The sequence below is a fragment of the Paenibacillus sp. NPDC058177 genome (genome assembly GCF_042883835.1).
Taxonomy (GTDB): domain Bacteria; phylum Bacillota; class Bacilli; order Paenibacillales; family Paenibacillaceae; genus Paenibacillus_AQ; species Paenibacillus_AQ agri.
The window spans coordinates 242,653-300,323 of the sequence record NZ_JBHVVB010000005.1; the positions used below are offsets into that span (position 1 = coordinate 242,653).

Below are 57,671 nucleotides of genomic sequence, written 5' to 3' on the forward strand. Positions count from 1 at the left end.
CGAAACCTCAAAATGATCCGCCAATACTCTAGCTTTCGTCTGCCCGTGATTAAGCAGATACGTTACAATCCCAAGTAATCGATCTGTTTTCAATTTTAATCACCTCTTTCCTAGAGACTTAGGCAGCTCTACATCAATTTTCCGGTAACTATAAACTTCGTTGCTACATAAAACAGAATAACAAAGTGAATATGCCATCTGTTTGTCATATTCATTTTTTAGCGTGGGATACTCTCCATATTCACTCGAACACTTCCTTCGCAACCTTTAGCGCCGCAGCGGCCCGCGGCCATCCTGCATAAAAAGCAAGATGGGTTATCGCTTCGACTAGCTCACCTTCTGTGAGGCCATTCTCCCGGGCTAGTCGGAGATGATAAGGCAACTGCTCCGATTGTCCTCCGGCAATCAAGGCAGCCACGGTGACCAGACTGCGCTCACGAAGCGACAGCTCTGTCCTTCTCCACACATCTCCGAAGAGGACATCTTCGGAATATTGGACAAAAGCGGGGGCGATCTCGCCAAAAGAGTCCCGCGCAGTCGATTTTATAAGGGGATGCTTCATGCCAAGCCACCCTCCTTCCGGTTCTCCGGGGCTTGGATCATCTGAGCAATGCCGTTGCCAAACGTCCAATCTTCAAACTCCGTCTCAACTAAGATTGCAAATACATCATCTTGCCTAATGTTTACTTTGCTCGCCAAATTTTCAGCCAAGCTTTTATAAAAACCCGTCTTCTGCGCAGTGCTTCTGCCCGACTTCAAAGTAACCTGAATATACAACAGCCGATCACTCCGCTCGACATTCAGATAATTGCGGTTGTAGTAAAATTCATAAGGCTTATGGGCATGATAGACTTGAAAAAAGTCATCTTCCGGCACATTAAAATGTTCCACCAGACCCTCCATGATCACTTCGCTGATCAAAGGCAACTCCTCAGGCTTGTACTGACCTTCCTGGTAGCTTACACGAATAAATGGCATATGTTTTCGCTCCTTTTATGGGATGTCTCCATTGTACGCCTGCTATCTCCATCTATATAATTGAATAAACTGATATTCTTGTTCTAAAATATAGATGGAGGTGTGAGCCATGGATCTAAGAGAACTCACTGCTTTTCACACTATTATTCAAGAGGGAACCTTCGCCAAAGCAGCGGCAAAATTGAACTACGCACAATCCACCATTACGAATCAGATTCAGCGCTTGGAGAAAGAATTGGGTCTCCAGCTCTTTAAACGAGGATGGGAAGCGGAGTTAACGGATGCCGGGGTCATGTTCGCTTCAGAGGTCGACAAGCTGATCCAGCACTGGAATTATGCAGCGGAGCAGGCCAGAGCCTTGCAGCAAGACGAAATTGGAACCCTGACCATCGGCGGGCTAGAATCATTAGCTGGTCATGTGCTGCCTGTCGCGCTGCGCCAATTCAGGGAGCATAAGCCCCGGATCGCGTGCAACATCATCATTGGGAACACCGATTTCCTGTCACAAGCGCTGCTGCATAAGGAGCTGGACTTTGCCATTTGCGGCGAGCCAGCAGACTTATCCTCTTTTCACTTTGAACCGCTGTATGAAGAAAAAATGTCCTTTATCGTTCCCGCCAACCACCCTGTGGCTAAAAAAGCGGATCTATCCTTTGCAGACCTGCTGGACTATCCTCTAATTGTTGGTGGACACACCTGTTTATATTCTTTGCGATTATCTAGAGAGTTATCCCGTTTCGACAAGGCACCATTTCTAAATACCGTGGGCCAAATATCTGCCATTCCAGGTTTCGTGCGGGAGTTGGACGTTGTTGGTGTGGTTCTGGAGTCAACGAACTTGCCGGAGGGATTAGTTAAATTAGAGGTGGATATGAATAATTCTACGATTCCGATTGGTCTACTTCAGCTTCGAAAAGATGAGTATCTTCCAGCTTCGAGATCGCTAATGATGGATTTGATAAGGGAGAAGGTACGACGGTAAATCGCAAAGATACAGTCTCAAAAGCTCTAATATGTTACAATCTTTCTATACTCTTCAATGGAAGGTGATTATATGGAAGGCACAGTGAATATATTAGGTGTCCCTTTCTCCAAACTAACTCTTGATGAAACTACACAACAACTAGCTAGACATATCCAAAAGGAACAGCCCCATCTGTATCATCTAATCACAGCCAACCCGGAAATTACAATAACCCATCAAACAGATACTGTACTTCAAACCATCGTAAGAGAGGCTGATTTAATTACTCCGGATGGAATTGGCATTGTGATTGCGTCCAAAAGAAAAGGGCAGCCTATTTCTGAAAGAGTGACCGGTTATGATCTGCTCCTTCGGCTCTTGGAACAAGGAAATGCATTGGGTTGGAGCTTCTTTTTTCTGGGGACGGACGAGGAGACAAACCGTAAAGCTGTTGAAGCAATCAACAGGCGTTACCCAAATGTTAAAATTGCAGGGCGGCATAATGGCTTTTTCAACAGTGAAGAAGAAGCTGGCATCCTTGAGAACATACAGCACACCAAGCCGGATATACTTATTATTGCGATGGGGGCACCTTACTCCGACAAATGGATCTATAAGCATAAGCAAGAACTCAATCAAGTTAAGGTGGTTTTTGGCGTTGGGGGAAGTCTGGACGTCATTGCCGGAAAAGTAAACCCTACCCCGAGAGTCTGGAAGACTCTCAATCTGGAGTGGCTACATAGATTACTGACTGTCCCCGTTGTAAAAGGTCAAAAATCACGCTGGCGCAGACAATCCGCCCTCCCAAAATTTGTGTACCGGGCCATCATCAAGGGCTAATACCCCCTTTCCCAACAGCGCAAAAAGAGGGGTCTCCCCCTCTATTCCATATATCTTATGTTTAATCCTCTTGCCTACTACTCCGCATGCCCCTGTCTTCCAGCGTAATAAGGCTCTCCCGGATCAATGTCCAGCACGACCCGATGCGGCGCGGCCAGTGCGTACTGGTGCTCACAGCGCCAGCGCATCTCTTCGGTGAAACCAATCGTCTCCCCATCGTCAATAATGTCTCCCTGATCGAACAGATAATAAGCGATATCCGTTAACTGTCCAGCTACTTCACCTGGCTCGAGATCGTAGAAATGACACTGCACATCAGGTATTCCGAGCGCGGCAAGTCCCAGCGAATCCATCAGACCTTCCCGCCGTCCGCTTCCGGTGCCCTCCACATTGTAGAAACGTATATTCATCGCCCCATACAGAATCGCACCCTGTTCCACCGCAGCTAGATAGGCCCCGGGTTCCACCAGCTTATCGCTCTCCCGAAAATAGATAGCCTCGCAAGGTGCCGTTTCCAGGATAGCCCTGAGCGTCCCAGTTAAAAGCTGCAATCTGGCCTTTGGCTCCAATCCGGAGCTCATCAAGTCTGTCAGCATCAACGAGTAGTGGCAGCCCTCCAGCGCCTGCGCTGCCTCCGGCCAATGCCAAGCTTGCTGAATAGCTGTCGCATATTGATCAGCCGAACGGTGGTCCACTTCCATCAGACTGGTCTGAGCGGGAATCGCCCCATCTGTATATTGAACCTGATAATTCAAATGGAAAAAGTGCAGCATTTCCTTCTCTTCAGCTTCATTAGCCTCCCATACGGCAAGCTTGGGATCTTTGTTGTCCCCGGTTGCCGGCTGTTCGACTTGACCCGTGTAGGCTTCCATTTTCGCATACAGCAAATCTCTGTCCAGCTTCGGCTTCTTGCTGTATTTCAGTTCAATGCCGTAAACTCTTGCGAAGCCAAAGTCCTTTTGCTCATCTATAACATCAGTCATAATTCAATTGTCCTCCTGCCGTTAACTAGAATAAAGCGAACAATATGTACGCTCAAAATTCCCTGCCAATAAATCCTCCTTGCGGATAAAAAAGTGCAGTAACCCGGCATCCCACCAGCAGAAGCCCACATCGTTATCCGATTCCAGTTCAAGTAGCATAAGCGTATCCTGAATTTCTTGCATAGCTGCTGCCTCATCTCCGCCAAAATGATCAGTGATCTGGGACAGCGCATCTTTTTTACTATAGTTGTATTCCTCACCGGTCAGAAGCATCAACGCCGCTTCATATTCCGCATCATCATGCTGGCCAATCGGATAACCGAACATCCGCACTACTTCGCTGCTCTGACGGTCGCTGAGCGCATAACTGAAATCCTCATACTCCTCGTAATCCACCGTCTCGTTCTCAACTTGGTCGCTATCGACATAAGCGTAATTCGGTGCTTCAAGCGAGGCTTTGCGATTAGCTTCATTCAGGTTCAAAGTAGTCCTCCTCAGGTCATAGGCATAAATCTATTCTATCTGATCCTGGGAGTGCCTTCTATAATGCTATGTGCCCAGGTACCTTGGAGCTATAGAGGGGTATAGAGGGATAGCACTACTATTTTCACAAGATTGCATTTCGATGCCCCATTAGTAAGCCTACTCTATATCAGATCCTGCCAGCATCTTTATCTGAAGCGTATTTGGCTTGATTGTACTCAAAAAAAAACACCTCAGAGTCTTAACTCTAAAGTGCCTTTATAAATTCAATCATTTCATTATTAGCTTTGAGCGCTGACTCCTGGCAATAATGGCTCGAACCAGGATCGCTGAATCCATGTTTAGGGCCTAAAACTTCAACACGAACGTTATTTTTCTTACGCAATGCCGAACTTAGTTCTTCAACATTAAATGATTGTTCCTCTTTAGGGAAAAATAACAAGACCGGGCATGTAGGATCAATATCCGTGTAATCTCTAATCCGTGAACCATAGTAACCTATGACTCCGTCACATAAGCCTTCTTCTTCCGTACACAACCATGCGGTAGTTGCCCCCACACTGAAGCCAAGCACTAGCACTGTCTGATATTGTTCTCTGATCTGTCTAATTAGACTTTCTACCTGCGAAAAGGCCTTTTCAAAACCTACGTTGTGAACAAAATGCCCATAAGCCAATTTTTCTTCATCATAACGAAAAGACCGTTCTACATTCAGCAAATCGGGGCAGTATACATCGACCAGCAGCTGTTCAGATAGCGCTTGGCAGGTGTTGGTCATATGCTCATTTGCCCCATAAATCTCATGAACAACAACAATAGCTGCGTCAGAATTATTCAGATAGGTTAGCATTAAACTCTCCTTATATAACAATTGCTGGCACATCGAGATTCGAAAATCTTGACATACCAGCAATCGGGATACAAGCTACTAAGACAATTTCACCAGGCTGTAGTTCTTCTTACCCTTACGGATGATGATAAAACGCCCACCAATCGCTTGATCTGCGGTCACCTCGAACGCTACATCGGTTACGCGCTCGCCATTCAGCGAGATCGCACCCTTCGTAATGTCTTCGCGTGCTTGACGTTTGGACGGCTCAATGCCGAGACCCACAAGCCAATCGACAATGTTCTTCGACTCTTGTGTCGCTTCAAATGTCGGCATTTCTTTGAAGCCCTGCTCGATCTCATCGGCCGTTAGTGATTTAATGTCACCGCTGAACAGCGCCGCTGTGATGCGTTTGGCTTGCTCCAGCAATTCTTCGCTATGAACAAATCTCGTCATTTCCTCTGCCAACGCTTTTTGTGCTTCACGTTTATGTGGCTCGGTCTGTACCTTTTCAGCCAGTTCGTTAATTTGCTCTTTTGAGAGGAAGGTGAAGTATTTCAGGTATTTCACGACATCGCGGTCGTCAGTGTTTGCCCAGAATTGGTAGAATTCGAAAGGCGTTGTTTTATTCGGATCAAGCCAGATCGCTCCACCGGCTGATTTACCGAATTTGGTGCCATCTGATTTCAGCATCAGCGGAATCGTCAGACCGAACGCTTTCGATTCAGAGCCTTCTTTTCTACGGATCAGATCCAGACCGCTTGTAATATTCCCCCACTGGTCGGAACCGCCGATTTGCAACTGTACATCCTCATTCTGGAACAGGTGCAAGTAATCCAGTGATTGCAGAATCTGGTAAGAGAACTCTGTAAAAGAGATCCCGCTCTCCAGACGGCTCGCCACAACATCCTTCGCCAGCATCGAGTTGATGCTGAAGTTTTTACCATAATCACGCAAGAATTCAATAACATTGATCTTATGTGTCCAATCGTAGTTGTTCACCATACGCATCTGATTGTCACCCTCGGTGATGAACAGCTTCTTCAATTGAGCCGCCAGTGCATTCACGTTGTCCTGGATTTGCTCCAGCGTCTGCAGGGACCGCTCGCTTTGCCGGCCGCTTGGATCACCAATCGTTCCTGTAGCTCCGCCAATCAGAATCACCGGACGGTGTCCAGCCAGCTGAAAACGTTTGAGCACCATGAACGGAATCAAGTGACCAATATGCATACTGTCACCCGTTGGGTCTACCCCGCAGTACAGCGAGACTGCTTTTTGATTCGTCAGCTCCCGCAGTCCCTCGGCATCCGTCTGTTGATTGATGGCGTCGCGCCATTCCAATTCGTCAATAATATTCAAATCATTCCACTCCTCAGTCATAGTTATCTAGTATCCAAACATGATTCCACGAAAAAAAAATCGCCCCTTGTCTATTGTAGACATAGGGACGATTCAATAACCGTGTTACCACCCAGCTTGCAGCGATGGATACCTGTGCTAACGCACACCAATGCTGCCACTCTTAGCGAAGTATCGATCGCCATTCCGCTCGGCATTACCCGAGATACTCCAGAGTGTAATTCGACAGACTTAGTGTGTACCGGGTTCCATCACCCCCGGCTTTCTGTGACAGGGACTAAGCTGCTACTGGGCTCTTTCAACGTATATCGTATATTAGAATACAGACAGTATATGTGAATTCTGACATCGATGTCAACCACTTAGAGTAGAAATGCTGTTGTCCCCAGCTCCCAGCCGTTTAAGAACGGCACATAACAGAACTCCGATAACGACATACACTGCGATCAAGCCAACAATACCAGACCAGCCGAATTCATGATACAGCAGACCGCCGCCCGTACCGCTCAGACTGGAGCCTACATAGTAGAAGAACAGATACAATGAATTGGCTTGCGACTTATGTTCCTTGGATACCAGTCCGACCCAGCTGCTGGCAATCGAATGGCCACCGAAGAAACCGAACACGAACAACGTAATCCCAAGTATTTTAAATACTAAGCTTCCACAGCTGGTAAGTAATGCACCGCTCAAAAAAATACCCAAAGCTGCCAGCATGATCGGAATCCGTCCATATCGGTCGGCCATTCTGCCCATCCAGGTTGAGCTAATCGAACCCATGATATATACGACAAAAATACTACCTACCAAAGACTGGCTTAGATTATAAGGTGCCCCTAGCAGCTCAAACCCGATATAGTTGAACAACGTCACAAATCCGCCCATGAACAAAAATCCCAAACCGTACAGACATAACAGTCTCACGTTAACGAGCTGCGTCCAGAGCAGCGGCACCAGTTTGCTTAGCTCTAACTTACGCTTCACAAAGTTCCGGGATGCCGGAATGGTCAGCCAAAACACGATTGAAGCCAGTATACTGAGACTTCCCAGCACTGTTGTCGCCACGCGCCAATTGAACCAGTCAGTTAACAGCCCGCTTATAATCCTCCCAGCCATGCCACCAATCGCATTTCCGCTTATGTATAAGCCCATGGCATAGCCGAGACTATTCTTATCCATCTCCTCCGACAAATAGGTCATCGCAATAGCAGGCAAGCCTGCAAGCACAATACCCTGTACGATACGTAACAGCAAAAGCATGTTGAAGCTGGTACTAAAAGAGAAGGCCACCGTAATTACTGAAGCTGCCGCCAGCGACGCGGTCATGATCGTTTTTCTTCCCCATGCATCCGACAGTGCACCGACGAACAGCATCGTAAGCGCCATAGCAATTGTCGTAACCGACATCGCCAGGCTCGCCAGAGTAGGCGTAATGTTGAAATCCAAGGTTAACTCAGGGATTATAGGCTGGAGACAATAAAGAAGTGCGAATGTACTGAAACCGCCAGCGAACAACGCTAGACTGCTGTGTTTAAATTCTCTTGTTCCTTGCTGTATTCCCATTACATCTATCCTTCGTTGATTAATTCATGCTTTGTGCCTTTACTACTGTTGATACAGCCTACGCTCCATGTGAGTAATAAATTCGAAACCATCCTCTGTCACAACAACGGTATCCTCAATCTGGAATCCACCCGCACCCAGCTCATAATATGGCACCTCTACGCAAAGGACCATTCCCTTCTCAAGCACACTATGATCGCCTGGCGATAACGTTATACCATCGTAGAGTTCCAAACCAATCGCATGGCCTACATGCTGACGCCGGTAATGCGGAATCCCTTCCTTTTGCACAGTAGTCAGCGCCGCTTCGAACACCTCGGAGGCTTTGACACCAGGTCTGATCATGTCGAGCGCCCGTTCCCAGCCGGTCTTAACGTATTGAAAATGGTTCCGTTGCCACTCCGTCGGCTCACCTAATACGGCTGTCCGTCCGGTATCGGCCCAATACCCGCCTAATTGCAAACAAAGATCGAAGCGGACGAGATCTCCCGGTGCAATGGTGTGAAAATAGTTTTCGATTAGCGGCAAGGCGCTGCGTGGACCGGCACCCACAGCGGTCATTGCCGGAACGGCATTACCCTTCACAGCGGCAAGACGATAATGCTGCGCTATATCCGCTTCATGAACGCCTGCGGCGATCATCGCAATCAGCTCGCTTTCTGCCTGCTCGTTCAGCGCCGCAGCTTTTTTCAACAGGGCAATCTCGGCCTCTGTCTTCACCCCGCGGATTTGCCGGAACAGAGCATACGCCGGGAACGCTCCACCTCTCGGTAGCAGTTCATTCAGCTTGCTATAAATATCCGGGGCCATCCGCATCTCATCGACACCGACAGGTTGTCCTTTGATACCCAGTTGTGTTAGAGCCGCCTCCAACGCTGCGAAAGGAGTGGCATAGGATGGAGTATTTTGCAGCAAATCATAGAAGAGATCAATATCAGGCGTTGAAGGCTTGCCTGCAATGGACCCTTCCACAAAGAAATCACTGTAGACATAGAGGTCTGCACCTGAAATGCCCATCTGGGCAATCACGCCCAACCGGTTCGTGGGGATAATAATGCAAGGACGCTGCTCTGGATTTTTTGGCATGACCGCATAAATCTGCATCGTCCAATTGGTCGCGCGAAGCTGTGAGCCAATCGTATAAGCTACATTCTCCGGTGTTGTTGCAATGAGAGCAGACAAGCCATGACGCTCCATGTAGGCCGCTGCCCGGCTGCGGTTGGCAATGACGACATCACTCATGGGAACAACCTCCTATTTTTTAAAATATAAGAATTTATATGTTTTACGCTATAAATCATCCTTATATTTCTCGCTGAAACGGATGTCGTCCCTTAGAGGACGGCAAAGCCGTTTCTACTTTTTGCCCAGCATTTTCTCCATGGCCGGCGCTGATTTCAGCGCGACTTTGATGCCAAAGAAGAGCAGCAGGGCAAATACAATCATCATGACAGACACAACGGCGATCGTAGGGTCCTGCCATTTTTCCATATAAATAAACAGCTGAATCGGCAAGGTATAACTACCCTGACGTAAAATGAGCAACGCGGTTTCCACCTGGTCGAAAGTAAAGACAAACGAAATCGCACCGGCCATGAGCAAACTGATTTTCAACTGCGGCAAGGTAACGGTGAAGAAGACTCTTAGCGGCTTGGCGCCAAGATCAGCAGCGGCTTCACGATCAGCCGGCTTCAGGTTCGCCAGCGCACCGCCGACAATAGAAATCACAAAAGGAAACACTGTGACTGCTTCGCCTAAGATCAGTGCAAACAGGCCACCTGCGATATGCATTTTGGAGAACAGAATCAAATAGGCAACGCCCAGTGTAATCTTCGGAACGACCATCGGAGACATGAAAAAAGCCTTCAGAACGCCACTCCCCGGAAAGGGATAATACAGAATCCCCATTGCCGCGAGTGTCCCCCCAACTAAAGCAAGCAGGGTTGCACCGCTGGAGGCAATCAGACTGTTAACAAACGCCTGACCAAACTGCTTCTGTGACGCCAAATGACTGTACCATTCTGTAGAGAAGCCTTTGGGCGGAAACACACTGGAGGTGCCTGCACCAAAGGATGTCAGGATAATAATCAGCAGCGGTAGCGTCAGAAACAGACAGATCAAGATCGCTGCAACGTACAGTACCCATTTAAAGCTAACATTCTTTGTACGCACCTTATCGACCTCCTACAGTACTACGTCTGTACATCAACCATTCAGCGGATCGGTTCACTATTAGGGAGACCAGTATCGAAGCTGCGAACAAAAACAGACTCGCTACCGCAGCCATCGGCCAGTTCGTATCGAGTGTCCGCTGGTAAATAAACACGGGCAAGGTCATCACACGTCCGCCCCCGATCAGTTGAGGGGTTGTAAAAGCTGTGAGACACAGCGTGAACACGATTTGTACGCCGCTGGCAATTCCTCTTGCCGATAACGGAAAGGTAATCGTGAAGAATGTCCGCCATTTTCCGGCCCCCAAATCATGTGCGGCATGCTTGAGTACCCCGTCATTCTGAAGCAGCACGCTCAATATCGGAAAGACCATGAACGGCAGGAAGATATGCACAAGCGCAATAACGACACCTGTCTCATTATGCATCAGATTAAAGCCCGTCTCCGTAAGACCCAGCTTCATAAAGATCCAGTTTAGGAAGCCTTGGCGGGAAAGGATGATCATCCATCCATAAGAACGGACCACAGCGCTGATCAGCAGCGGCATGAAGGTCACAAGCAGCATCACTTGCCGCCAGCCGGAGCTGCGCACCCCTGCAATAACATAGGCGAGTGGATAGGCTAGCAGCAAGCTCCAGAAGGTCACCTTTAACGCAAGCCGGAAGGTAGAGCCTATCAATTTCCAATAATACGGATCACTCAAAAATGCCTTATACGTATCCGGGCGCCAGGCCGATACAATAGTCCCTTGCTCAAAAGCATCGAAGCTGAATCGGCTAAAAATCAGCATACCGGCCAAATAAATAATCCCCATCAGCAGCAGCGCAGGCAGCAGTAACAGCAAGCGCATGAGCCAGGAGGACTGGCCCTGCGACGGCCTTTGAACAGGCCTGCTGGACGCTTTGGTCATGATTACGCCTCCCTCGAGTCATCAAGGAACAGTGCATACTCTCGCTGAAAACCAAGCGCTATCTCTTGCCCCACGCCATATATAGGGTTTCCGGGCTGGTACTGTACATTAGCTGTCAACTCATAGCCGCCGCCAATAGCAATTTTGTAACGGATGCTCGCACCGCCATATACACTCTCCAGGATCTTTCCGGTCAACTGATTATCACAGCGCTCCGCGCTTTCTCCCAGCCCGACATATTCATAGCGTAATGAAAGATGACCTGTCGATCCCACGCCAGCTGCCCCCGGGTTCCGCGCTTCAAGCGTTCGGCCGCAGCACTCCACGATCAGCTTGGAGCCGCTACTCTCAATTACCTTAGCTTCCAGCAAATTCGTATCCCCGATGAACTTGGCTACAAAGCTGTCTACCGGCCGCTCATAGATTTCACTAGGTGTACCATATTGTAAAATGACGCCGGAGCGCATAACAGCAATGCGGTCAGACAGATTCATCGCTTCATTCTGGTCATGCGTAACAAAGATAAAGGTCCCACCGAATTCGCGCTGAATACGCTTGAGTTCATGCTGCATATTCAATCGCAGCTGCATATCAAGGGCCGATAGCGGCTCGTCCAGCAGCAGCACCTCCGGCTTATTGACCAAAGCCCGTGCAATGGCAATCCGCTGTGCCTGACCACCCGACAACTGCGATATGCTGCGATTGCTGTAATCGGACAGCTGCACCAGCTCCAGCACCTCCGCCACACGTTTCTTGATTTCAGCCTTACCCATTTTTTTTACCTTAAGGCCATACGCAATATTGTTGTATACATCCATATGAGGAAACAGCGCCAGCTGCTGGAAAATCATGTTCGTATTGCGTCCATAAGCCGGCACTCCGGAAACATCTTTACCAGAGAGCAGAACGACTCCCTGATCCGGATGCTCCAATCCGCCAAGGATCCGCAGCAGCGTTGTTTTGCCACAGCCGCTGGGGCCAAGCAGGGAGATAAACTCCCCCCGCTTCACCTCAAGTGAAACCTGATTCAAGGCTGTATGCCCAGCGAATTGTTTCACAATATTACGGGCCTCGATGGCTGTTGCCTCAGCATGCTGATAGCTCATGATGCCAATCCCACCTTCCTCCACTTACTTTACAGCTTTTACAGATTCGTTTTGACGAGACGATCCCAAAGTTCTTTCCATTTGGAGCTGTCCTCAGCCATTTTACTCCAATCCGGGTTGATGCCTTTGCTTTGCACCTCTGCGGAGAAGGATGGATCATTCTTATACTTGTCAGGAACGGTCGCCTTCGTACTAGTGAATGGTGTGCCTGTCTCTTCAGCATAGCGGGTCAAGGCATCCGCAGAGATTAGCTCATTGATAATTTCATTAGCCACACGAGCTTGTTCCGGTGTAGATCCTTTTACAATTTGCAGAGAGTAAGGGAAGGATATCGCGCCTTCCTTCGGATAGGCAACTGCCAGTGGCGAACCGCCATCAATCCAGGTCTGTGCGACTTGGGCGCTGAACGGTGCGATTAGGGCATCCCCTGAATCAAGCAGGCTCTTAAGCTGATCGTTTGAGGTCACCAGGGTCTGAATTTGGCTGCTATGATCACCCCAGAACTTAAAGGCAGGTTCCGGATTGTCATACGTTGCGCCTAGCTCGTTGCCTTTAACGGCAATCAGCGGCGAAATCACTGGGTAGAACATGTAATCCCAAAGTGCGACTTTGCCTTTGAATTGCTCATTGTCCCATAGATCATTCCAGCTGGTTGGCGGGGTCTTCACAAGATCCTTGTTGTATACCAGTGAAAAGCTGGAGATGCCCCAAACAATCCCTTTGTTGTCAGCTTGATGATATTGCTCTGGAATGTCAGCAAGATTCGTCACAATAGAAGGATCCAGCGATTCCCACATATCATCCTTCAGGCCTTTGGCTGAAGCGTCAGCATTGAAATATCCGAAGTTGACGATCGGGTTGTTCGGATCAGCTTGCTTGCCGGCAACCATTTTCGGATACATTACAGAGTTGGATGATTCCTCGAAGGTTACTTCGACGTTGGGATGAGCTGCCACATATTTCGCTACAACCTCTTTAGGCACTACATCCTGATTGGAGCCTGCCCAGATGAACATCGTCAGCTTAACTTTGTCTTCCTTGCTATTGCTTGTATTAGAGCTTTGTTCTGAACCTGTATTACTTCCCGTATTAGATCCGTTGTTAGAAGCTGTGTTGTTACCGCCGCAAGCTGTTACAGCTAACGCAGTCGCCAAGGTAAGTGCAGACAGAGCCAGGGAACGTTTCTTTAATTTCATGGTAATCTCTCCTTGTTTAATGGATCTATATAAGATAAATCTATACAAGATGAACTTAGGATCTGAACGTAATATCCGAACGTAAGATCCAAACGTAAGATCTGAACGTAAAGCTCGGTCGTCATTACGGTGATGTTTGGACTTGAACTCTAATCGGATTCTAAGCCTGTTCAAACAAGCTGACTAACGGGAATTTCTCCAGTTATTTTGCTCATTCCGCAGAGATGGGGCACATTAACAGGAAAAACTCCTGTTATTTCGTCTAATTACTTTCTAAACCTGTCCAAACGAGCTGACTAACGGGAGTTTTTCCAGTTATTTCGCTCATTCTGCAGAAATGTGGTGCATTAACAGGAAAAATTCCTGTTATTCCGACCATTTCCGTCCAATTCCATCCATACTCTGCTATGAAGACGAGTTAAGTGGATGGGGATTTTGCGTCGTAGAGCCCTAACTTCATTCCTAGAGTCCTGACATCACCAGGATAACGCCTAGTCTTCTATTTGAATGATAATTTCAATTCATATAGTCTTATAAGCTAATGCATTCCCGTTTGACTTTTTATTTCCTGCATAAGCTTCCCGATATCATCAGGGGCGATTTGCACGCCTTGCTGTGCCAGTGCTTCAGCTTTATCCATCGTTCTTCGTTTCAGATAATCACGGAGCGCAAGCGGGTATTGCCGAAGCGCCTGTCCGACAGCCCGCTGCATTTCATCGCTCCATAGCTGCTCGAACTGCTCGCGCTTGCTGCCAAAGCTGAAATCCTCAACGTTCTCCCGATGATCCTTGCGAAGAACCGCTGTTGCCGCCTCATCGACCTGCTGCTTAGCGAGTACAACACCGTACAGCGTCTTAGCTGCGTCTTCCGTCAGTAACCCGCTGCGCACATCTTCCAGCACCTCTTGCGGATCACGCAGGAAGGGATCGCCATAGCCGCCTCCACCCTGCGACAGGAACGTTACTGTGTCACCGGGATGAAGCAGAAGCTCATCAATTCTTCCTAAGGAACGCTCATCTACAGTCCCGGCATTTTGAATCGCTGCACCAACCTGCCCTACACCGCCACCGAGCCGGCCCCAAGGCTGGAACTGCATCCGCTCCATATTACGGGCGGTCATAATTGTATCCGGACTAAGGATTTTCACTTTTAGATCAATGCCGCTACCGCCGCGATACTTGCCCGCACCTGCTGAATCCTGACGCAAGCCATATCTTTCAATCAAAATCGGCATCTCAGCTTCCACCGCTTCCGCGGGGATATTCCGCAAATGGCCGACAGCGAAATCCATGCCGTCTATGCCGTCCTTCATCGGCCGCGCACCCGATCCGCCGCAAATCGGCTGAATGACACCAACCTTCTTCCGGCCTGTGACAGGATCTGTGATCGCCAGCATGACGATACAAGCTTGTCCTGCTCCCGCGGCGGGAAGCTTATCGGCCTGTGCCTTACTCATCGCCCCTGTCAATACATCCATGACACGGATGAAGGTCGCAGCTCTGGCCCCAACCGCCGCCATTGGTTCAGGATTGAGGATCGTTGCTGGCGGCGCATCATTACGAACCATACGGATCATGCCGGAGTTCCACGGAATCGTGGGGTCAACGGTTCTGAAATAGCGAATCAGTGCCGGGACAAGCATATAGTGACCTTGTTTATTCGCAGTGACAATATTAAAAGAAGCACGAACCTGCGGATCGCTTCCATCAAAATCAAGGAAGATTTCTTCACCGGCGATGTCCATCCGGCAGCGAAGACGGATCGGATAGCCACCAGGACCATCCTCCAGATAATCCCAGAAATCATAGGAACCATCCGGAATATCACGGATAATGGCTCTTACTTTAAGCTCCGAATATTGCAGCAAATCAACAATCCCTTGCTCGACCTTATCCAGACCATAACGGGTAATTAGCTCTTGAAGCCTCAGCTCACCCCGATGCAATGCTGCCATCAACGCCTTCAGATCGCCCCAGTTCTGGTCGGGAATACGGCTGTTGTCCAGGAATAGACGAAGTACCTGCTCATTGAGCACGCCTTGATCATACAGCTTCACCGGAGCAATCCGGATGCCCTCCATGTGAATATCATAAGATGTCGGCGAGACACTGCCTGGCACTTTACCGCCAACATCGGAAGAATGTACGAAGCACATCCCGAAAGCTACTATTTTCCCTTGATGAAAAAAAGGCTTAATCAGATGCACATCTGGTAAGTGGGTCGCCATTCCGCCTGTCGCATAGGGATCATTCGTGATGACGATGTCCCCTTCTTTCCAATCCCCGATGGCTTCAATAGTTTCGCCCGCCGGAATGCCAAGGGAAAGATTATAGCCCGTATCCAGTGGCGAACCAAAGGTTTCTCCCGCTGGTGTCAGCAGATAGGTTCCGAAATCTCCGGTTTCCTTGACGAATGCTGTAAAGCCTGTCCGAAGAACGACATTGGCCATTTCCTCTACAATAGCTTGCACCCGGTTCTTAAAAATCTCAAGAAAGACCTTGTCTGTCATCACAATTCGGCCTCCCCGATGATATTTCCAAAACGATCCTTAGTCAGACTGTATCCTGGCGGAACGAATACGGTGGTATCATACTCATTGATTATGACCGGTCCTGACAACATCTCACCTACGTTCAATTGTTCCCGGTCAGTAATGAAGGCTTGATACTCCTGTCCATCAAAAACAATCGTTCTCCGCTCTGCTTCATAGTTGGTCTTTACAGGCGCCGGGACAACAACAGTCTCTGATTTGCGCGTGACACCAATAATTGTCGCCCTCAGGTTTACAAAGGCTACCGGAGATTCAGGTTGACTAGTCCCAAATACAGCCTCATATTGCTGGTGGAATCTTGCCTCGGCATCAGCGATACTTCCGTATGCCTCACTGGAAAGTGTCACACTGAGATCAAAGGCCTGTCCTTCGTAGCGCATGTCTGCACTGTACATCAGATACATATGGTCCAGCTCAATACCCTGTTCTGTTTCCTCTGTGATCCAGCGTCTCCCCTGCTCCCCAAGATGTTCGAACCATTGCACCAGCTCACCCGGTTGCAGTTCATCACTTACCTTGTTCAGAGAATGAACGAAGTCATTCCGCAAATCGGCCACTACACAGCCCATCGCACACAGTGTTCCCGGTGAAGGCGGAATCAGCACCTTGCGGATCCCCACCTCACGGGCCATGAGAAATGCATGCATAGGACCGGCGCCGCCGTAAGCCAGCAGTGTAAAATCACGCGGGTCGACGCCTTTGCGAGCCATGAGCGGTGTAAACTGGGCATACATGTTGGCTGTTGCCACATCCAGTATGGCCTGTGCCGCTTCATAGGAACTCATTCCGAGCTGCTCACCTAGACGCTCCAGCACCGCCTGAGCCAGATCTGGTCTTAATTCCATCTGTCCGCCCAGGAACCGATCCGCCTGCAAAATACCCAGATGCAGATAAGCATCAGTTGTAGTCGGTATTGTTCCTCCGCGATTGTAACAGGCCGGGCCCGGACGGGCCCCGACACTACGAGGACCTACTTTCAATACGCCCGCGGAATCCACCCAAGCGATGGAGCCGCCTCCAGCTCCAATAGCAGTCACATCGATGGCCGGAATAATCACCGGAAAATCACCGACTTGATTATCTACAGAATAAGCGGGCTGTCCGTCAATCAACGCAACATCCACGCTGGTTCCACCCATGTCAAATGTAACCACCTGATTCAGTCCTGCCATACGAGCTACATGCGTAGCGCCGATGACCCCGGAAGCCGGACCGGACAGCAATGTCTTCACCGGCTCACTGGACGCTCTGGTCGAGGACATGATTCCGCCATTGGACATCGTGGACAGCACCTTGGCTGTCAGACCATACTGCTGCACGCCCTGCTCCAGCCGCTGGAAGTATCCCCCCATTTGCGACCCGACATAGGCATTCATCACCGTAGCCAGCGTTCTTTCGTACTCGCGCTGCTGCGGCCACACACCGCTGCTTGTGCAGACAAACAGCTCTGGATAGTGCTGCTTGATGAGCTGCTCGGCAAGCTGCTCATGCCCGGCATTTTTATAAGAATGCAAGAAGCTGATGGCAATGGCCGTCACGCCCTCTTGTACCAATTCTTCAACGGATTGCAGAAGCTGCTGCTCATTCAAGCTGCGAAAGACTTCGCCGCTGGCGAGGCAGCGCTCATCGATCTCTTTGACCAAACGACGGGGCACTAGTGGAAGTGCCTTGTCGCCGTATAGATTCGTGGTATTTTCTAATCGCAACCGGCGGATTTCAAGCACATCCCGGAACCCCTCAGTCACAAGGAGTCCGGTTACCGCTCCATTTCGCTCGATTAACGTGTTGACACCAAGCGTCGTCCCATGTACGAACAGGCCAATATCCGCAATATTGATAGAAGCCTTCTGCAGTTGCTCCAAAGCATTAAATATAGCTTGTTCCGGGGCATCCGGTATCGAAGGCGTCTTTAGTGAGGCGACCACGCGACCGTCTGCATCCGCGACCATCGCATCCGTAAATGTGCCTCCGATATCTATGCCCAGCCGGTAGCCTTGTTCCACTTTCTCTTCCTCCTTAAAGTTTTGCGAAGCAAAACCACTTCGTAAGCATATTCTTAAGCTGTGCTTCGCAAAGCCACTATAGCGATTGAGAATCCTGCTTCAATTGATAATAGCGTTTTACGTCCTCAATCATTTGATTGATGTGATCCACCATCGCTTGCTCCGCCTTTTCAGGCGAGCCTTCTGCAATCGCGTCGACGATTCTTTGGTGATCTACGACCAGCTTGCTGCCGACAGAATTACGAATGAAAGCTGTAGCAGGCAGTTCACGGCTTCGATCCCATACCAGCTGAACCGCATGCATCAAGATGTCATTGCGCGCAATTAATGCGAGTAAATGATGGAACTCACGATCTCCTTCATAAGGAATTTGATTCTCGGATAACATTTCAAGCTGCTCTTCTATGGAATTCCGCAAAAGTTCAATATGATCGGGTGTGGCCCGCTGCGCAGCGAGGCTGGCAATTTCGCGCTCAAGCGCCCTTCTGGCGACCAGTACATTAATCATGGCCTTCTGCCCGGACACATTGAGCACTTCCAGTAGACGGGAATTGAGGGTCTCCTGATGAATCCTTTTCTCCAGTTGAGAGAGCCGATTTGCCCCCTTCTCTGTGAGAATGCGCCCTTTTCTTCCCTCTAGCTGAACATAACCTTTCATATCTAATTCCATTAGCTTGCGGCCGATTGTTGCCTGGCTGAGCTCATACTTCTTGCCTACTGTGTGAACCAGTGTGCTTGCGCCCACAGGCTCCCCCACCAATGAAATTGTAGAGAGCAGTTCATGCTCGAGTTGTAAAGATGTCCATTCAAATGATGACATTCATAACATCCTCTCACTTTATAAACAGTTAATCTCTCACGTCGTTACTCACTGATGATTAACTGATTATAAATCTATTTTATTTATATTTCAACTATTCGCACTAATTTAGTGTGGATTTAATTTAAAAGACTGCAAACTCTAATAGAGATTTTTAATCCCACCAGAAATCCCATTCATTATTTCCCATTAAATAAACCGCATAATGCCCCAGTGTATCGAACCGCTCCAGCACGTATTGGCAAAATATAAAATGCTCCTTGGCCAGCCTCAATGCTGCTTCATACGTCAGCGGCCGTGTGCCGGCTTGTAGAACCCATTTGTCTTGAGTAACGGCCAGAGGGGTAACATGGTATTGCTCTTGCCAATGCTTAAAAACAGCCGATTGATATACAGGCAGAGGACATTCATTGTATCCCCCCATCGGCACCCATAGGGGCGCTTCATATCCTGAACCCGCAGGCAATGTCAAAATAATAACGTCATCTGCAGCTTCGATTTTCTCTCTTACCCACTCCGTTGTCAGAACAGAAGTAGCTTCTGTTTCTATCTTTATCTCTTCTTCTCTCACAGCCATTTTCTCATTCAGCATTTCATGGCCTGCCCACACTAAAGCATAGGCTGCATAAATATCTTCAAAGCTCTTCCCCTCAAGATTTTTCTGCTCAAGCGGAAGATCTGCATCCACAAGAATAGACTCAGCAATGCGCCGAAATGTATCCACGATAGATAGGCTATGTACTTCTTTCAGCTCTCTATCAACAACTTCTGCAAGAGATTTCTCTTCTTCTTCCAAAATCTCTTCCAGCATCTCTGCGATGTTATAGCTGGGCACAACCAGAATTCGGTGCTTCCCTTCCTGTGTCAGAGGCAGTGATAATTGCTCTACCGCTACAACCTCAATGTCACAGGATGCAAAGGAATCTACCAGTTCTTCAATCATATTCTTTCTCCTTCTATTCCATAAAATTTGAAATAAAAACGAAACAGTGCATCATTGGTAATTATACTACACTATTACAATTGGCAAACAACATTATCGCTGCAGTCTAAACCATTGAAGGTGAATGATTAGACATAGAATGAGTATCGACTCTTTGGTCCTGAAAATTAACATTTGACCCAATAAAAAACAGCGGCAGCCTTGGACGAGAAGATATTGTCCTGGGCTACCGCTGTTCTATTATGCAAATATTTATCCGTTAGCGTTCACCTTAGTGAACTTTGCTTACTCTATTGCTGTTTGTTGGATTACTGTTTGTTCTATTTCCGTTAGGTTTACTGCCGTTTGGTTTGCTGTAGCTAGCTCTATCACTGCTGGCTCTACCGCCGCTAGCTTTACCGCCACCCGCTTTATCGTGGCTGGCACTGCCACTCTTTTTAAACCACTCAGATTTAGGCTTGCGCGCCGGGTTCGCCTTGGACTTGGCCGGTTTGTTGGCTGGTGCCGAGGCTTTGCCAGATTTAAAGGATTGCGGAGGCACACTCGTCATCGGATAAGGATGATCTTTCACTTCAGGAATCGACTTCTTGATCAATTTTTCAATATCTCTAAGGAACGGAACTTCATCCATCTCACAGAAAGAAATAGCCATTCCGCTATTCCCTGCTCTGCCCGTACGGCCGATACGGTGAACATACGTTTCAGGTATATTAGGAAGATTGAAGTTGATTACATGCGAGAGCTCCTCAACATCAATACCTCTTGCCGCGATATCCGTTGCCACCAGCACGCGTGTAACTCCGCTCTTGAAGTTGTTCAATGCTTTTTGACGATCTGTCTGAGACTTGTTGCCATGAATGGCCTGTGCAGTAATATTCACTTTGGACAAATCACGTGTAACACGGTCCGCTCCGCGTTTGGTACGGGTGAACACCAATGCTGAAACAATCGATTTATCCTGTAAAATATGGTTCAACAAGTTCTGTTTCTTACCATTCTCGAGTAAATACACCGATTGCTCAATACGCTCTGCAGTAGAGGATACCGGGGTGATTTCTACTTTTACTGGATCGACCAGTATCGATTTCACCATTTTAGTGATTTCTGGAGGCATCGTCGCAGAGAAGAAAAGGGTCTGTTTCTTGCTCGGCATTTTGGAGATGATCCGCTTCACATCATGGATAAAGCCCATATCCAGCATCCGGTCAGCTTCATCAAGCACTAATATTTGCACATATTGTAAGTCAATACGCTTTTGATTGATTAAATCGATAAGTCTACCAGGCGTCGCGATAATAATATCTGCACCTTGGTTCAGCGCCCGCTCCTGCACTTTCTGGGAAACACCACCCACGATAGCAGCACAACGAATGTCGGTGTACCGGCTGTACGCCTTGATGTTGTCCGAAATTTGAATAGCCAGTTCTCTTGTCGGTGTTAAAATCAAGGAACGGATACGGCGTACCTGCTTGGGAGCATTCGGCTTTTCGCATAGTAATTGAATGATCGGCACAGAAAAGGCTGCTGTTTTCCCTGTTCCTGTTTGTGCGCAACCAAGTAGATCTCTGCCAGCCAGCACGGCTGGAATCGCCTGTTCTTGTATAGGTGTTGGGGAAGTGTAGTTCGCTCTGCTCAAACCCTCTAAGATCGGGGCGATAATATTCAAGTCTTTAAATGTCATTTTGTCTCCTTAATTTACGTACATATATAAATCAAACGTAATTTTCATTTTAAAACGTAACACATAAAGATATCATAAAAAGAATCGTCTGTATATGGTTATTTCAAAGTGTCATTGCATGTCCATATCTTGCCAAGTACTCTTCCTTCTCTTTATAATCCGGCATGATACTCCCGACCCGTCGCCAAAAAGACCGGTCATGATTCATATGCAGCAGATGGCATAGTTCATGGATGATCACATAATCTATCACTTCAAGAGGAGCCATAGCCAGACGGTAGTTGAAAGTGAGTTTTTGATCAAAGCTGCAGCTGCCCCACTTCGTTGTGGACTCGACGATATCAATCGTCTTCGGCTTTACTCTTAACTGTGCCTGATAAATTTGGATTCGTTCACCTACGATCTTCTTACAGCTTGAAAAATAGAACTTCTTAAGGTTCATTTTAAGCTCCTCTTCACTTCCCTCACTCGTATCTATAAGTTCATGAAGGTCATATTCTTTTCCCAGATGCAGAAACTTACCTTGTTCTTTATACTCTCTTGGTTTAGGGGCCGCCAAAGCTTTGGCAATCTTCTGTTTCTTCTCCAATATCCATGCCCCGTGTTGTGCCACAGCGCTTTTAATCATTTCTTCGCTTGCCGCTCTGGGCGCTTTAACGGTAACGAGACCAATCGTATCTATCTGGATCTTAAGCTTCTTTCTTTTCCCATACTGCACATGAACCTCTATACTATCGTTGCCTAAATCAACTTTCATATTATCCATCTTTCCTTTATGAATAGAATATTCGAGCAAGCTGCTCTGGTATCTCTAAAAATGTATACCTTCTATTATAAGTGCTATAATAAAAGCATACATGATTGCCACAATCCACGAAAGGGAAGGGGAACATTCATGAATACGAATACGAAGCAACTGGATCGAATTCACTCCGGACAGGGATTTATCGCGGCCTTGGACCAAAGCGGCGGAAGTACGCCGAAAGCGTTACTGCAATATGGTATTCAAGAAGACCGCTATTCGAACGAAGAACAAATGTATGAATTAGTCCATGAGATGAGAACGCGTATTATTAAGAGCCCGGCTTTTGATGCACAATACATTCTGGGTGCGATCTTATTCGAGAACACGATGGACCGTTTCATTGACGGACAATATACCGCGGATTACCTATGGGAACAGAAAGGCATTGTACCCTTTTTAAAAATCGATAAAGGACTGGCCGAGCAGACAGACGGAGTTCAGCTTATGAAGCCTATTACTGGCTTGGACGAGCTTCTGAAGCGGGCAGTCGAACGACATATTTTCGGAACAAAAATGCGTTCAGTGATTAAGGAAGCGAATCCCGCTGGGATCAAACAAGTGGTTGAACAGCAGTTTGCCGTCGCCAAGCAAATCCTTGATAGCGGGCTTATTCCGATTATCGAACCTGAAGTTGATATCTACAGTGCAGATAAAGAAGCTTCTGAGAAACTGTTAAAAGAAGAACTTACCGCACACTTATCTAACCTTGGCTCTGACGTAAAGGTTATGCTTAAGCTTTCCATCCCGACAGAAGATAATTTCTACCGGGATCTTATAAATGATTCACATGTGTTGCGCGTAGTGGCTCTGTCAGGCGGCTACAGCCAATCTGAAGCCAACGAAAGGCTGGTCCGCCATCACGGACTGATCGCCAGCTTCTCTCGCGGCTTATCCGAAGGATTAGGTGCCGGACAGACAGATGAGGAATTCAATGCTCTGCTGTCCAAATCCATTCATGCTATTTATGAAGCTTCCATTAAGTAAGGCTAATATGCAAAGTATTACACTCCCTCGATAATAGAAACAGCGGCAGCCTTGGATGAGAAAAAGCCCTAGACTGTCGCTGTTTTATTGATTTATAGTTTTCTGTTAGTCGAATATAGGTGAATATCGAAATAACTATCAGTATTTCGGATTTTTAGACTTATAAATAAGTTAGCCATGCTACCTCTGCGCCGTACAGGTCGTCGATCGCCTCAACAATCCGCTTTTCGGTGGCATCATAAGCCGCTGCGATATTGCCGATCTGGTGGTCGACGTCTATTTGCCGGGTAACTTGATACAAACTCATGTGTTTGGCAGTGGCAGGAAGTTTGAATTCATGTCTCCATAGAGGACCCTCTATGCTGCCTACGCACGAGACGTTCGCATCGAATTTGCCGCGGCTGAAGGTGAGCTTCACGAGATGGTTATGCTTGGTTACTTTTGAAATTGTAAAGACGCCACTGCCGCTGTATTTGCTATTGTAGATGAAGCCACGCTTTTTAAAAAAGTGGTTGATCGCTTTTTTGACCAATAACGGTTCGGAAGGGAAGTCCTCAATCCTAAGTGGCTTCAGTCGATATGGAAATTGGACTCCGACCAAATCCCCTGCTTCGTAGCATGATTGCACGATCCGCTCGCCTGCAATCATGTTCTCAAAAACAGCTGCAGCCTCCTCCTCAGTAGAGGGAGCGCAAAATACTCGCTCGTGGTAAATCTCTCCGATAGTCTCCAAAAAGCGACGTTCGCTTTCATTCAGTTCCAGCTGTGGAGCACTATCCGTGATTTCACCAAGCTCCACAATCGCATCCAAAAAATTTATTCTTCCTGAAATCCACCAATCACTCTGAAGCCGAATGCACGGCGAAGGGTAGTCACTCCATCCCGTTGTCTTCGGCGCAAACAACCTGGTATAGCAGATATCTCCCTTAGCGACGAATGGAACTGGTGCCTCTTGGGCTGAATCAGGGTTTCGGCTGAGCATCGAAAGACGATCGAACACGAAAGTCGCGTGATTCAATCGGTAGCGACGCGGAATTCCACTTACAATTCCGATAACATCTTGCATCCGAAGCGAAGCGTTGCAACCGTCCGGATTTGCACTGTCCCAACGTGCGGGGAGGTTGGTCAGTCTCTTCTCATGGCCCAGAGCTGTCTCGGCCGTATGGCAAAAAGGAACGAGCGTTGGGTTATGCTTTAGCAGCCTGTCGATTCCGGACACACCATGCGTAAAGCCGTCAACGAAAAATTTGATGTCCTGGGGATCAAATGCAGCATCATGGAAAACTTGTCCGATCCGTTCGGTCACGACCAACGGTGTATCCTTTTTGCTCAACCGAAAATCAATTTTTTTATAGAGCTTCACAAACGCACTCCTTTTCTATATCGTCGATCCTCATCTTATACCATAAAACACCATCGAACGCCGAACTTATCAACAAATGAGACTAAACAATCACTGAAGAATATTGGACCCATTGGGTTAATTGTTTTGCTGCCATCATTCATTATTTGGTATGCCTCTCTTAAAACTTCTTCATTTTCAAATACGGAGACAATTTCCATAGTGGAATCAACAGATGACTCATTAGTTCCACCAAAATCACTAAGCATTACCCTAGTTCCAAGAATGTGCATTTCCGCATGAATCACAAATTTTTCAGGTTCTTTCTCAGAGTCATACATAATTGAGTCTATCTCAGACTTAAATGCCTTTTTATATAGTTCGACAGCTTCAGAACAAGCACCATTCAAATATAGTTGTGGTACTAACATATGCCCTCTCCCTACGAATCAAATTTTGTTCGAAAACAGATTGACGACCATATATTACCATGAAAATTCATATTTAAAATCATATATTTAAGCACATTTAAGAACTTTAATCGAACTCTACTACTAGCAGCTTAATGACGCATCGTGAAACTAATACTTTATTTTTTAAAAAAAGGCTGCTCCCCAGACAGGTATTACCTGCCGGGAAACAGCCTTTTTAGCTATGCTTTATTTCTTTAACTGGAGTGCTCTTAGAAGGATTGTTGCTGCTTCTGCACGGGTAGTGTTCCCTGTCGGTTTCACTGTACCGTCGGTATATCCGTTAATTAGCCCTTGATCAATCGCTGTCTTAAGCGCAGGAAGCGCCCAAGCGGAAATCTTGGAGCTGTCGGAGAAGCTGATGTCCTTGTCAGCCAAAGCCAGTTTAGCAGCTCGAACAACCATTGCTGCAACTTGCTCACGGGTCACCCACTCATCAGGACCGAAGGTGTCTCCGTTATAACCGTCAACAATGCCGAGTGCTGCCGCTGTTGCAATGGTATCGTGAGCCCAATGCGTCTTAGTATCAGCAAGCTCTTTTCCATTCGCAGCCTGAAGGTTAAAGGTCTTCACGATCATCGTCACGAATTCGGCTCTTGTAATCTTGTTGTCAGGTCTAAAAGTATCATCCGGGTAACCGGTAAGCCCACCGAGGGATACCAATTCCTTGATGCTGACCTCTGCCCAATGTCCGTGGATATCAGCAAAATCTTTTTCTACCTTCGGAATCGAAGGCTCTGTTTTATCAGATACCAGAACAGCAAATTTCGTGAAATGGGTAACTGTTCCGGACACTGTTCCGTTAGCTTGATCCACTTTCAGGTTGTCCAGTTTCACCCATTTCTTACTCTGCTCATTCAGCCAGTACAAGCCTACAACCGAGTTATTGAAGTTCACCTTCGACGGGTCGAAAGTCAGAGTAATGGTCACCGGTTGGCCAAAATCGCCAGCCTTATTCTTCGTAATCTCATAAACATCGCCCAATAGCTTCAATGTGTCATCGGCGGACAAATTCGAGGATTGAGTTACTTTAGAAACAGTAATCTCGATTCCGCTCTCGATTGATCCGGCTGGCACACTGATTGTTGCTCCATTCAAGGTCAGCACGCCACCGTTCACTGCAATGCTTCCGGAATGAACCGGAGTATTTCCACTATTCGTCCCTCCTGACGGAGTCGAAGGGGTCGGAGTCCCTGGTGTTCCAGGATCTGGCGTTCCGGGACCCGGTGTCCCAGGATCCGGTGTTGTCGGGCCCGTAGGATCTGGGATACTCTCTGCAGCACGGGTCACAATCACAGTATAGGCCTTTTTGGAGCCATTCTGTGCTGTCACTTCGATCGGAATAATGTTGCTTCCAACCTTTAGATCAATAACCCCGCTAGCTTGTCCACTGACCGACGGAGTACCGTTCACAGTGAACGAAGCCGCACTATCATAGACATTTGCTGTTACCGTAATGCCTGATAATTTGTAATCAACTTGAGTCGCATAACTAGTTACGTCAGGTGCAAAGACCGGATTCAGCGTACCGCTCGACAAGGTCAGACTGCTCAAATCAGCGTTGTTCTTTGCTTCCTCCGCAGCTTTTCTGATCACGTCCACAGTATAAGTCTTGCTGGAGCCATCCTTAGCTGTCACTACAATGGTGAGCTCATTGCTGCCGGCATTCAAATTGATCAAGTCACTGGCTTGACCACTCGTTCCTGGAGTGCCGTTCAGAGTGAATGTAGCAGCACTATCATAGACGCTTGCGGTTACGGTAATGCCCGGTACGTCATTGTCCACCTGTGACGTATAGTGAGTTAAAGCACCGTCAAACACAGGATTCAGGATTCCACTGGACAACTTCAGGTCGCTCAAATCAGCGCTGCTGCTATCCTCTTCCGCTGCTTCCCGAATCACGGTCACGGTATAGGTCTTGGTAGAATCATTACGTGCAGTCACAGTGAAAGGAATGTCATTCTTTCCAACAGACAACTTCAAAGTAAGAGCCGTTTCATTGGCATACGGTTTGCTTTGAGCTGTCAGACTCGCTTTTACATCGCTGGCCTTTGCCGTGATACTCAACGATTCAACCGAATGAGGGACAGTCACGCTGTACTCGGTGATTCCGGCATCGAACGATGGAGACAACGTGCCTGTATCTACAGTCAAATTGTCCAGCGTAGAAACATCAATTAATTTTCCGGCCAGCATATCGCCTTGAACAAGTGCAAAGTCTGCTACCACCTGATGCGAATAGTCCTCAGCCGCATTAAGAATAAAATTCTCCAGGTCGTTCCAAACCGGCAAAATATTCGTTACAAAACGCTCTTCAAACTTGTAATTCAGTTCATCGGACACCTTGTCCAGACGAGAATCCGCATAAGCATAAGCCTTGGCTGCGTCAATCAGATATTGCTCTAGTTCATCCTTATTTTTGAATGGCTTATCGGTGTAATCTCCCTTAAACGGCGAGACTTCCCGGATCAGGAACGAACGATTCGAAGCTTCGAGTACGCCCAGATAAGCATCGGTATCTACTGCGGTCTTGATATATGCATCTTTAGAGATATAAGCATCCCGCGTTTGTTCTTTTACATCAAGCAAAATATCATCCGTGTTGGTATTACTAGGACCTTCGATCAGCACATTGTAACGTTCTACCCCTATGCTGCCAATTCCTTGGTGAATACGACGTACAATATCCTTAATTGTAAAATAGGCATTAAACTGGTCATCGCTAAGGTTCGGGAAATTGCCTCTGACTTGGGCTTTATAATTTTCCCAGTCACCTTTTAATGACACTACTTCAGCCTCAGTGGCCAGTTCAAACTTATCGGGATTACCGTCGATATTTAATTTCCCATTCAGCGCCCGCTTACCCAGCAATTTTTGCAGCGCCTCGGCATAGGACACTTTGGAGACTTTGTCCATAACACTTTGGGTGTATGCAGTAACATTGCTTCTCGTCAGCTTAGTTGCTTTCTTACTGTTATCGTTATTAATCTCAATCAGTGTATCTTTATAAGTATCCAGGAACGTTTTGGAGACGTCACGGAAATCAGCATCTTGCAAATTCGTGAGACCCGAGCTATCTTTATCGTATTTTACAACATAAGTACTTGTGACAAAACGGATTAAATCATCATAGAAGCTTCCGATTCCGGCGGAGTCTACGTCGTTCAGACTGAACACCATCAGATCTTTGCTATCATTAAAAGTACCGACATTCTGAATATGTGCATCGCCTTGCGTGTAGGTTATAATATCCTTGTCTTTCCACCCGGCAATGATCGAAGCAGGAGATGGGATCAGTCCAGACGCAAGATCGGATTTGAACAACGAATGCGTACCGCGCAAGAACGTGTACTCGTTCGCTCCCATCGCGTTACTTCCGTACTTATATTCTTTGGTTACGGCATCATTGAAACTGGTGTTGTCATCTACAATGCTTTGTTCTACTTCCTGCTTGCGTGCCTCATCAGAAAGAACTGGCGAACTGTAACGAAGTAGAGTGATACCTATCGGATCAGAAGCTAACCAGTCACTATCTTGCATAGCCTCCGGCTTCACAATCACCTTAAGTTGCGCAGTATCCAGCACAGGAGTGGTAGCAGTCCCCGAAATGGAGAAGGTAATCGTGTTGTCACTGCTTTGCCCCTCAGCCGCGATATTCCAGTCTCCAGAAGGAAGTCCTGACACACTGTATGTATCGGAGTTCAGCGCCCCATTGGCCGGAATCCCTGCCGTAAGATTCAACTGGTAGCGGGCGTTCAGATCCTTCGCACCACTCATTTTAATCGAAGATGACATTGGAACCGCTGCAATTTTGTTGGACGGTGTGAATTTAACCAATGTCGCGGTGTTGTTCTTTTGGTATACACTAACTGGGTTAGTTGGTTTGTTGGGTTGATTCCAAGCTCCAGGATTAATCTCAAAAGTAAGATTGGCATCACCAACAATGTTGGCCGTGCCATCACCGGTAATCGTAATCTCGATCCCCTCACCGTTGGCATTAGCCGTCGCAGATAATCCTGCAGGAAGTCCGGTTACAGTGAAGTCTTCGGAAGCCCATGGGCCCTGTTTTACAATACCGTTAAAAGCAGTGAGAGTGATTTTGTTATGAGCTGGATCAACGGTTGATCCAGATTTCATTTGTACGCTCTGATTATTCTCTAGAATCGCATAAGCGGCTGTACTACTGGAGTTGCGTGGCTTGCTATCTTTTATTTTTTCAAAGTCCTTGCTATTATTGCGGGTATCCCAGTTATTCCCCCGATTCGGAGTCGCAGCTGAATTCGTGCTCTTCTCGGGATCAAGCGGATCGAATACTAGTCGCTGTATCGTCGACTGCTTGCCCGTTTGCGCCGCGGGACTGCCCAAGGAGGCATCCACGACAGGATCGTATCCGACAAAATCAATGACCTTGTCTTTTAACATGTCCTTCATCGGGTCGTTGGAAGTCAAGATCTGGGTAGTATTCAAGAGTGCCAGCTTACCGCTATTATTTCCTATTTTAAAAGAATCCTCCACAGCATCCGGCTGAGGCAATTGGCTTCCAACATTCCCATTACTACCAAGCGCAACAAGATAATAACCGTACGCAGGGATTTGGGCAGTTGGAGATCCTAGATTTGCTGCCTTCCAGCTTTTTTTCTTATCATCAGCATATTGGATGGACCAACCGTTAAGCGAAATCGGCTCTGCTGTAGGGTTATATAATTCTACAAAGTCGTTAGTATACAGATCGAGAGCATCGTCTTTTTTGCCTCCATAAAACTGGCTGATGACTACATTCTTCGCCAGATTATTGGTATTTATCGGGCCTGTTGCTGCTGCATGGCCTGTCCCTGCGAAAGACCACAATGATTGAACGACCATCGCTGCTACAAGGACGACCGCCATCCAGCGCTGATTCCTTATCTTCAAGTTAATTGACCCCTCTCCCAATTAAAAATTCACGTTATTATATCAACTGAATGTAATAGGAGGGTTAAGAGAAAAGCAGTATAAAATTAATTTAATAAAAGTTTAATAAACTCCATATTCTAAAACACAAAAAAACGGCATCTCTGCCGTTTTTCCGAAGTCTTTCCGATGATGATTCAATTTTAATCCAAGCCATGTTCTTTACGGATATGATACAAGCCTTGAACAAGCAGTTCTGCAGGGTCACGGTTCAGTTGCAAGTGGGTTAGCAATAAATGAAGCGGAATTGCACACACATTGCTGCCTTCCGTGATCTCTGGGAATCCGGTTTCGAACATAGGACCGTGCTCCTGATTCCAGGCCAGGCCTGCATGAACCTGCTGGGGTGCGAATTCTTCCTGAACTGCCGCGATGCAATGCGGAACCAGTACATTATCGATGACTGCTTTTGCTTCCTCTTCGCTCTCTGGCGGTTTAGGAAGCGCCTTGCCCCCGGGAATCTTCATCATTTCATAGTAGAACGAAGCCAGCCACACTTCCGGTTTATTGCCCGACTGGAATCTCGCAACCAATTCCCGCAGGAAAAAGCCGCATGAATATCCATTACCGGACTCATCCTTCACATTGTACACAAAAACTGGACCATAAGCTTCCATGTTCAATACTTGCCCTTCAACATCCTGGAATTTCATTCGCAATGCAACGAGGCTGTTATGATGGACTGCCTTCAGAAGTTCAGTCCAATCCTCTTCGGACATTTCCGGTTGCTTGTTGTTCTCTTCCTCAATTGGTGTCTCATTAGTCATTATAAATTCACCTCACATCTATCATACCATCAAAATTCATAGGGCAATAGTGACATCCTGATGGTACTTTTGCCAGGGGTTACGACTAGGCTATAAGTTATCCCGCCACTTAAGTCTACAAGCGCCCAGCTTTCTCCATGCCCTGCTCTTGTTCCCAGCGAGAAATTTCATCACGCACACGAGGTGCCACTTCGGTTCCGAGCAGCCTAATGGCTTCCATCACCTCTGCATGCGGCATTGTACCATGTGGGACATGCAGCAGGAATCTCGTAATGCCCACTTCTTTGCGCAGATAAATGATTTTGTTCGCAACGGTCTCCGGATCACCTACATATAAAGCCCCGTCAAACTTGCACGCTGCATCATAATCTGCACGATGATAGGGAGGCAGCCCTTTTTCCACTGCTCTAAAATTCGTTCGGGCATGTGTGGAAGGGAAAAACTGCTCAAGCGCCTTCTCATTACTCTCTGCAATAAAACCATGGGAGTGCGTGGCAATCGGCAACCGCGAGACATCGTGGCCCGCTTTGGCAGCCGCTTCTTTATAAAGCTTTACATGCGCTGCATATTGTGAAGGATTCACATTCCCAATAATCGCGAGTGCAAAAGGTAAACCCATGGCTCCGGCGCGAATGGCTGACTCCGGACTACCCGCACTGCCAATCCATACCGGCAAACGATCCTGCACCGGGCGGGGATAGATTCCCAGATTATCTATTGCCGCTCTATGTTTACCGCTCCAAGTGACTTTTTCCGATTGCTGAATTTGCAGCAACAGCTCCAGCTTCTCATCAAAAAGTTCCTCATAATCTTTCACATCGTAGCCGAATAGCGGGAATGATTCCATAAACGATCCACGCCCTACCATAATCTCTGCACGGCCGTTGGATACTGCGTCAAGCGTGGCAAAATCCTGAAATACGCGCACCGGATCAGAAGACGAAAGAATCATTACCGCACTCGTAAGCCGTATTTTTGAAGTCAGGGATGCAGCCGCGGCCATGACCACAGCAGGTGCTGAAGCTGCAAAATCAGGACGATGATGTTCACCAACACCATACACATCCAATCCCACTTGATCTGCCAGCACGATTTCCTCCACCACTTCACGTATGCGTTCAGCATGACTCATTGTCTTACCAGTATGTACATCAGGCGTTGTCTCAACAAAGGTGCTTACACCAATTTCCACTACTTGTTTCCTCCTAGTACGTATTTGTTGTCTACTATTCTAGCTACTATAGTAAACGACAACAAATCAAGTTGATCATTCTATTCTATCTCTTTATAGTTAAATATTCAAAATATTAAATATGAACATTTTGTATATATAAACGACCTACGCGCAGTTCAATCCAAACTGAAGCAGCGCGCACCGATATAATATCAGTGCGCGCTGGCAGCATTACTTTTTCCATCTGGTTTGCATATTTACTTATTGATAATCGATTCCTTGTTATTCCCAAAAAACATTTGTTCCCACAATCCTTCGTGTGTATAGACTTCCTTCACGCCATCTTTGTCATGCGTCAAACGAACTTCACCCAGAATACGAGTGTATGTTGGATTAGCACCTAACAATTTTGCGACGGTGGCTTTAAAGCGTGGCAACTTTCCTAGAAGACTTACCGCGACGATATCTCTCTTTCTTATAAACTCAACGGTGTAGGTCTCCTTCTTGGAAACAGGTTGTTTGTAAACTAAATGATTATCCATGAATTTTTTGTTGATAGGATGCTCAAATGTATCTTCTCTTGTAACCTGAGTAAGAGATTGGTCATCTGTTAGGATCTCACCATCTTTAGCAATCATGAAGACCGGAAGCCGCTTATAGCCATAATTTTTCTCCGCAATAATATCACACGCAATGATGTCGAAGCCCTCGACTTTCGCCCGCCCCCAATACCAGTGATTCATCAGTTTATTCATGCTGATATTTCCCCAGTTATGATCATGATACCCGGTTCCTTTTAACTTGGTTGTTGTGTTTCCAATAGTTAATGTAGCATCGATCACAGCAGAAGGTTGAGCGACAAACCAGGCAAAGAAATGCTCATCCTGATCACCGTAGAACCAATGCCCTGTATCTGGACGCCACATCGGTAGCTTTGAGGTCATAGTAGCATGGTATTTAACGTCTCCTTGTTCAAAATGCAAAATATACTTTCCATCTTCATATTTCAAATAGGAGTTACCAATGTTGACATCACAGATGTCACTTTTGGCGTTGGTCACTGTCCCTCTCGGTTCTTGAAAAGACTGTGTAGTCTTGGTTCCGTCAGGATGCGTGATATCAATATCAACGGTCGGATGTGACGGACCGGGAACGTCAAAGTAATTTTTAGTGAAAAAAATAGTAACAATCGTTGTGCCATCTTCAAACTCGGCATCGTTGTACCACCATTCATAAGACCCTTCGCGTCCATGGGTTCTCATCCCATCTTCTCTAGGCAGCGGCTGGTCAGGCAGAATATTCAACTGTTTGTAATCGGAATCCGAATTGGCAAGTCTGGCACGTTTTATCGTATTTCCCATTGGACTAACCTCCACAAGCGTAGATTAATAATCATTACATCTGTTATAAAATTGACATCTGTCGTAGTTATGGCTAAAGTATATTTAAAAACAATGACAAGTGTCAACGTTATCTGACAAGTCTTACATATCGGAGGAAATGTCATGTATTCTGGAACAAACCCGTCAGCCATACGCTCACAAAAATGGCTTAGGGACTCGTTACTTCAACTGCTAGAGGAGAAACCCTATAAAACCATTTCCATAAAAGAAATAACGGAGAGAAGTGACCTGGCTAGGCAAACATTTTATCAATTATTTGATTCCAAAGAAGAAATTATAGAGTATCATCTGGATAATTTATTTCGTGAATATCTCATAGAAATACAAAACTTAGAGGTAGCAACCACGGAAGAGTTAGCCCGATTGTATTTTATTTTCTTCCATAATAATGAAAGCTTCATTCATCACCTGATCCAAAATGACTTAATCCATATTCTGAATCAAAAGTTTTATGATTATTTAAATGAAATTGGTACTGTTCTGCAGCTTAGCCAGACTGACACCGAATACTCATTAGCCTTTATTTCATCTGGCTTGGTTGGTATTCTCGTATATTGGTTTAAACAAAATAAAGCAATGCCCATTGACCAATTGGCACTGCTGGTTAGCGATATTTTGAAACCTAAAATGGTAGGTGAAATGCTCTAGGTCACATGTAAAATCACAGATACACGCTTATGGATTTTACCAAAGTATTACTGTCATGTATTGACCACGTATACAAATTAGCCGCAGGCAATTTGCCTGCGGCTAGGTTCTTTTATCAAGCCAGCTAATCGATCCTCACGACCATATAAACCTCGGCAAACGGGCCAGCATTCCCGGAAGAACACTTACATGGTCCTCATCCTCAAACCGGATTATATCCGTGGTTATTCCCCTGTCACTTAATGCCCTCATCGATTGCCCCATTCGATCGCTTCCGTCCAGCATATGAGGCAACTCACGAGCACCAGTAGTTAGCTGTAGACGAATAGATGCGCTGTTCTGCCAAGTCTGTGTGAACTGCGCCTGCTCTTCGAAGATCTTATCTTCAGCCCACCAGGTGGATGGACTACCGGCAGCATAATGCGTAAATAAGTGCGGTTTGGCAAACAGGGCATGTAAAACTAGTAGCCCGCCCAACGAATGACCAACAATCAGTTGTCGATCTGGATCGATCGGCCATTCACCAGCAATTACCGGTTTAAGCTCCCGTTCAATAAAATCCAGAAATTGATCGGCTCCACCATGCGGTGGCCACGGTCGGCCCTCCGGCCTGGCCGGGAGTAAGCTTTCTTCTGCCGGTATCGTAAAATCCAGGCAGCGCCGATCCATATCAAACGGCTCTTTGGACGGATACCCGATTCCGATAACAAGAATAGGCCCTAACCCTTTAGGCTTGCGCGTCTGCAGTCTGACCGTTTCGGCAAGGGTCTGGAACAACGCATCCCCATCCAGAGCATAGATAACCGGATAACCGTTAACCGGAGCTTCTTCTACTGGAGTTCCGATCAGAATTCGATAATGATCACCACGAATAGATGACATCTCATATTCATAACAGCGGTCGGCAATGTAGGGGTTCCTGGTCAGCTTGTTCATGGTGTCATGAAGCTTACAATATCATCTATAACCTTGCTCTGTGCAATAACGCCCCCTGTGAGCCAGTATTCGCTCGCCGTCTCAAATACATTGCCATTTTTCACAGCTGGAGTGCTCTTCCAAATGCTGCTTTCCTTCAGCTCGTTTAAAGTGGTATCCCCTGAATTACCGTCCTTAACAAGGAAGATATAATCCACATCCAGTTTAGGCAATACCTCATATGAAACTGCAGCAGTTGAGCCTTGGATAGACTCAGGCTGGCTTAAGCCCAGATCATGTGCCAGTACATATCCGCTGAAATAATCGCTAGTCATAAAAAACATCCCTTTAGAATTAAAGCGAATGACCGCCGCCTTTTTCCCTTCAATGACCGTCCCCAGCTTCTCCTTGGCAGTTGCCACCTTCTCCGCATAACCTGCCAGAACTTCTGCTGCCTTCTCCTGTTCGCCTAACATTTCCCCGAGCGTTAGCAGTGAATGAGAGAAATCCGTTGTGGCGCTCTGAAATACATAGGTTGGGGCAATCTTCGAGTATTGCTCGTAAATGCCATTCTCGGCAAAATTTTTGTTATGCAAAATAATTAAATCAGGCGTATAGCTCATCACCGCTTCGGAGGCAGGCGGTAAGCCCTTTGTAAAGGTAATAACAGGTACATCGGCTAGTTGATCCTGCAAGTATTCCTGAATTCGAGCCCCATTCGACCATTGAACAACGGGCTTAATCCCCAAGGATGCCAGTGAATCCTCCAGTATAGGAGCAAAAATCCGCGTCGGTTTTGCAGGGATCGTCACCTCATGTCCAAGCTCATCCTTAATTACTAGTGGATAAGTTGCTGTGGCCTGTGCTTCCTCTGTTGAGGCCTGCTCCGCTTCTGCTGCAACCGGCGCTTCCTCTGCCGGGACCGTCTTAGACTCAGGCACTGTGTTATTCTCCCCTGTACCACATCCAGCCATGAGAACAGCCAATAAGCTTATCCCTGCTAGCAACAACAACAGCTTTTGAGACTTCTTGTTCCAAACGTTAATCAAAATCGTTCATCCCCCAATACTTGTATTGATAATAATTCTCACAAGAATGGATTATACGCCCACCCTTGCCCATAGGCCATGGACAGAGGCAGGATCGGGATTTGGACTTTTCCCAGTCAGCAGCATGAACGTTTCTTCCAATATACGATAAACAGCCACTGCCGAATATTCGAGCCAAGGATTGGATGGCAACAAATAGAGTTGGCCCAGCTGGACTGCACGAAGCTTCTGCCACTGCGGATTGTGCTGAAGGGCCAGCCAGTGATGCCGTGTACGGGCATTTAGACAGACCATGAGCAGCAGCCGATCCGGATTTATCGCTAACACTTCTTCTAAAGTAATCGGCTTGTTGCATACTTCTTGCTGCTGGAATGCTGTGGACAGACCCATATCCTGAAAGAGCACGTCACGAATACCTCTATTGGTATAAAGAAAGAGATTTTCGTCCGATAGACGTAGCACGGCAAATTGATCCTGTCCCGCCGCTTGACGAATTTCCGGTCTGATCTCGGTTAATCTTGCTTCATAGGTATCTATCCAGGCCTGACCTACCTCCTGCTTGTTCAATACATCAGCCATCTCTCTAAGCTGTAATTTCCAGTCTTCGGACTTGACATTAATGGTTCGTATGCCCGCCATCTCCACCGAACGATCCGCATTTTCGTCAAACGGCTTCCGGATGAACACAATGTCCGGCTTTGCTGCCAGCAGCATCTTCATATTCTCTTCATCCTTACCACTATTCTGGTAATGCAAATGCACTTGAATGGCGGATTGATAATAATAATGGTAATAGGGTGTCCATTTAGGGTCCATTGGAGCGGCAATCGGAATGATCCCTAGAGCAAGCAAATTTCCAGTCAGCTCAGTGCAGGTCGTAGAAATACGATTAAAGAACTTTTCACTGTACACAGACGGCGCAATCCCGACCTCCTTCTTAAACTTACGGCTGAAGTAAAATTCATCGCTATAGCCACAGGCCCGGGCAATATCACGCAGCCCCCACTCTGTATCGCGCAGTAGTTGCTTCGCATGGCCGATCCGCAGGGACGTCAAATAATCCGTCACACTTTGCCCGAAGGTTTTCTTAAATGCTTCACTAAAATACTTTGTGCTCAGCCCTGCTGCCTGAGCTAGAATATCTAGGGTTAACGGTTCTCCAAAATGAGTGGATATATAATCGCGCATTTGCTTCATAGGCACCCGTTCCTGAGCCTCTCCCATACGACCGGAAGCAATTGCTGCAAGCCGATTCTCCATTGAAACCTTCCTCCTTCACAATCTAGACGGCCTCCATCAATTGATAATAACAATCATTCTCAATAATAGGTGATCTTTTAATTTATAGCAACGTATGTACAAGCTATCCGTCTTCCTGACTATACCGGTTGCTGGATTAGCTTATACAAAAAAAAGATCCTCTCCATGAAGAGAGGATCTTTGGAGCGGATTGTCAGTAGACGGCACGGCTATCGTCGACCACTGGATAGCTGCGACCGCATCAAAGCTGACCGTTTCTCAAGTCGCAGCTGTTGTAGCGGATTCAACGCCCCGTTCATGACTAGCCTGAAAATGGTGAAGACCTGGCCGCTCCAGCCCAAGATGCTCGCGCAGTGTGCTTCCGGCATATTCTCTCCGGAACAGCCCCCGCTCCTGAAGGAGCGGCACGACATGGTCGACGAATTCATCAAGGTTGCCCGGCAGCACTGGCGGCATAATGTTGAAGCCATCGCAGCCATACTCCTGAAACCAATGCTGCATAAAGTCAGCTAACTGACCATAGGTGCCCACAAACTGCATATGCCCTCGGGCACCAATCAGACGCCCGCCTAAATCCTGAATCGAAAGGCGCTCCTTGCGCGCCATGTCCATGATGAGTTGTACGCGGCTTTTCATGCCATTGGTCGCTTCGACAGGATCGGGAATGTCCGGTAACTCCCCATCTATTGGGTAGCCGGAGAGGTCAAAATTAAGCATGGTGGACAGGGCACCGACAATTACACTAGACGGAATCAAATCCTGAAGCTCCTTATATTTCTGCTGTGCTTCTTCCTCCGTTGCCCCGATGATTGGTGACAGCCCTGGCATGATCTTGATACTATCCGGCTGCCTGCCATTAGCCACAAGCTTCCCTTTGACACTGGCATAGAATGCCTGCGCCGCTTCCAGCGATTGTTGCGCGGTAAAGATTACTTCTCCGAACGCAGCCGCAAAATCCTGCCCCGGAGCGGAAGAACCCGCCTGGATTAGCACAGGATAACCTTGTGGCGGGCGGGGAACGTTGAGCGCCCCTTTTGTCGAATACCACTGGCCTTTGTATTCAACTTCCTTCACCTTTGCTCCGTCAGCGAAAATCCCTGCCTTGCGGTCGATGATAAGCGCATCATCCTCCCAAGTATCCCAGAGCCGGGTGACGACCTCGACGAATTCTCGTGCCATCTCGTAGCGAAGACCATGCTCCGGGTGTTTGTCCTTGCCGTAGTTGTAAGCTTCAACATCCAGCTGCGACGTTACAATGTTCCAACCCGCGCGCCCTTCACTTAGATGGTCGAGCGACGCAAATTTCCGCGCAACGTTATAAGGCTCGTTGTAGGTTGTCGATACGGTCGCCGTCAATCCAAGCTGCTCCGTCACCGTCGATAAGGCTGCGAGCAGCTGAACCGGCTCCAGCATGCCGGAAGCTGCATCCTCAACACCGCGAACATACAGCAGATCGGCCAGAAACATCATATCGAACTTGCCTCGTTCGGCGGTTTGCGCCAATCTTTTATAAAATTTGAAATCAAACAGCCCTTTCGCTCCGGATTCCGGATGCCGCCAGCCATAATGATGATGGCCGCTATAATAGATGAAGGCGCCCAAATGAAGCTGCTCATCTCTTGTTCCCATCGTAACTCCCTCCTGCCTTGGTGTTAGTCACCCTTTGAACGTGTCACGCCAGCGAAGCCAGCGCTTCTCCAGCAGCCGGACACCTGAATCAGATATCTTCCCGATTAAGGCGAAAATGATAATGCCGACAAATACGACATCCGTTCGCATATACGCTCTTGCGTCCTGGATCATATAGCCGATGCCTGCGCTCGTACCCATCATCTCCGCGACGACAAGCACCAGCCAGGCAATGCCAAGTGACAGCCTGATACCGAGTAAGATATTCGGCAGTGCAGACGGAATAATCAGCTTTGTAATCAACTGCAACCGCGAATACTGAAGGATACGGGCGACTTCAAATAGCTTCAGATCCACATTGCGGATGCCTAGAAACGTATTGACGTACACAGGAAAAAAGGCGCCCAGTGAGATAATTAATACTTTGGAAAATTCGCCAATGCCAAACCACAATATAAACAGCGGAATCAGCGACAGCAGCGGAATGGTCCACATCATCTGTAGGGACGGATCGAGCGTCTTTTCGGCGATTTTATTCAGACCAGTCAATAGACCAAACAGCAATCCCGTCCCAGCACCCAGCAAAAAGCCAACCATTGCCCGATAAAGACTAATGCTCATATGCTTATAGAGCTCGCCGCTGGCGATCAGCTCCACAAATTGTTTCACAATGGCACTCGGTGTGGGCAGCATAGATGCAGGTACAAGACCAAGCTGTCCGACAGCCTCCCAGACGATTGCGATCGTTACCGGCACAAGCCAGCCGTGAAGCGGCCTCGGAATCGCTCGGAGCCAACCTTCCTCCTCTGGGCGCGATCTTTTCTCATCCAATACTTGCCCACTCATAGCTTTCCGTCTCCCTTATAGCTGTCCTGCCAGCGCAGTAACCGCCGCTCCAGCAATTTCACCAATGAATCCGTTAGCTTGCCTACAACCGCAAATACAATAATTCCGACGAACACGACAGAGGTCAGCGAGAATGATCTAGCATCATTGATCAGAAATCCAACGCCAGAGCTAGAACCCATCATCTCTGCAACCACTAGTACCAGCCAGGCAACTCCGACTGACAACCTTACTCCTAGCAAAATGTTCGGCATAGCGGCGGGCACGACCAGCTTCGAGATCATGTGCCATTTACTGAATTGTAGCACTCGACCAACTTCGAACAGCTTGCCGTCTACCGAGCGGATGCCAAGGAATGTATTGACGTAGAGCGGAAAAAACGTCCCTTTGGCGATCAGCAGTACTTTCGACGTCTCACCAAAGCCGAACCATAGAATGAACAACGGCGCAATTGCGAGATGAGGCAGCGTACGCAGCATTTGCAGCAGTGGATCGAGCAGCCGCTCTGTTTTGTAGGAGAAACCTACCCAAATGCCGGCCGCCAGCCCCAATCCCCCGCCAAGCAAGAAGCCAAGCAGTGCTCGCCATGCCGAAATCCCGAGATGACGTATCAACTCGCCAGAAGACGTCAGACTGACGAATTCCTCCACTATTTTACTGGGAGCAGGCAACAAAATCGGATTTAGCTTCCCCATTCCAGCCGCAATCTCCCAGATCACAACCGTTGCTACAGGCAGCAAGATCCCTAGCGCTACATTAGTAACCTGTATGGATCGCCGCCGCTTCGGTCTCTTTGATGTTCCCGTCTTCTCCTGTACGAGCGGCGTTGCTGCCGCATTCTCCATCACTACCACCTCGTTACATTCATTTCATTTATCTATATAAGACGAACTTAAGAGCCTAACGTAAGGCTCGATCGTCACTACGGTGGAATGTTTGGACTTCCGGCCGCTGTTGTCTCCAGATTTCTTTCAATGGTACCGCTGTTTGCGGTTGAAATCCGGAGACAGCCTATGCTTACGGGTGCGAGCTTTCCTGCGGAAAGCTTTCAGGCGGTCGCTACCGCTCCTACAGTTCCAAACTTCCCCCTTCGTTCCTTCTCGCTTTTTGTTATTCTCTTTTGTTCGTCTCATATAACTTTTTTAGTTGTTATCTGTCGTTCACTTCACCTTTACGCCCTTTATTTCAAAGCTTCTTTCACGTATTGGTTGTCGAATACCTCGGATACGTTAATCTTTTTGCGAATATTTCCGATCTCATACTGGAAGTCTGCCGTTTTCTGCTGCTCGGCAATGATCTCGTCACTTACAGGGATATTAATTATTTTGGACCGTACCTGTGTTCCTTTGATCACCTCAACCGGTACTTTCCGTTCTGTTGCGTAGCGGTTCAACGCTTCGTCCAAGTTCTGCTCTTCCCAAAGCCGGGTTTTCTCGAACACTTTCAAGTAAAGTGTGACGAGCTCCGGATATTTCTCAGCAAACTCTTTACGCACAATCTGGAAAGACGGGGACAATACACCCAACTGCTCGCCGTCCGTCAACACTTTAGCTTTGCCCGTCAACGTATTAAGCGTAATATAGGGATCCCAGGTAGCCCATGCGTCTACGCCGCCTGACTCAAATGCGGGCTGCGCTTCATCCGGCTGAAGCTGAATAATTTCAACATCGGAGTCTTTAATTCCGGCTTCGGCCAAACCGCGATAGAGGAAGTTGTAGGCATTGCTCCCTTTGGCTACAGCTATTTTTTTACCTTTCAAATCATCAATCGTTTTAAGCGCACTGCTGGTCGGCGTGATGATCGCCACATTGTTCTTTCCTTCTAGCAATTGTGAGATGACCTTGAACGGAATATCCGCTGCCTGAGCGGCGATGATCGGCATGTTACCAAGCCCGGCAAAATCAAGATGATTGGACGCAATGGCTTCCGTCATCGGAGGTCCGCTCTGGAACTCTGCCCATTCGACCTTCACGCCAAGCTTTCCGAACTCATCCTCAAACCATTTCTCCTCCCGCGCTTTGCCCCAAAGCCCTCCGCTGCCCTGAACGCCCAGCTTCACGGTCAATCCCTCATAGTTATTGGTTTCTTTGGCTTCACTTCCGCTTTTTTCTGTATTGACGCAACCCACCGTAAGCACCGCTATCAATAGAATCAAAGCCCATACTTTGAATAATTTCATCTCCCATTCCCCCATCGATTGATTTAAATAAACTTTTCTCACATGATTACTAGGTATTATGCATAAAAAAAGAGATGCCACGGTACATTCTGCTGCATTGCTGCAGTCAGTATTACCCCGTCAATCTCCGGTTGTCTGGTCGATTGGACAATATTCATTTCCTCATCCACAAACTGAATATGTATTCGTTTTGTTACCTGTTATATTAGCAATGACTTAAATCACTTGTCAAACTATTTTTTGTCATTTCTTAGGCACACTAAATAAGGTTACGATATTTGCAGCTTGAATCTTTACCGGAATTTCATAGCCGGGCGCCAATTGCAGTGTCAAGCCTTGAATCAAGCTGACAAAATAGAAGGCAAGCTCCTTCGGATCACCCTCAATAATGACACCCGCGTGCTGTCCCTGCCGCATAATCTCAGCCATAGGTTCCAGATTTGTGGTGAATCTGCGTGTAGCCGCTTCCCGCAGCTCCGGATTCACTGTTTCGTTCGTCCGAATGCTTTGCAGCATGATCGTAAAAGCCCAATTCTCAGGTGTGGCGATCCAGCTCTCACAGATGAGATGAAGCTTTTCCCGGGCATCCATAATTAGCGCAGCTTGATTAGAGATTTGACGGCCATAATCGATCTGCCCCCGCTGCAGCACCGCACTGAATATATCTTCCTTCGACGCAAAATAATTGTAGACGTTGCCGACACTAAGTCCGGCTTCCTTGGCGATATCCTTCACACTGGCGGAATCAATCCCCCGTCTGGCAATCACCTGAAGAGAGCAATCCAGAATATGCTCCCGTCTCAATTCTCTTAATTGTTGATCTTTCTCTACATTTCTTGGGGACACTGGAAACCTCCTAGAAGTATACGAATTATAGAACACGGATAGGACAACAACAAGATAGCGATGGTACAACCCCAACTCCATCCCATTCGCTCTACCCATCTGCATATTCTATCTCTTTATAGTTAAATATTCAAAATCCCTTCTTCTTCCGCTAGAATCCCTTATCCATCTCCCATTACCTGAAAACCCCTCCTATGGTAAAATTAAAGAATAATCTACTATTAGGAGCACATCGATGAATCAGACTAAAACGATACTTATTATTGAGGATGAACAGGATATCTCCCGTATTCTGAAGGATTATATTCAATTGCACCGTTATGAAGTACATATCGCCGAGACTGGCACGGCGGGCCTGCAGCTTGTTGAATCACTAACCCCTGATTTCATCATCCTGGATATTATGCTGCCTGATGTCAACGGAATCGAGCTGTGCCAGCAGATCCGGGATATCACCCGCAGTCCAATTCTCATCTTGAGCGCCCGCGGCAGTGATACAGACAAAGTGCTGGGACTGGGATTTGGCGCAGATGATTATATGACCAAACCCTTCTCCTTAAGCGAGTTGGTAGCAAGAATTCAGGCGCATCTGCGCAGAATGGATGGCATAGAGATCCACCCCCGTCAGGATGAGGTACTTACTCTGGATTCTCTCACTATAGATAAAAAAGCATATAAAGCCACTCTAGGCGAACAGGAACTCTCTTTGTCGGCTAAAGAATTCGAATTGTTATATTTTCTGGCCGAGCATAAAAATCAAGTATTCTCCAAAAGCCAGCTGCTGGATCAGGTCTGGGGGTATACCTCCTATGGCGATGAGAACACCATTACCGTGTATATTCGCCGACTAAGAGAGAAGATTGAGGCAGACCCTTCCAATCCAGTCTATCTCAAAACCGTGTGGGGCGTCGGCTATAAATTTAATCTGATGAAATGAGAGAATGGGGTACAAGGAGATGTATTGGAGCAACTGGTTCAAAACATGGTTCATCTCGGTGATAACCTGTATTTTAGTTTTTGTGGGTTGTGGCACCTTCTATTACAAGTTAGGGGCCCAAGAACATAATGATCTCGCCCGCTATACCGTGAATAAGGCACGGGTAGAGGTAAGCGAGATCATGTTTTTTCTGGAGCAGCAGCATTCAGTGTTGTCTAGCCGGCAAGACTTGCAAGATCAATTACTGACTTGGAGCCAGCAGAAAAAACTGAACCTGGTGTACGCTGGACTGGACGGAACAGTCCTCTTTGATTCCTCCCATCAGTTTCAGCCGCTTATAGACAAGCTTGATCTCAAGAATAGTGTGCACTATGATCTGCATGCCTCCAAAACAAGTCCGGGCATCTTTACACTCGCCTTCCCTGTGGTCGACCCTGTATCGAAAAGACAGACGGGCAATGCCATTTTCACCTTACCTGAAGAAACCCTCGGCTACGAACAACCCTCTTCTGTTCCAATCGTCATCCTGGTGCTGATGTTTACCGCTCTCCTCGTTCTGCTGCTTCTCCTGTTACAGCTAAAAAGAAGAATAAACCTTGGCCTACTGCGACCGATCAGCCGCTTGAAGGATCATTCCGAGGCGATTCTCAGGGGGAACTATGAACAGAAGGCGGAGTATGTGGAACAAGATGAAATCGGTGAAGTCTATGCCGTATTCGACCAGATGAGACAAGAGATTATGGAGCTCAGCCAGCAGCGAGATGCACAGAACAAGGCTCAAAAAGAGCTGATTTCGAATATTTCACATGATCTGAAGACGCCATTGACCACTGTGAAAGCTTATATCGACGCCATACAGGAGGGAATTTGCCCCGATCTGCCTGCCATCATGGAATACATGGAGATCATGCAATCGCAAACGAATAAAATGGCTGTGCTGGTTGAAGACCTGCTTGTGCATGCCCTAAGAGATTTAGGACAAATCTCCGTTACCCTTACAGAGTGTTATAGCAAGGAGATATTCGAGAGTATCCTGAGGCCCATGGGTCCGTATATCCGCACCACAGGCGTTAACTTTATTGAACCGGCGGAGATTCCCAATGTGTTGATCCGGATAGACCCGGTGCGACTGGAACAGCTTCTCTCCAACCTGATTGCGAATGCGCTTAAGCACACTTCGGCGGGGGACTCAATATCAATAGAGATTGTACAGCAGCAAGATCAGTTGAAAGTGACCGTATCGGATACAGGTGAAGGAATTCATCCGCAGGATATGCCCTTTATCTTTGAACGATATTTTCAGGGTCAAGCCCCTCCATCTTACGAAAATAGATTAAAGGATGGCTCTGGCCTGGGCCTGTCCATTTGCAAGCATATTATTGAAGCGCATCATGGAACGATCTCTTTTAAAAGTGTTAAACATCAGGGAAGCGCATTTTATTTCACTCTGCCCTTATGCTAATTGGCGTAATCCTGTCTTGCTGTAATACTTTATTAATATTCTGATAAGATTATTGCAGGATTCCCCTTCTACAATGAATGAAAGAAGCTTACAGGAGGAATCTAATTGTGCTGAATACTGCCATCATCCAAGCTAAAAACCTGTGCAAAACTTATTCCACAGGCAGCGAACAGTTCCACGCCATCCGTAATATCGATTTGGATATCCACCAGGGTGATTTCACAGTAATTATGGGTGACTCCGGTTCGGGAAAATCTACGCTGCTCTATATGCTTAGCGGCATGGATTCCCTAACTGCGGGCGAGGTCTATTTCCGACAACAGCGTATTGACCAATTTTCCGAAAAAGAGCTAGGTGCTTTCCGAGCGCAAAAAATTGGCTACGTCTATCAGAGCAGCAACCTGGTGCCAGACCTCACCCTTTTTGAAAATATCGCCTTGCCTGGCTATGTTGCAGGAACGTCCAAACGTGAGGTGAAGCAAAAGGCTTTATCCCTGATGGCGTCCATGAATATTGATGCACAGCAGAAACGGTTGCCTGCCGAGGTATCGGGAGGACAGCAGCAAAGAGCCGCCATTGCACGGGCGTTAATGAATACACCGGATATTGTTTTCGCGGATGAACCGACTGGAAGCTTAAATTATGAGCAAGGGATTAAAGTGCTGGATATCCTGACCCAGATGAATGCCAAAGGCCAGTCCATCGTCATGGTCACACATGATATCAAATCCGCCTGCCGGGGGAATCGAATTATCTTTATCCGGGATGGAAAAGTGGGCGGCATGCTGGAACTCGATCGCTATTCCCCGGGTGGGCTGCAGGATCGAGAATCCCTTATCTTCTCTTATATCACTGGGAGGGGGTAACGTCGATGGCAGCGATCACGTCCATTTGCCTCGGGAATTTGCGCAAACGTAAGGTTCAGAACCTGCTGATTGCACTGCTCATTCTGCTGTCTACGCTTTTAATGAACACTTCCATTACCGTTATTGCCAATTCAGAAGATCTCTATGAAGACCTGCATCAGGAGACACAAGGGTCGCATGAAATCCTGAATCTAACTCAAGGGCTTCACAATCCACAGCAGGTTGCAGGATGGTGGGCTTCCCAAGAAGGCGTTACCGCGTCTGTGCTGATGCCTTACCGGTCTTTAGCTGGCGTGACTTACAAGGGAGAAGAAATACCGAATCAGTATTTATATATGATGAATACCCCGAGTCGGCCGTTCGGCACGGATGAGCTGGTTTTTGCCCAAGGAAAGGAAACACCTCATCCCGCGCCAGGAACGGTGTGGATTCCTACTTCTCTGGCCTATAAGAATGAGATTGCCGTAGGAGACGAGCTTCAGTTCAAGGCTGGTTCTACTCAGCTTACGCTAACGGTTTCAGCGATCGTAATCGATCTTCCGCTGGGAGGACCCTTTTCCACAACTGCGCGCATCTGGTTGAACGACACGGATTATGGTCATTATCTTGCAGGCTTGCCAGGCTCCGATTCCTATTTCATGGGTATTCGTTTCGCTGACTATAGTCAACATGAGGCCTACTGGGAGCGGTTTGAGAATTTCTTGGGTGTCCCTTTTATGGAGGAACGGCTCACCTATGAGGAACTTTCCTCGTTCTATTTTATCATGAATAAAATAATCGGCTTTGTAATGAGCTTCCTCGGTATTGTCATGATCCTGGTCGCCTTGTTTACGATCGGCTTTACCATTTCAGACTCGATCCTGTCCAGCTACACAACTATCGGGATTTTCAAATCCCTAGGGCTATCTTCAAGGAAGATTATTTTCACCTACATTCTCCAATATAGCCTGCTGTCGCTGGTCGCCGTTCTTCCGGGGGTCATATTCAGCCGCCTGTTATCCCGCATCATTATTGAACAATCCTTATCCTTTTTAAAAACAGCACAGACCTCCATCCCCATTCAAAATATAGGGACGAGTGTATCCGTAGGGGCCGGGATGCTCCTTGTAATTCTGCTATGTGTATGGCTGTATGCGAGCAAAACAAGGCCTATTCAGCCGATGCAAGCCATTCGTTACGGAATGTCAGAAGCCGCCTATAGCGGCATCAACAAACGAGGGAACCGAAATAAACGACGTGGCAGTGATTTTGAGCGCTGTCCAGTGTCTGTAGTAATTGGGCTGAGAAATGTAACTCGCAATGTCAAAGGTTCTCTGTTGATGCTGCTGCTGACCACAGTGACCACAGCGGTACTTGTCTTTGATCTGGTCCTGGTCAACAGCATCTCACAAATGCAGAAAACAGCTCCGCTGTGGGGCTATGATTCCGCCAACGTTGTCATAAGGATTGTGAATGCATCGGAGATGGACCGTACAGCCTTAGAAAGAGACATTCGTGCCGATTCCAGAATCTTGAACCTGAACTGGGCTGGTCATGCTATTGGAGTCGTTCCTGGTAACCGGATGCAGCATTCTACAAGTACAACTGGTCAAGCACAATCCATCAGCATCCCGCTTACCGTCGTAGAAGGAAGTATGGATGAGATGGGCCTTGCCAATATTACTGGGCGTAATCCGCAGAATCCAAATGAAATCTCGATCGGTATTAATATTTCACGGCATCTTGGCAAAGAGCTTGGAGATATTATTGAGCTTTATATCGAGGGGAAGCGACACTCTTTTACTGTGACTGGTATTTATCAATCCATTGCTAATATGTCCTTTCAGGCCAGAGTCACAGCGGATGTCGTGACCCAATTAAATACGGATACCGGATATATGAATCTGTCGGACGTTCAGGATTCCGATGATATCGTGCAGCAGCTAAATGACAAATACAGCTCCAGCATTCAGGCCGTTAAGCAGCAGACATTGCTGGATTCAGTCTTCAAGGAGGCCAGTGCGGTCCTGATCATTCCAATGAGCATTTTGGGATTGCTGTTTCTCCTGGTCAGCTGGCTCATTATCTATAGCACCTGCCGGATTCATATCCGGAAGGAGACAAAACCCTATGGTATCTATAAATCCATTGGGCTGACTTCAAATACAATACGCGGAGCTGTAACCTGGGGGATTGTGGGGCTATCTCTTATAGGTGCTGGAATAGGGATTTTATGTGGTATCTATCTCCTGCCTCATCTCTTGCGCGGACTTCTATCCTCATACGGTATTGTCAAGCTGCCGCTTTTTATGAACTGGACAGGGATTTCTCTACTTGCTCTGCTTAGTATAACCGTGGCAGGCCTTGGCTGCTGGATCGCATCCAGAGTGATTCTAAAGACTACCCCGCGTATTCTAGTTTCGGAATAGCAGGTGTAGGGACTGATAGTATCCAGGTTGGAAAATGAAATCTTTCGGGGAAAATTTAAGCCTCTTCTTATGTTTTCGGACTTAGGGCGGGAGTGTGAGAAGAGGCTTTTAAATGTAGGGCTCCCTACGCGTTCTTTCACCGACAACCTTCTATTCAAGAAGTGTTGAAGGAGTAACCTTTTTGAAAACAATCATTCCATCAAATGTATCCCTAGGGACGATGGTTGTTGTATAAAAATGCTTCAGAATCTTTTGCCAACTTGAAATTCCAACGTTTAAGGTTGTAATGGTTTGCTTACCCTCTAAAATTCTGTTCAAATTTTCATCATCAGCTGCTTTCAAAAAGTCCATATAGTAATATTTATTCTCCATATGATCAAATTGATCATTTAATTCATTTCGATTTTCAACTTCCATCACACTAAAATCTCCATTACTGTTTTGTGAATGAAATTCCGTATTCTCTGCATCAGTTCCGATAGCGAAATAATTATCTCCTATATCATTACTTAAATGTTCGCCTAAAGAAGTATAACTAGAAACTGATTTTTTGCCGATATGACCATTATGACCATTAATAAACAGTACACTACCGTCTCCGTGCCGTAAAAACCAACTTACTTTCTCAGACATATACTTATCTCGCAAAGAATTGTAATCAGAATTACTGCTTAATAGCAAATCACTATACGCATAGATTGTATTTGCACTTTCTCTTGCAAAATCAAAACCAGTCTGTCCAGCAATGGCAACAATATCTTTTTCGTAAGTGTCCATTTCTTTCAACAACTCTAAAGCATCTTCTTTGGACTTTTTCAAAAGATCTACACTTATAGCCAGTCTTTCCTCATCAGTCAATTGTAAAAAAGCAGTTTTATATTTTCCACTCAATTCAGGTGCAGCTAGATCTAAAATAGAAAATAGCTTTTCCTTGTTATTATCGTATCGTTGTATGTCCATTCCATAAAAGTGTAAGTCTTTTCCCGCGGGGGCGTTTTTATTATAGGAACGCATCCAATCAACTAAATCAGCCATTTCTTGCGTGTTATAAATCTTAAAGCCTATTTCCTTAACAACATCTTCGGCGGATCCCTCAGCCCCATGAATATAAGCATCTGCCTTTAGTGCTCCTCCAAAATCCCCCTCAATAATAAATGTTCGACTCCCATTGTTTTCTACCAAAGCTTTGAACACTTCTGCTTTCATCTGTTGATATTCTTTTGTGCCATGACTTGCTTCTCCAAGCCCTACAATCTGCACATCTTCTGAAACAGTAAGAGTACTGATATCTGTCTGTAAAATAGATAAGTCCGTTGGCAGTTTTGCTGCTCCATTTCCACAGCCTGCAAGCAGAGAAATACTCAAGGTTGCTATAGCTGCAATAGTTAACATTTTTGTTCTCATTCTTAACCTCCTTCCATCTCTATTGTAGATTTCAATCGTCTTCTTCTATTTCATTGAGTTTCTTTTCAATTCTTCTTTGTCCTAGCAAGTTGGACCAATATAGAAGAGCAAATATAACTGAAATAAAAACAAGCGCAGAAATGAACGTTACTACTAATACTGAAATAAATAACCCATCGAAAATCCCAGAGTACTTATCACTGTAAAGAGAATAGTTTCTTACTCCGTTTATAATACTTATTGCAAGGCTTATCGCTAAAATAGACGTTATTGTTAATACTTTTCCACCTTTGGAATTAAGAACATATCCAATTAACATGCTCCTTATTGCGATATAAGCTGTGGACAAAATAATAATCCCAAGTTCAACTGCGAACTGTGAAAAGTCCAAATCCAGCACATTGGATTTAATAAAGCAAGAAATAGCTGCCAAGAATATTACTACCCAATAGGCTTCGCTTTGAACTTTGTTCTTTAACTGCATAATTCGTTCATCTTTGATTTTCGTATTTTTCATTTAATCCTCCCAGAATAAGTCATTAAGTGTTTTGTTAAGAGCTTTACAGATTTCAATACAAAGTTTCAATGTCGGATTATAATTTCCCGATTCTATCAAGCCAATCGTTTGCCGTGTTACACCGACAATGACAGCTAAATCCTCTTGACTCATATCGTTTTCAATTCGAGCCATTTTCATTTTTTTATTTTTCAAGAAATTCATCCTTCCTTATTATGGATTTCATTATATGTTATACATTCCAAAATGTAAACTATATATTGCATAAAGTAATTTATATTATTCTTTTAGATATATATAAATTGCAATACGTTTTACTAAATTTGAAATTGATACAGAGTATAAAACGACCGTAGGCTATCCGCCAGACAATTTTCGCAGACTCAGCAGAATGATTTCATATAGAAAACGGCGTCGCATCAGTGCAGCGCCGCCGTACCCTTATCAAGTTTGATAAAAGCATCCAGCCAGCCTCCCTGCAGACCCTCCAACGCGCCTTAAAGATAGCGACTGTGCCAGGTGTGAAGTTAACTCCGTTCAGCACTTCTTTGCTGCCATATTTCTTGCATAATTGTTGGATTACTACTTGCATGATGGGTTGCCTTCATTCGTACTTGGCCAACTCCCGCGTGCACGAGTAGATTATCGAACAGTATAACAACGCTCCCTGCTAAAAAGTTTAAAACTTACACTAACCACCGCTATTTAGTACATACTTATCTCAATCATTAACAATTGGGAATCAAAAAAGAGGGGTTCGCTACCCCTCTTTTTATTTCCCTCAATTTTCTCCCCCTTAATTGCTACTCAACTGCGCAACTGCAAGTGAATCCATATAATCTCGCCAATAAACAATTTTTCGATCTTTAATCGTAACTATTGAGCAGAATCTATTATCGTAAGGCTTACCAGCGTACGGTTCAATTCCGTGAACCTGGTATTCCAGAATAACAATATTTTCTCCCTGAACTTTGTAGACCCTAAGATTATCGGCACTATTCAACTTAATACCATAATTACTGAACCAATTCATATATGTCGAGCGCCCTTCCATTCTGTTTGGAAATCCAGGAAAGCTGTATAAAAAATCGAATACCGCATCATCTGCAACGGCATCCCAAAAGTGCTCCCCCTCAACTTCACTAGCAAGCCCTTCCATAACAATGTTAAAAAATGGTGCGGCATTTTCAAATCCAATAGGTTGTTTTTCCATGTTTATTCTCCTCAATCGCAGCCAGCGAATTATCTTGAATCGAAAATAGTTTGCGCTTGTGTAACTTCCTCCCAATTAACCGTTACCCAATCAATTAGACCTTGTAGCGGGGTGATCAAGCTCGCTCCAAGAGCAGTAAGTTCATATTCCACACGGGGTGGAACTTCAGGAAAAACCTCCCTTAAAATCAGCCCATCGCGCTCCAAATTTCGTAAAGTCAAGGTAAGCATTCTTTGGGAAATCCCAGGAATTGATTTTTCTAGAGTCGAAAATCGAGCACGATTTTGGTGCAATTTAGAAAGGGACAGAATCAGGAGGATACTCCACCTATCACCGATTTTTGTCAGAAGCTCTCGTATAGCCGCAGGGTCTTTATACCCGCAGACGAATACCAAATCAATATCATTATTCTCATTATTATTCTCCATAGCTAACCCCCATGTTAGTTACAAATGCTTATAAAGAATTGTATAAAAGATAATATGACTACATATTGTCAAGTTATTTATTCCCCTAATTATGTAATTTTAAAAATAGATCATACATTGTTTTCATTCGTATTCTTCATAACTAACCACCATGTTAGTTACGAAGGTTAAAGTGCCTTCTTGTTCTACACAAACATTCAATATATATTCTAATTCGTACTAACAAGGCATGCATAAATAATGAAAGGAAGTAATTCTATGAAACAGATTCTCATCGTTGAAGTGAGCCCAAGAGAGGCTGAATCCGCCAGTCGCACGGTAACGGACAAGCTGTCTACAAGGCTTAAAGAGGAATTTCCAGGAGCTAAGTTTGTATACCGTGACCTTGCAAAGGACCCTCTCCCTCACTTAGATGACAAAACCTTAAAAGCTATTGCTTCAAAAATTCCAGAGGAGATAGAGGCCAATAAAGAATCTGCCCGCCTATCGGATCAATTGACCGAGGAGCTTCTGGAATCAGATCTCTTAGTCATTGCGACTCCGATGTGGAACTTCGGCATTCCGTCTGTGCTCAAAGCCTGGCTTGATCTTGTTGTCCGTCCTGGCAAGACTTTCACCTATACAGAAACAGGAGTTCTAGGACTGGCAAAAGATAAAAAGGCAATCATAGTCGTGGCTTCAGGGGGAGTGTTTACTGAAGGGGCATGGAAAGCATGGGATTTTGTAGAACCTTATTTACGTCAAGTCTTAACGTTTAATGGCATTGAAAATGTTCAACTAGTAAGAGTTCAGGGCACAAATATTCCACAACTTGCAGAGAGCGCCATACCAAATGCTGAACAATCTATTACGAAGCTTGAGCTGTAACAACGTTGGATAGATGAGCTGAAAGCGCTCGGAACACGTCGGATTTTCCATTCCCGTCTTTCGAGCGCTTCAAGCTAGGTTAATCTCTTTGAGTTTTCTGGTATTGCACATTCGCTTTGATTGAAAAGATAAGATATAAAAAAATCATCATCAGAATGAGCACCCAGAAAAACCCTCTAAAAAATGCAAATGGCGTTTCAAAGAGAAATGCCTTCCAAAATTCTGCTCCGGTTTTTTCCCATAGTCCCGGTGTATAATACAATAGTTTGGGATTAAGAAGAGCTTCTTCATCAATAGAGTTAGTAAATACGAGTACTATAAAAATGGGGGTGAGTAAAGATACCAACGACATCCACATATCAGATAACCGTTTATATCGACCAGCTTTGGAAACAGTATCTGAAAAAATATCTTCATTTCCCTTTTCGTTAGTCTTCCTAAAATATTGATATCCCGAACGTTTTGTTCCTGTGATATGTTCCCAGCCGCTGTCTTCAAAAAGGGCACAATAATCTTCGAAATCCTCCTGCTTTTTAAATGTCCGGTAATCCATTTTTATAGTAGTATCTGTAGTTGTGGCGGGTTCAAATTCATACCAGAATGATTTTTTCGTGAATTTATAAGCTTGTTTGGCCATTTCACCTAACCATTTTTCTTCTTTTTCAAAACTAGTAAAGAACTTGAATTTTCTCATTTCGATCCCCCGTCCTTATCTCAACGTATCCTTCGTGACCTTAATCATATGATCCATCCGTGCAAAATCGAGGCGCAAAATTTCCATTCCTTTTTCTGTAATGGCATAAACCTTCCGGCGACTGTCTTCACTTCGGACAGGCTCTATAAATTTCTGCTTCAACATATTCTCAATCGCTCCATAAAGCGTCCCAGCCGCCATTCTTACTTGTCCTCCGCTTAGCTCCTCCACCTTTTGCATGATCAAGTAACCGTGCGCCGGTTCTATCAAGGCTAACAAAATATAATACACCGTTTCGGTAAGCGGTAAATGTTTATCTCTCCCCATGTTTTCCCTCCTTATTCGCAGAAAATATATCGTTAAACTGTATATAGTCATGCTGTATAGTTGTAGTATATACAGTTGTGCTGTATATAGCAATGATAATTATATATGACAAGAGGTGTCTTCATTACAATCTATACTTGAGTTGTATCCACCAAAGGAGGAATAAACAAAATGACTCGTTTACAAGGAAAAATAGCTTTAGTGGCTGGGGCTACAAGGGGAGCCGGCCGAGGTATCGCCGTAGAGTTAGGAGCATCTGGCGCGACGGTTTATGTAACAGGAAGATCAACGATAGCCCAACGTTCCGAATACGATCGTCCTGAAACTATAGAAGAAACGGCTGAACTAGTTACCATGGCTGGCGGCCACGGAATCCCGGTTCAAGTCGATCATTTAGATCCTGATCAGGTCAAGAAATTAGTGGATCGCATTGAGCAAGAGCAAGGCCGGCTTGATATTCTCGTGAATGATATATGGGGAGCTGAAAAGATGATTGACTGGGATGCCCCAGTGTGGAAACATTCACTTGATAATGGTCTGCGTATGTTGCGGCTCGCTATAGACACGCATCTCATTACAAACCATTTTGCACTCCCCCTCCTGCTTAAAAATAAGAATGGTTTAATTGTAGAAATGACCGACGGAACAGCTGATTATAATTATAAAAATTACAGAGTATCTATGTTTTACGATCAGGCTAAAACCTCGGTTAATCGTATGGCATGGGCCCTTGCCCAGGAAGTTGGGCCTTATGGATGTACAGCAGTGGCGCTCACGCCAGGCTGGACACGTTCGGAAATAATGCTCGAGCATTATGGAGTACATGAAGAAAATTGGCAAGATGCTGTGGCTAAGGAACCTCACTTCATCATTTCAGAATCCCCCCGTTATGTTGGCCGGGCCGTTGCTGCTCTTGGTCAAGATCCGGAGTTATCACGATGGAATGGACAATCCCTTTCAAGCGGAGAGCTTGCGCAGGTTTACGGGTTTACAGATATCGACGGCTCACAACCTGATTGCTGGCGTTACATAACCGAGGTTATAGATGCCGGTAAGTCCGCTAATATTGAAAAATATAGATAAATACGATACAAAAAAACCTCCCTTCCCAACATTGAAACTCTTGCCGGGAAGGGAGGTTAAATTAAACCTACGAGATATCTCTACTTAGATCAGACCTGATTTTTGCAAAAGTCTTTGAATAATGGTTGCAACCTCAGCCCTGCTGATGAATGACTTCGGTGCCAGCTCAGTAGTGCTTCGTCCAGATATGAGGCCGGCCTGTACGCTGTCTGCAACGCTGCTTTGCGCCCATCCAGATACGTTTGACGCATCCTCAAATGAACGAAGTGATATATCCTCCGATCGGGTGGACAGCGTTGCCTTGAGTCCAGTAATCGCCATCGCTCTGGAGAGAATCGTCATGGCCTGTTCTCGAGTGATTTTGTCGTTCGGACGGAACTTACCGTCCTCAAATCCACTAATCAACTGATACGCGTATGCCGTGTTTATCGCGCTGCTGGACCAATCTGACGTCTTCACATCAGAGAATACCGTTGAGTTATTTTCCAGTTTCAGTCCCAGTCCGCGCACGAGAATAGCTGCAAACTCGGCTCGGGTGATATCGCGATCTGGACTAAATAGACCGTTGCCCGTACCATCAATAACCATCCGTGATCCCATATCATTAATCGCGTCTTTTGCCCAATGGTTCACGACATCAAGGAATTCGACCGGATGCCAAACAACAGAGTACGTGCTATTGGTTAAGCTGTTGATCTGAGCGTAATACTTGCCATCGATTTTAACGATTTTAGTCGGTACGTGGCGAACACTTCCATCGGGACCAACAACGACACCTGTCGTTATCTTGCTCGGGTCAATTCCGGCCGGAATGGCGATTGTTCTTTCCACATAGGCATTGAACTTCGATACTTCAACACTTGTATTTCCGTAAATAGCTTTGATCGTAAAATCCAGCGGCGGAGCCACAAGCGTGAATGTGCCTTTCACTGCCGCGTCCTCTACAACCTTCACCGCATCCGCTGTTGGTGTGGCAATTTCGATTTGTATCTTAATGTCTTGCAGAACAATCGACTTGCCCAATTGTTCCGATATAGCATCGATTTGAATTTGTTGTGCCGGGATCGTATATGTCGCTTGATCCGTCTTGATCGCTACAAGAGCTTGCTTGCTTTCCATACTTTTTATCATCTGACCGTTAAGCTCACCAATTACGACATCCGAATTAGACCCGACCGGAATCGTAACAATAGCCCCTTGACCTTCAGTCTCCAGTTTATCCTCCAGTTTCTTCTGGTCGACGATAACCGTTGTAACGTTCTGGTCATTTCGCTTGCTTGTTGTGGCTGTTCCCGCATTTTCTACTTTCCCGTTAACAAGGATGTCAACACTTGTATTCGTATTGACAGGTACGGTCGGTGAGGAAGGCTGAGATGAGTCCGAATTGCTATTATTGTTGGATTCTGCTCTCGGTATGATTGTATTCGATTCTGCTGAAGATGTGCTTCTTTTCCCCGCAGCATTAATCGCAACTACCGTAAAGCTATAACTCGTTCCATTGGTCAACCCTGTTATCGTAATCGGACTTGTCGTTCCGGTAACGACCACATTTCCTGGTGAAACAATCACTTCATATCCCGTAATCGGAATGCCTCCGTTATCAGTCGGAGCCGTAAACGTAACGGTAGCTAATCCATCCCCGGCGGTCACCCTCACATTTGTAGGCTCTCCCGGGATCGTGGACGGAGTCACGCTTACTTCATTCGATGCTGCGCTCAAGCCGCCCTCATTCCCGGCCTTCACCACAAAGTAATAGGTCGTACCGTTTGTCAGGTTCTTGACGATATGGGTAGAAGAAGTAGCCGTTGTGTATTCAGCATCAGTAAATTGGCCTGAAGTCGTCGCCATATAAATGTTGTAATACGTAGCTTCAGTTACTGTATTCCAATTTAGAGTGACCTGATGATCGCCGTCAACAGCAACCAGGCTTTGGGGATTAGCAGGAACACTCGGCAAGTTTACTGATTGCGTGACGGTAAATGTCACAGGCGTCATATGATCCGCAGCTATCGTAGCCGTTGCCGTATAGGTGCCCGAAGGTAGATTGTCCTTGGCATGGATGTCAAAGCTTGTTGCTGTGCCGCTAGTTAAGTTTGTTGATGGATGCGTCGTTACAAAATCATGGGCGTTCTTGCCGCTAAGCGTTACCGACAAGTTTACCAGATCTCCTGTACCTGTATTCGTGATGGTGATTGGTCTAGTTTCTTGGGTACCTGAATGGTATCCCTGAGTAAGAGCCGCTAACGATTGATCCGTAATTTCATCAATCGAATAAGAAAGTGCCGCTGTGACCATAATCGTTGCGGTACCTTTCTTCGTTGCGTCTGCCGTCGAAGTTGCCGTGACCGTATAAACGCCCGGTGCTGCATTCGCGGCTACGGTTACTTTCCCTGTATTGTCCACTGCCACTTTGTTGCTGGTATCACTACTACTCCACGTAACCGTGGTCGCTGCTCCGCCAACGGCATCAACCGTAGCTGCGAGCTGCTTGCTATTGCCTGGCAAGATGCTTGCCGTGCTTGGGCTGACCGCTACGCTATTAACGGCTGGCGCCACCGTCACCGTGATCGCCGCAGACGCTTTCTTCGTTGCGTCTGCTGTCGACGTAGCTGTAATTGTATAACTGCCCGGTACCGCATTCGCGGCTACAGTAACTTTACCGGTGTTGTCCACCACTACTTTGTTACTGGCGTCACTGCTACTCCACGTAACCGTGGTTGCTGCTCCGCCAACGGCATTGACTGTCGCTGTGAGCTGCTTGCTTCCGCCTGGCAAGATGCTTGCCGTGCTTGGGCTGACAGCTACGCTATTAACTGC

General features: G+C 46.4%; 51 protein-coding genes (2 of these 51 only partly in view). 10 read left to right on the forward strand and 41 right to left on the reverse strand.

Annotation, left to right across the window (positions count from 1 at the left end; translation table 11 throughout):
* From ACFVU8_RS20585 to ACFVU8_RS20595, 3 genes are all read right to left on the reverse strand, one after another.
* Window positions 1–93: the 5' end (the start) of a helix-turn-helix transcriptional regulator gene (locus ACFVU8_RS20585; protein ID WP_387429807.1), read on the reverse strand. The gene continues 576 nt to the left of window position 1, outside the view; 93 of the gene's 669 nt are visible here — the first part of the coding sequence; its start codon is at window positions 91–93; its stop codon lies beyond the left edge, outside the window.
* A gap of 148 nt (window positions 94–241) precedes the next feature.
* Window positions 242–562 carry a carboxymuconolactone decarboxylase family protein gene (locus ACFVU8_RS20590; protein WP_387429809.1) on the reverse strand — a complete coding sequence of 107 codons (321 nt, stop codon included), beginning with the start codon at window positions 560–562 and terminating at the stop codon, window positions 242–244.
* The gene (locus ACFVU8_RS20595; RefSeq protein ID WP_387429811.1) at window positions 559–978 is read right to left on the reverse strand and encodes a tautomerase family protein; all 420 of its coding nucleotides are present in this window, start codon (window positions 976–978) and stop codon (window positions 559–561) included. Before ACFVU8_RS20595 ends, ACFVU8_RS20590 begins: the two co-directional genes overlap by 4 nt.
* Before the next feature lie 109 nt (window positions 979–1,087).
* Between ACFVU8_RS20595 and ACFVU8_RS20600 the strand changes: the two genes are divergently transcribed.
* Both ACFVU8_RS20600 and ACFVU8_RS20605 read left to right on the forward strand, forming a co-directional pair.
* Window positions 1,088–1,960, forward strand: coding sequence for a LysR family transcriptional regulator (locus tag ACFVU8_RS20600; RefSeq protein ID WP_387429814.1), 873 nt, complete (start codon window positions 1,088–1,090; stop codon window positions 1,958–1,960).
* 72 nt (window positions 1,961–2,032) lie between these two features.
* Window positions 2,033–2,782 (forward strand): WecB/TagA/CpsF family glycosyltransferase, encoded by a 750-nt coding sequence (locus ACFVU8_RS20605; RefSeq protein ID WP_387429817.1) that lies wholly within the window; start codon window positions 2,033–2,035, stop codon window positions 2,780–2,782.
* 77 nt (window positions 2,783–2,859) lie between these two features.
* On the opposite strand, the gene ACFVU8_RS20610 is transcribed toward ACFVU8_RS20605, so the two are convergent.
* The 16 genes from ACFVU8_RS20610 to ACFVU8_RS20685 all read right to left on the reverse strand — a co-directional run bounded on the left by ACFVU8_RS20610 (window position 2,860) and on the right by ACFVU8_RS20685 (window position 22,138).
* Complete coding sequence (locus ACFVU8_RS20610) at window positions 2,860–3,765, reverse strand: DUF4261 domain-containing protein (protein ID WP_387429820.1); 906 nt, start codon at window positions 3,763–3,765, stop codon at window positions 2,860–2,862.
* Window positions 3,766–3,786: 21 nt separating this feature from the next.
* Complete coding sequence (locus ACFVU8_RS20615) at window positions 3,787–4,248, reverse strand: DUF1963 domain-containing protein (RefSeq protein WP_387429823.1); 462 nt, start codon at window positions 4,246–4,248, stop codon at window positions 3,787–3,789.
* Between the two features lie 247 nt (window positions 4,249–4,495).
* Complete coding sequence (locus ACFVU8_RS20620; protein ID WP_387429825.1) at window positions 4,496–5,098, reverse strand: dienelactone hydrolase family protein; 603 nt, start codon at window positions 5,096–5,098, stop codon at window positions 4,496–4,498.
* Between the two features lie 78 nt (window positions 5,099–5,176).
* The gene (gene tyrS / locus ACFVU8_RS20625) at window positions 5,177–6,436 is read right to left on the reverse strand and encodes a tyrosine--tRNA ligase (RefSeq protein WP_387429828.1); all 1,260 of its coding nucleotides are present in this window, start codon (window positions 6,434–6,436) and stop codon (window positions 5,177–5,179) included.
* Between the two features lie 354 nt (window positions 6,437–6,790).
* Window positions 6,791–7,999 carry an MFS transporter gene (locus ACFVU8_RS20630; RefSeq protein ID WP_387429831.1) on the reverse strand — a complete coding sequence of 403 codons (1,209 nt, stop codon included), beginning with the start codon at window positions 7,997–7,999 and terminating at the stop codon, window positions 6,791–6,793.
* A gap of 42 nt (window positions 8,000–8,041) precedes the next feature.
* Window positions 8,042–9,241 (reverse strand): M24 family metallopeptidase, encoded by a 1,200-nt coding sequence (locus ACFVU8_RS20635; protein WP_387429833.1) that lies wholly within the window; start codon window positions 9,239–9,241, stop codon window positions 8,042–8,044.
* Window positions 9,242–9,355: 114 nt separating this feature from the next.
* A complete protein-coding gene (locus ACFVU8_RS20640) occupies window positions 9,356–10,171 on the reverse strand; it encodes an ABC transporter permease (protein ID WP_379464843.1) in 816 nt (271 codons plus the stop codon).
* Window position 10,172: 1 nt separating this feature from the next.
* A complete protein-coding gene (locus ACFVU8_RS20645; RefSeq protein WP_387429836.1) occupies window positions 10,173–11,081 on the reverse strand; it encodes an ABC transporter permease in 909 nt (302 codons plus the stop codon).
* 2 nt (window positions 11,082–11,083) lie between these two features.
* On the reverse strand, window positions 11,084–12,187 hold the full coding sequence (locus ACFVU8_RS20650) for an ABC transporter ATP-binding protein (RefSeq protein WP_387429839.1): 1,104 nt from the start codon (window positions 12,185–12,187) through the stop codon (window positions 11,084–11,086).
* Between the two features lie 38 nt (window positions 12,188–12,225).
* Window positions 12,226–13,383 (reverse strand): extracellular solute-binding protein, encoded by a 1,158-nt coding sequence (locus tag ACFVU8_RS20655; protein ID WP_387429842.1) that lies wholly within the window; start codon window positions 13,381–13,383, stop codon window positions 12,226–12,228.
* 538 nt (window positions 13,384–13,921) lie between these two features.
* Window positions 13,922–15,892, reverse strand: a complete 1,971-nt coding sequence (locus ACFVU8_RS20660; protein WP_379465517.1) for a hydantoinase B/oxoprolinase family protein — start codon at window positions 15,890–15,892, stop codon at window positions 13,922–13,924.
* Entirely contained in the window at window positions 15,892–17,937 is a 2,046-nt protein-coding gene (locus ACFVU8_RS20665) for a hydantoinase/oxoprolinase family protein (RefSeq protein ID WP_387429845.1), read from the reverse strand. The genes ACFVU8_RS20660 and ACFVU8_RS20665 overlap by 1 nt, the downstream gene beginning before the upstream one ends.
* 76 nt (window positions 17,938–18,013) lie before the next feature.
* On the reverse strand, window positions 18,014–18,757 hold the full coding sequence (locus ACFVU8_RS20670; RefSeq protein WP_175371238.1) for an FCD domain-containing protein: 744 nt from the start codon (window positions 18,755–18,757) through the stop codon (window positions 18,014–18,016).
* A 154-nt stretch (window positions 18,758–18,911) separates the two neighbouring features.
* Window positions 18,912–19,700 carry a DUF4253 domain-containing protein gene (locus ACFVU8_RS20675; RefSeq protein ID WP_387429848.1) on the reverse strand — a complete coding sequence of 263 codons (789 nt, stop codon included), beginning with the start codon at window positions 19,698–19,700 and terminating at the stop codon, window positions 18,912–18,914.
* 271 nt (window positions 19,701–19,971) lie between these two features.
* Window positions 19,972–21,381 (reverse strand): DEAD/DEAH box helicase, encoded by a 1,410-nt coding sequence (locus ACFVU8_RS20680; RefSeq protein ID WP_387429851.1) that lies wholly within the window; start codon window positions 21,379–21,381, stop codon window positions 19,972–19,974.
* A gap of 103 nt (window positions 21,382–21,484) precedes the next feature.
* On the reverse strand, window positions 21,485–22,138 hold the full coding sequence (locus ACFVU8_RS20685; protein WP_387429853.1) for a M48 family metallopeptidase: 654 nt from the start codon (window positions 22,136–22,138) through the stop codon (window positions 21,485–21,487).
* Between the two features lie 138 nt (window positions 22,139–22,276).
* On the opposite strand from ACFVU8_RS20685, the gene ACFVU8_RS20690 reads away from it, so the two are divergent.
* The gene (locus ACFVU8_RS20690) at window positions 22,277–23,170 is read left to right on the forward strand and encodes a fructose bisphosphate aldolase (protein ID WP_387429856.1); all 894 of its coding nucleotides are present in this window, start codon (window positions 22,277–22,279) and stop codon (window positions 23,168–23,170) included.
* Window positions 23,171–23,330: 160 nt separating this feature from the next.
* Here ACFVU8_RS20690 and ACFVU8_RS20695 read toward each other — a convergent pair whose 3' ends face one another.
* From ACFVU8_RS20695 to ACFVU8_RS20720, 6 genes are all read right to left on the reverse strand, one after another.
* Window positions 23,331–24,476: a hypothetical protein gene (locus ACFVU8_RS20695; protein ID WP_387429859.1), complete on the reverse strand. Its 1,146-nt coding sequence runs from the start codon at window positions 24,474–24,476 to the stop codon at window positions 23,331–23,333.
* 92 nt (window positions 24,477–24,568) lie between these two features.
* Window positions 24,569–24,943: a VOC family protein gene (locus ACFVU8_RS20700; protein ID WP_387429861.1), complete on the reverse strand. Its 375-nt coding sequence runs from the start codon at window positions 24,941–24,943 to the stop codon at window positions 24,569–24,571.
* 228 nt (window positions 24,944–25,171) lie between these two features.
* Window positions 25,172–29,893: a cadherin-like beta sandwich domain-containing protein gene (locus ACFVU8_RS20705; protein WP_387429864.1), complete on the reverse strand. Its 4,722-nt coding sequence runs from the start codon at window positions 29,891–29,893 to the stop codon at window positions 25,172–25,174.
* Between the two features lie 182 nt (window positions 29,894–30,075).
* Complete coding sequence (locus ACFVU8_RS20710; RefSeq protein WP_066372548.1) at window positions 30,076–30,699, reverse strand: hypothetical protein; 624 nt, start codon at window positions 30,697–30,699, stop codon at window positions 30,076–30,078.
* A gap of 115 nt (window positions 30,700–30,814) precedes the next feature.
* Complete coding sequence (locus ACFVU8_RS20715) at window positions 30,815–31,891, reverse strand: LLM class flavin-dependent oxidoreductase (protein WP_387429867.1); 1,077 nt, start codon at window positions 31,889–31,891, stop codon at window positions 30,815–30,817.
* A 239-nt stretch (window positions 31,892–32,130) separates the two neighbouring features.
* Window positions 32,131–33,234 carry a hypothetical protein gene (locus tag ACFVU8_RS20720; protein WP_387429870.1) on the reverse strand — a complete coding sequence of 368 codons (1,104 nt, stop codon included), beginning with the start codon at window positions 33,232–33,234 and terminating at the stop codon, window positions 32,131–32,133.
* Window positions 33,235–33,378: 144 nt separating this feature from the next.
* On the opposite strand from ACFVU8_RS20720, the gene ACFVU8_RS20725 reads away from it, so the two are divergent.
* Window positions 33,379–33,924 (forward strand): TetR/AcrR family transcriptional regulator, encoded by a 546-nt coding sequence (locus ACFVU8_RS20725; RefSeq protein ID WP_387429873.1) that lies wholly within the window; start codon window positions 33,379–33,381, stop codon window positions 33,922–33,924.
* 135 nt (window positions 33,925–34,059) lie between these two features.
* Here the strand turns inward: ACFVU8_RS20725 and ACFVU8_RS20730 are convergent, their stop codons facing one another.
* From ACFVU8_RS20730 to ACFVU8_RS20765, 8 genes are all read right to left on the reverse strand, one after another.
* A complete protein-coding gene (locus ACFVU8_RS20730) occupies window positions 34,060–34,860 on the reverse strand; it encodes an alpha/beta hydrolase (RefSeq protein ID WP_387429876.1) in 801 nt (266 codons plus the stop codon).
* Window positions 34,857–35,888: an ABC transporter substrate-binding protein gene (locus ACFVU8_RS20735; protein ID WP_387429878.1), complete on the reverse strand. Its 1,032-nt coding sequence runs from the start codon at window positions 35,886–35,888 to the stop codon at window positions 34,857–34,859. The genes ACFVU8_RS20730 and ACFVU8_RS20735 overlap by 4 nt, the downstream gene beginning before the upstream one ends.
* Window positions 35,889–35,939: 51 nt before the next feature.
* Window positions 35,940–37,148: a helix-turn-helix domain-containing protein gene (locus ACFVU8_RS20740; protein ID WP_387429881.1), complete on the reverse strand. Its 1,209-nt coding sequence runs from the start codon at window positions 37,146–37,148 to the stop codon at window positions 35,940–35,942.
* A gap of 258 nt (window positions 37,149–37,406) precedes the next feature.
* The gene (locus tag ACFVU8_RS20745) at window positions 37,407–38,777 is read right to left on the reverse strand and encodes an LLM class flavin-dependent oxidoreductase (protein ID WP_387429884.1); all 1,371 of its coding nucleotides are present in this window, start codon (window positions 38,775–38,777) and stop codon (window positions 37,407–37,409) included.
* 27 nt (window positions 38,778–38,804) lie between these two features.
* Window positions 38,805–39,623: an ABC transporter permease gene (locus ACFVU8_RS20750; protein ID WP_387429886.1), complete on the reverse strand. Its 819-nt coding sequence runs from the start codon at window positions 39,621–39,623 to the stop codon at window positions 38,805–38,807.
* The gene (locus ACFVU8_RS20755) at window positions 39,620–40,468 is read right to left on the reverse strand and encodes an ABC transporter permease (RefSeq protein WP_387429888.1); all 849 of its coding nucleotides are present in this window, start codon (window positions 40,466–40,468) and stop codon (window positions 39,620–39,622) included. The genes ACFVU8_RS20750 and ACFVU8_RS20755 overlap by 4 nt, the downstream gene beginning before the upstream one ends.
* 335 nt (window positions 40,469–40,803) lie before the next feature.
* On the reverse strand, window positions 40,804–41,802 hold the full coding sequence (locus ACFVU8_RS20760; protein ID WP_387429889.1) for an aliphatic sulfonate ABC transporter substrate-binding protein: 999 nt from the start codon (window positions 41,800–41,802) through the stop codon (window positions 40,804–40,806).
* A gap of 243 nt (window positions 41,803–42,045) precedes the next feature.
* A complete protein-coding gene (locus tag ACFVU8_RS20765; RefSeq protein ID WP_387429891.1) occupies window positions 42,046–42,648 on the reverse strand; it encodes a TetR/AcrR family transcriptional regulator in 603 nt (200 codons plus the stop codon).
* Between the two features lie 235 nt (window positions 42,649–42,883).
* On the opposite strand from ACFVU8_RS20765, the gene ACFVU8_RS20770 reads away from it, so the two are divergent.
* From ACFVU8_RS20770 to ACFVU8_RS20785, 4 genes are all read left to right on the forward strand, one after another.
* On the forward strand, window positions 42,884–43,585 hold the full coding sequence (locus ACFVU8_RS20770) for a response regulator transcription factor (protein WP_387429893.1): 702 nt from the start codon (window positions 42,884–42,886) through the stop codon (window positions 43,583–43,585).
* 19 nt (window positions 43,586–43,604) lie between these two features.
* A complete protein-coding gene (locus tag ACFVU8_RS20775) occupies window positions 43,605–45,047 on the forward strand; it encodes a sensor histidine kinase (protein ID WP_387429895.1) in 1,443 nt (480 codons plus the stop codon).
* A gap of 107 nt (window positions 45,048–45,154) precedes the next feature.
* Entirely contained in the window at window positions 45,155–45,913 is a 759-nt protein-coding gene (locus ACFVU8_RS20780) for an ABC transporter ATP-binding protein (protein ID WP_387429898.1), read from the forward strand.
* 5 nt (window positions 45,914–45,918) lie between these two features.
* On the forward strand, window positions 45,919–48,321 hold the full coding sequence (locus ACFVU8_RS20785; protein ID WP_387429902.1) for an ABC transporter permease: 2,403 nt from the start codon (window positions 45,919–45,921) through the stop codon (window positions 48,319–48,321).
* Window positions 48,322–48,471: 150 nt separating this feature from the next.
* Here the strand turns inward: ACFVU8_RS20785 and ACFVU8_RS20790 are convergent, their stop codons facing one another.
* The 5 genes from ACFVU8_RS20790 to ACFVU8_RS20810 form a co-directional block, all read right to left on the reverse strand.
* Window positions 48,472–49,725 carry an erythromycin esterase family protein gene (locus ACFVU8_RS20790; protein WP_387429905.1) on the reverse strand — a complete coding sequence of 418 codons (1,254 nt, stop codon included), beginning with the start codon at window positions 49,723–49,725 and terminating at the stop codon, window positions 48,472–48,474.
* 31 nt (window positions 49,726–49,756) lie between these two features.
* Window positions 49,757–50,242, reverse strand: coding sequence for a DUF6773 family protein (locus ACFVU8_RS20795; protein WP_379464870.1), 486 nt, complete (start codon window positions 50,240–50,242; stop codon window positions 49,757–49,759).
* On the reverse strand, window positions 50,243–50,437 hold the full coding sequence (locus tag ACFVU8_RS20800) for a helix-turn-helix transcriptional regulator (protein WP_175371218.1): 195 nt from the start codon (window positions 50,435–50,437) through the stop codon (window positions 50,243–50,245).
* Between the two features lie 601 nt (window positions 50,438–51,038).
* Window positions 51,039–51,455 carry a nuclear transport factor 2 family protein gene (locus ACFVU8_RS20805; protein ID WP_387429908.1) on the reverse strand — a complete coding sequence of 139 codons (417 nt, stop codon included), beginning with the start codon at window positions 51,453–51,455 and terminating at the stop codon, window positions 51,039–51,041.
* Between the two features lie 29 nt (window positions 51,456–51,484).
* On the reverse strand, window positions 51,485–51,883 hold the full coding sequence (locus tag ACFVU8_RS20810) for a winged helix-turn-helix transcriptional regulator (protein ID WP_387429911.1): 399 nt from the start codon (window positions 51,881–51,883) through the stop codon (window positions 51,485–51,487).
* A 258-nt stretch (window positions 51,884–52,141) separates the two neighbouring features.
* On the opposite strand from ACFVU8_RS20810, the gene ACFVU8_RS20815 reads away from it, so the two are divergent.
* On the forward strand, window positions 52,142–52,750 hold the full coding sequence (locus tag ACFVU8_RS20815; RefSeq protein ID WP_387429914.1) for an FMN-dependent NADH-azoreductase: 609 nt from the start codon (window positions 52,142–52,144) through the stop codon (window positions 52,748–52,750).
* Between the two features lie 79 nt (window positions 52,751–52,829).
* Here the strand turns inward: ACFVU8_RS20815 and ACFVU8_RS20820 are convergent, their stop codons facing one another.
* Both ACFVU8_RS20820 and ACFVU8_RS20825 read right to left on the reverse strand, forming a co-directional pair.
* A complete protein-coding gene (locus tag ACFVU8_RS20820; RefSeq protein ID WP_387429917.1) occupies window positions 52,830–53,444 on the reverse strand; it encodes a DUF2812 domain-containing protein in 615 nt (204 codons plus the stop codon).
* A 15-nt stretch (window positions 53,445–53,459) separates the two neighbouring features.
* A complete protein-coding gene (locus ACFVU8_RS20825; RefSeq protein WP_387429920.1) occupies window positions 53,460–53,771 on the reverse strand; it encodes a PadR family transcriptional regulator in 312 nt (103 codons plus the stop codon).
* Window positions 53,772–53,942: 171 nt separating this feature from the next.
* On the opposite strand from ACFVU8_RS20825, the gene ACFVU8_RS20830 reads away from it, so the two are divergent.
* Window positions 53,943–54,854, forward strand: a complete 912-nt coding sequence (locus tag ACFVU8_RS20830; protein WP_387429923.1) for an SDR family oxidoreductase — start codon at window positions 53,943–53,945, stop codon at window positions 54,852–54,854.
* An 84-nt stretch (window positions 54,855–54,938) separates the two neighbouring features.
* On the opposite strand, the gene ACFVU8_RS20835 is transcribed toward ACFVU8_RS20830, so the two are convergent.
* Window positions 54,939–57,671: part of an S-layer homology domain-containing protein coding region (locus tag ACFVU8_RS20835; protein WP_387429925.1), annotated on the reverse strand (this coding region is incomplete at its 5' end). The annotated region continues 423 nt past the right edge of the window; the window shows 2,733 of its 3,156 annotated nt.

Excerpts from the sequence above, each read along its gene's own strand:
- ACFVU8_RS20825 (WP_387429920.1), bottom strand. The coding sequence starts at position 53,771 with ATGGGGAGAGATAAACATTTACCGCTTACCGAAACGGTGTATTATATT.
- ACFVU8_RS20730 (WP_387429876.1), bottom strand. The coding sequence starts at position 34,860 with ATGAACAAGCTGACCAGGAACCCCTACATTGCCGACCGCTGTTATGAA.
- ACFVU8_RS20810 (WP_387429911.1), bottom strand. The coding sequence starts at position 51,883 with ATGGAGAATAATAATGAGAATAATGATATTGATTTGGTATTCGTCTGC.
- ACFVU8_RS20600 (WP_387429814.1), top strand. The coding sequence starts at position 1,088 with ATGGATCTAAGAGAACTCACTGCTTTTCACACTATTATTCAAGAGGGA.
- ACFVU8_RS20750 (WP_387429886.1), bottom strand. The coding sequence starts at position 39,623 with ATGAGTGGGCAAGTATTGGATGAGAAAAGATCGCGCCCAGAGGAGGAA.
- ACFVU8_RS20590 (WP_387429809.1), bottom strand. The coding sequence starts at position 562 with ATGAAGCATCCCCTTATAAAATCGACTGCGCGGGACTCTTTTGGCGAG.
- ACFVU8_RS20660 (WP_379465517.1), bottom strand. The coding sequence starts at position 15,892 with ATGACAGACAAGGTCTTTCTTGAGATTTTTAAGAACCGGGTGCAAGCT.
- ACFVU8_RS20790 (WP_387429905.1), bottom strand. The coding sequence starts at position 49,725 with ATGAGAACAAAAATGTTAACTATTGCAGCTATAGCAACCTTGAGTATT.
- ACFVU8_RS20680 (WP_387429851.1), bottom strand. The coding sequence starts at position 21,381 with ATGACATTTAAAGACTTGAATATTATCGCCCCGATCTTAGAGGGTTTG.
- ACFVU8_RS20745 (WP_387429884.1), bottom strand. The coding sequence starts at position 38,777 with ATGGGAACAAGAGATGAGCAGCTTCATTTGGGCGCCTTCATCTATTAT.
- ACFVU8_RS20630 (WP_387429831.1), bottom strand. The coding sequence starts at position 7,999 with ATGGGAATACAGCAAGGAACAAGAGAATTTAAACACAGCAGTCTAGCG.
- ACFVU8_RS20830 (WP_387429923.1), top strand. The coding sequence starts at position 53,943 with ATGACTCGTTTACAAGGAAAAATAGCTTTAGTGGCTGGGGCTACAAGG.
- ACFVU8_RS20650 (WP_387429839.1), bottom strand. The coding sequence starts at position 12,187 with ATGAGCTATCAGCATGCTGAGGCAACAGCCATCGAGGCCCGTAATATT.
- ACFVU8_RS20635 (WP_387429833.1), bottom strand. The coding sequence starts at position 9,241 with ATGAGTGATGTCGTCATTGCCAACCGCAGCCGGGCAGCGGCCTACATG.
- ACFVU8_RS20770 (WP_387429893.1), top strand. The coding sequence starts at position 42,884 with ATGAATCAGACTAAAACGATACTTATTATTGAGGATGAACAGGATATC.
- ACFVU8_RS20710 (WP_066372548.1), bottom strand. The coding sequence starts at position 30,699 with ATGACTAATGAGACACCAATTGAGGAAGAGAACAACAAGCAACCGGAA.
- ACFVU8_RS20605 (WP_387429817.1), top strand. The coding sequence starts at position 2,033 with ATGGAAGGCACAGTGAATATATTAGGTGTCCCTTTCTCCAAACTAACT.
- ACFVU8_RS20785 (WP_387429902.1), top strand. The coding sequence starts at position 45,919 with ATGGCAGCGATCACGTCCATTTGCCTCGGGAATTTGCGCAAACGTAAG.
- ACFVU8_RS20795 (WP_379464870.1), bottom strand. The coding sequence starts at position 50,242 with ATGAAAAATACGAAAATCAAAGATGAACGAATTATGCAGTTAAAGAAC.
- ACFVU8_RS20775 (WP_387429895.1), top strand. The coding sequence starts at position 43,605 with ATGTATTGGAGCAACTGGTTCAAAACATGGTTCATCTCGGTGATAACC.
- ACFVU8_RS20725 (WP_387429873.1), top strand. The coding sequence starts at position 33,379 with ATGTATTCTGGAACAAACCCGTCAGCCATACGCTCACAAAAATGGCTT.
- ACFVU8_RS20740 (WP_387429881.1), bottom strand. The coding sequence starts at position 37,148 with ATGGAGAATCGGCTTGCAGCAATTGCTTCCGGTCGTATGGGAGAGGCT.
- ACFVU8_RS20655 (WP_387429842.1), bottom strand. The coding sequence starts at position 13,383 with ATGAAATTAAAGAAACGTTCCCTGGCTCTGTCTGCACTTACCTTGGCG.
- ACFVU8_RS20610 (WP_387429820.1), bottom strand. The coding sequence starts at position 3,765 with ATGACTGATGTTATAGATGAGCAAAAGGACTTTGGCTTCGCAAGAGTT.
- ACFVU8_RS20685 (WP_387429853.1), bottom strand. The coding sequence starts at position 22,138 with ATGAAAGTTGATTTAGGCAACGATAGTATAGAGGTTCATGTGCAGTAT.
- ACFVU8_RS20805 (WP_387429908.1), bottom strand. The coding sequence starts at position 51,455 with ATGGAAAAACAACCTATTGGATTTGAAAATGCCGCACCATTTTTTAAC.
- ACFVU8_RS20820 (WP_387429917.1), bottom strand. The coding sequence starts at position 53,444 with ATGAGAAAATTCAAGTTCTTTACTAGTTTTGAAAAAGAAGAAAAATGG.
- ACFVU8_RS20700 (WP_387429861.1), bottom strand. The coding sequence starts at position 24,943 with ATGTTAGTACCACAACTATATTTGAATGGTGCTTGTTCTGAAGCTGTC.
- ACFVU8_RS20620 (WP_387429825.1), bottom strand. The coding sequence starts at position 5,098 with ATGCTAACCTATCTGAATAATTCTGACGCAGCTATTGTTGTTGTTCAT.
- ACFVU8_RS20675 (WP_387429848.1), bottom strand. The coding sequence starts at position 19,700 with ATGATTGAAGAACTGGTAGATTCCTTTGCATCCTGTGACATTGAGGTT.
- ACFVU8_RS20815 (WP_387429914.1), top strand. The coding sequence starts at position 52,142 with ATGAAACAGATTCTCATCGTTGAAGTGAGCCCAAGAGAGGCTGAATCC.
- ACFVU8_RS20690 (WP_387429856.1), top strand. The coding sequence starts at position 22,277 with ATGAATACGAATACGAAGCAACTGGATCGAATTCACTCCGGACAGGGA.
- ACFVU8_RS20755 (WP_387429888.1), bottom strand. The coding sequence starts at position 40,468 with ATGGAGAATGCGGCAGCAACGCCGCTCGTACAGGAGAAGACGGGAACA.
- ACFVU8_RS20595 (WP_387429811.1), bottom strand. The coding sequence starts at position 978 with ATGCCATTTATTCGTGTAAGCTACCAGGAAGGTCAGTACAAGCCTGAG.
- ACFVU8_RS20720 (WP_387429870.1), bottom strand. The coding sequence starts at position 33,234 with ATGGGAAATACGATAAAACGTGCCAGACTTGCCAATTCGGATTCCGAT.
- ACFVU8_RS20760 (WP_387429889.1), bottom strand. The coding sequence starts at position 41,802 with ATGAAATTATTCAAAGTATGGGCTTTGATTCTATTGATAGCGGTGCTT.
- ACFVU8_RS20645 (WP_387429836.1), bottom strand. The coding sequence starts at position 11,081 with ATGACCAAAGCGTCCAGCAGGCCTGTTCAAAGGCCGTCGCAGGGCCAG.
- ACFVU8_RS20670 (WP_175371238.1), bottom strand. The coding sequence starts at position 18,757 with ATGTCATCATTTGAATGGACATCTTTACAACTCGAGCATGAACTGCTC.